The sequence below is a fragment of the Streptomyces altiplanensis genome (assembly GCF_053591575.1).
On record NZ_JBSFUB010000058.1, the window covers coordinates 1 to 45,705 of the forward strand.

The 45,705-nt window shown below is 67.8% G+C and carries 29 protein-coding genes and 5 pseudogenes; 15 read left to right on the plus strand and 19 right to left on the minus strand.

What is annotated here, in order from left to right:
* Positions 1-84 (plus strand): annotated as a pseudogene (locus ACWD0Y_RS23345) (IS5/IS1182 family transposase); the annotation flags it as partial.
* A gap of 360 nt (positions 85-444) precedes the next feature.
* Here the strand turns inward: ACWD0Y_RS23345 and ACWD0Y_RS23350 are convergent.
* Complete coding sequence (locus ACWD0Y_RS23350) at positions 445-2,070, minus strand: adenosine deaminase family protein (RefSeq protein WP_450262258.1); 1,626 nt, start codon at positions 2,068-2,070, stop codon at positions 445-447.
* Positions 2,071-2,112: 42 nt separating this feature from the next.
* Here ACWD0Y_RS23350 and ACWD0Y_RS23355 point away from each other — a divergent pair.
* A pseudogene (locus tag ACWD0Y_RS23355) lies at positions 2,113-2,508 on the plus strand (IS701 family transposase); the annotation flags it as partial.
* A gap of 996 nt (positions 2,509-3,504) precedes the next feature.
* Here ACWD0Y_RS23355 and ACWD0Y_RS23360 read toward each other — a convergent pair.
* Together ACWD0Y_RS23360 and ACWD0Y_RS23365 are read right to left on the minus strand one after the other, a co-directional pair.
* The gene (locus tag ACWD0Y_RS23360) at positions 3,505-7,071 is read right to left on the minus strand and encodes a hypothetical protein (RefSeq protein ID WP_450262259.1); all 3,567 of its coding nucleotides are present in this window, start codon (positions 7,069-7,071) and stop codon (positions 3,505-3,507) included.
* Between the two features lie 761 nt (positions 7,072-7,832).
* Positions 7,833-8,195: pseudogene (locus ACWD0Y_RS23365) on the minus strand (OPT family oligopeptide transporter); the annotation flags it as partial.
* 277 nt (positions 8,196-8,472) lie between these two features.
* On the opposite strand from ACWD0Y_RS23365, the pseudogene ACWD0Y_RS23370 reads away from it, so the two are divergent.
* Together ACWD0Y_RS23370 and ACWD0Y_RS23375 are read left to right on the plus strand one after the other, a co-directional pair.
* A pseudogene (locus ACWD0Y_RS23370) lies at positions 8,473-8,957 on the plus strand (alanine:cation symporter family protein); the annotation flags it as partial.
* Between the two features lie 538 nt (positions 8,958-9,495).
* Positions 9,496-10,230: an EamA family transporter gene (locus ACWD0Y_RS23375; protein ID WP_450262260.1), complete on the plus strand. Its 735-nt coding sequence runs from the start codon at positions 9,496-9,498 to the stop codon at positions 10,228-10,230.
* 566 nt (positions 10,231-10,796) lie between these two features.
* Here ACWD0Y_RS23375 and ACWD0Y_RS23380 read toward each other — a convergent pair.
* Positions 10,797-11,855, minus strand: coding sequence for an amidinotransferase (locus ACWD0Y_RS23380; RefSeq protein ID WP_450262261.1), 1,059 nt, complete (start codon positions 11,853-11,855; stop codon positions 10,797-10,799).
* A gap of 224 nt (positions 11,856-12,079) precedes the next feature.
* Here ACWD0Y_RS23380 and ACWD0Y_RS23385 point away from each other — a divergent pair, with 224 nt between their 5' ends.
* Complete coding sequence (locus ACWD0Y_RS23385) at positions 12,080-12,349, plus strand: hypothetical protein (protein WP_450262262.1); 270 nt, start codon at positions 12,080-12,082, stop codon at positions 12,347-12,349.
* A gap of 16 nt (positions 12,350-12,365) precedes the next feature.
* Here the strand turns inward: ACWD0Y_RS23385 and ACWD0Y_RS23390 are convergent, their stop codons facing one another.
* Positions 12,366-12,488, minus strand: coding sequence for a DUF6207 family protein (locus ACWD0Y_RS23390; RefSeq protein WP_450262285.1), 123 nt, complete (start codon positions 12,486-12,488; stop codon positions 12,366-12,368).
* A gap of 322 nt (positions 12,489-12,810) precedes the next feature.
* Here ACWD0Y_RS23390 and ACWD0Y_RS23395 point away from each other — a divergent pair, with 322 nt between their 5' ends.
* The 6 genes from ACWD0Y_RS23395 to ACWD0Y_RS23420 all read left to right on the plus strand — a co-directional run bounded on the left by ACWD0Y_RS23395 (position 12,811) and on the right by ACWD0Y_RS23420 (position 18,640).
* Entirely contained in the window at positions 12,811-13,827 is a 1,017-nt protein-coding gene (locus ACWD0Y_RS23395; RefSeq protein ID WP_450262263.1) for an ATP-dependent DNA ligase, read from the plus strand.
* 403 nt (positions 13,828-14,230) lie between these two features.
* Positions 14,231-15,274 (plus strand): polyprenyl synthetase family protein, encoded by a 1,044-nt coding sequence (locus ACWD0Y_RS23400; RefSeq protein ID WP_450262264.1) that lies wholly within the window; start codon positions 14,231-14,233, stop codon positions 15,272-15,274.
* 31 nt (positions 15,275-15,305) lie between these two features.
* Complete coding sequence (locus tag ACWD0Y_RS23405; RefSeq protein ID WP_450262265.1) at positions 15,306-15,545, plus strand: hypothetical protein; 240 nt, start codon at positions 15,306-15,308, stop codon at positions 15,543-15,545.
* A gap of 197 nt (positions 15,546-15,742) precedes the next feature.
* A complete protein-coding gene (locus ACWD0Y_RS23410; protein WP_450262266.1) occupies positions 15,743-16,720 on the plus strand; it encodes a tyrosine-type recombinase/integrase in 978 nt (325 codons plus the stop codon).
* A gap of 81 nt (positions 16,721-16,801) precedes the next feature.
* Complete coding sequence (locus tag ACWD0Y_RS23415; RefSeq protein WP_450262286.1) at positions 16,802-17,107, plus strand: helix-turn-helix domain-containing protein; 306 nt, start codon at positions 16,802-16,804, stop codon at positions 17,105-17,107.
* A gap of 369 nt (positions 17,108-17,476) precedes the next feature.
* Complete coding sequence (locus tag ACWD0Y_RS23420) at positions 17,477-18,640, plus strand: hypothetical protein (protein WP_450262267.1); 1,164 nt, start codon at positions 17,477-17,479, stop codon at positions 18,638-18,640.
* A gap of 316 nt (positions 18,641-18,956) precedes the next feature.
* Here ACWD0Y_RS23420 and ACWD0Y_RS23425 read toward each other — a convergent pair whose 3' ends face one another.
* Both ACWD0Y_RS23425 and ACWD0Y_RS23430 read right to left on the minus strand, forming a co-directional pair.
* Positions 18,957-19,373 (minus strand): hypothetical protein, encoded by a 417-nt coding sequence (locus tag ACWD0Y_RS23425; RefSeq protein ID WP_450262268.1) that lies wholly within the window; start codon positions 19,371-19,373, stop codon positions 18,957-18,959.
* Entirely contained in the window at positions 19,370-20,218 is an 849-nt protein-coding gene (locus ACWD0Y_RS23430) for an IS5 family transposase (protein ID WP_450262269.1), read from the minus strand. Before ACWD0Y_RS23430 ends, ACWD0Y_RS23425 begins: the two co-directional genes overlap by 4 nt.
* Positions 20,219-20,322: 104 nt before the next feature.
* Between ACWD0Y_RS23430 and ACWD0Y_RS23435 the strand changes: the two are divergent.
* A pseudogene (locus ACWD0Y_RS23435) lies at positions 20,323-20,796 on the plus strand (response regulator); the annotation flags it as partial.
* 335 nt (positions 20,797-21,131) lie between these two features.
* Here ACWD0Y_RS23435 and ACWD0Y_RS23440 read toward each other — a convergent pair.
* On the minus strand, positions 21,132-22,955 hold the full coding sequence (locus ACWD0Y_RS23440) for a hypothetical protein (protein ID WP_450262270.1): 1,824 nt from the start codon (positions 22,953-22,955) through the stop codon (positions 21,132-21,134).
* Positions 22,956-23,635: 680 nt separating this feature from the next.
* On the opposite strand from ACWD0Y_RS23440, the gene ACWD0Y_RS23445 reads away from it, so the two are divergent.
* The gene (locus tag ACWD0Y_RS23445) at positions 23,636-26,095 is read left to right on the plus strand and encodes a Helicase associated domain protein (protein WP_450262271.1); all 2,460 of its coding nucleotides are present in this window, start codon (positions 23,636-23,638) and stop codon (positions 26,093-26,095) included.
* Between the two features lie 148 nt (positions 26,096-26,243).
* Here the strand turns inward: ACWD0Y_RS23445 and ACWD0Y_RS23450 are convergent, their stop codons facing one another.
* From ACWD0Y_RS23450 to ACWD0Y_RS23490, 9 genes are all read right to left on the minus strand, one after another.
* Entirely contained in the window at positions 26,244-26,402 is a 159-nt protein-coding gene (locus tag ACWD0Y_RS23450) for a hypothetical protein (protein ID WP_450262272.1), read from the minus strand.
* Positions 26,399-27,559: a hypothetical protein gene (locus ACWD0Y_RS23455; protein WP_450262273.1), complete on the minus strand. Its 1,161-nt coding sequence runs from the start codon at positions 27,557-27,559 to the stop codon at positions 26,399-26,401. Before ACWD0Y_RS23455 ends, ACWD0Y_RS23450 begins: the two co-directional genes overlap by 4 nt.
* Positions 27,556-32,130, minus strand: a complete 4,575-nt coding sequence (locus ACWD0Y_RS23460; RefSeq protein ID WP_450262274.1) for a hypothetical protein — start codon at positions 32,128-32,130, stop codon at positions 27,556-27,558. The genes ACWD0Y_RS23455 and ACWD0Y_RS23460 overlap by 4 nt, the downstream gene beginning before the upstream one ends.
* A 3-nt stretch (positions 32,131-32,133) precedes the next feature.
* Positions 32,134-32,889, minus strand: a complete 756-nt coding sequence (locus ACWD0Y_RS23465) for a hypothetical protein (RefSeq protein ID WP_450262275.1) — start codon at positions 32,887-32,889, stop codon at positions 32,134-32,136.
* Positions 32,886-34,457, minus strand: a complete 1,572-nt coding sequence (locus ACWD0Y_RS23470) for a hypothetical protein (RefSeq protein ID WP_450262276.1) — start codon at positions 34,455-34,457, stop codon at positions 32,886-32,888. The genes ACWD0Y_RS23465 and ACWD0Y_RS23470 overlap by 4 nt, the downstream gene beginning before the upstream one ends.
* Positions 34,458-34,800: 343 nt before the next feature.
* Complete coding sequence (locus ACWD0Y_RS23475) at positions 34,801-36,828, minus strand: hypothetical protein (protein WP_450262277.1); 2,028 nt, start codon at positions 36,826-36,828, stop codon at positions 34,801-34,803.
* 28 nt (positions 36,829-36,856) lie between these two features.
* The gene (locus ACWD0Y_RS23480) at positions 36,857-38,860 is read right to left on the minus strand and encodes a hypothetical protein (protein WP_450262278.1); all 2,004 of its coding nucleotides are present in this window, start codon (positions 38,858-38,860) and stop codon (positions 36,857-36,859) included.
* Positions 38,857-39,510 (minus strand): hypothetical protein, encoded by a 654-nt coding sequence (locus tag ACWD0Y_RS23485; RefSeq protein ID WP_450262279.1) that lies wholly within the window; start codon positions 39,508-39,510, stop codon positions 38,857-38,859. Before ACWD0Y_RS23485 ends, ACWD0Y_RS23480 begins: the two co-directional genes overlap by 4 nt.
* A 202-nt stretch (positions 39,511-39,712) precedes the next feature.
* Positions 39,713-40,312 (minus strand): hypothetical protein, encoded by a 600-nt coding sequence (locus ACWD0Y_RS23490; RefSeq protein ID WP_450262280.1) that lies wholly within the window; start codon positions 40,310-40,312, stop codon positions 39,713-39,715.
* Between the two features lie 203 nt (positions 40,313-40,515).
* On the opposite strand from ACWD0Y_RS23490, the gene ACWD0Y_RS23495 reads away from it, so the two are divergent.
* Positions 40,516-43,365: a hypothetical protein gene (locus tag ACWD0Y_RS23495; RefSeq protein WP_450262281.1), complete on the plus strand. Its 2,850-nt coding sequence runs from the start codon at positions 40,516-40,518 to the stop codon at positions 43,363-43,365.
* A gap of 226 nt (positions 43,366-43,591) precedes the next feature.
* Here ACWD0Y_RS23495 and ACWD0Y_RS23500 read toward each other — a convergent pair whose 3' ends face one another.
* Entirely contained in the window at positions 43,592-44,392 is an 801-nt protein-coding gene (locus tag ACWD0Y_RS23500) for a hypothetical protein (protein WP_450262282.1), read from the minus strand.
* Positions 44,393-44,395: 3 nt separating this feature from the next.
* Positions 44,396-44,764 carry a hypothetical protein gene (locus ACWD0Y_RS23505; protein ID WP_450262283.1) on the minus strand — a complete coding sequence of 123 codons (369 nt, stop codon included), beginning with the start codon at positions 44,762-44,764 and terminating at the stop codon, positions 44,396-44,398.
* 113 nt (positions 44,765-44,877) lie between these two features.
* Here ACWD0Y_RS23505 and ACWD0Y_RS23510 point away from each other — a divergent pair, with 113 nt between their 5' ends.
* Positions 44,878-45,144 (plus strand): hypothetical protein, encoded by a 267-nt coding sequence (locus tag ACWD0Y_RS23510; RefSeq protein WP_450262284.1) that lies wholly within the window; start codon positions 44,878-44,880, stop codon positions 45,142-45,144.
* Positions 45,145-45,705 lie beyond the last annotated feature (561 nt).

A 45,705-nucleotide genomic window follows, 5' to 3' on the forward strand; every position in this document is an offset into this window, starting at 1 on the left:
CGCGTCTTCCGTAGAGCCCGCTGCAGCCCCAACCGCATGACGGTCATCGCCGCTGCCGTCCTCACCCTGGAGCGTCAACGCTGAAAACGCTCAGTTGAGGGCTCAAACTTTCGTTCAGGGTCGGCGGCAAGCTGGTGTTCGGCGGGACGGGATCGTTGGCCGTGCCAGCGCCCTGCGTGGTGGCCCCGTTCACGTGGGCGTGGGCGCCGGTACTGCTTGCGGATGCCGGGACTGCGGTGAACGCACCGCCCAGGGCCGCCGCGGCGAGGGACAGGGCTATGACCGTCTTGCGCATGGTGCTACCTCCCGGTGCGAAAGAAGCTGCTCCTTCCAACCTCACGGGAGTCACGATGAACGCGAGCGGGGTTACGCCGCCTGGGCTACGACGAAACCCCACCTCACGCACCCCCCGGCGCCACCCCGTCGGCCGCCAGGTGCGGGGGTTCAGTTCTTGGTGCCGGCCTTGTTCTCGAAGTGGCGGAAGGCGGTTTCCTGACGCCACTGTGCCGAAGCCTTCGGGCTGCGGTCCAGCAGGCGCTTGCATGCTGCGGTCGGTTTCGCGGCGCCCGCCTGGGCGGTGTCGCAGGCCTTGGCCGGGTGGTAGCCGTCTCTGGTGGGGTTGCCGTGCCACAGGCTTGTGCCGGGGAGGAAGGCGTACTCCAGGGAAGCGCGGGCGAGGTCCTTCAGCTCGGGGTAGGGCAGGTCGTAGGTGTGGGCGGCGTGCTGGTACTGGGCGCTGATGTCGGTGCGGCTGATACCCGGGTCGTCGGTGGCCAGGACGACGGGGACCCCGAAGAGGCGGTAGGTCTCGAAGGGATGCTCCGCGCCTTGCACACCCAGGATCTGGGCGTTGCTGGTGAAGGGCACCTCCACGGCAACCTCACGCCCGGCCATCGTGCGGGCGGTCTCTTCCCAGTGGTCCTCGTGGACCAGGCCCACGCCGTGGCCGATGCGCTCGGCCCGTGCGGTGGTCACGGCCTGCCTGATGTGAGACTTCAGCTCTTCGGGCTTGACCAGCCCGGGCCACACCTCGCCGGCGTGCAGGGTGACGTGCGCCTTGGGGTAGACGCCGCGCAGGTAGTCGATCATGCGCATGTGGAGGGCGTAGTTGCGCAGCGCGTTCTCCCCGTCCTCGGGCTGGACGAGGTTGACGGCGGCGAACCGGTTGTCCCGCTCGGCCAGCCGCATACCCAGAGCGATCTGGGTGAAGACCCGCTGGGAGGTACTGCCCCGGGAAACCTGGGAGACCCACCGCACCGCCAGGTGGCAGCCGGACCCGGCCTTCTTGGTCCCGCAGTGGTTCACGGCCCGGAACTGGCGGTCGGTGGCGTCGGCCTCCTTGCGGGCCGCGGCCACGACCTTGTCGAGCTTCCCGCCGGCGGTGAGCTTGCCGTGCATGCGGGCGAAGTCCGCATCCCAGCCAACCCTGTCCGCCAGCAGGCCCGCCTCCTGCGAGGCGGGGCTGACCATCGTCTCCAGATAGAACTGATTCTGCCTTGCGACACCATTGGCGACCTCCGCCAACAGCTTGCCCCGGTCCTGCCACACCACCGGCCCGAACTTCCCGAACGCGGCAAAGAAATGGTCATGACCATTCCCGCCCGCGGGGAAGTCCTGCATCGACCAAGCCCGCACGATCGCATCACGGAAGCCCCGATCGGTCCGCGCATCCGCCGCCGGCCGGGCACCCGCCTTACAGGACCCGCCCGCGGTGGAAGCCGGGGCGGGGGCCTGGGCGGTCATCGTGGCGGTGTCGATACACAACCCCCTCTGACCGGCCAGCTTCACCAGGAACTCCGTACTCACCGCCCCCGACAGATGGTTGTGCAGATCCGCACCCTTCGGCATACGACGGAAGAAGCTGCGCAACCCCTTGGAGTCACCACGGAGGGAATCCAGGTACTGCGCAGCCCGCGCCTCCGAGGCGCTCACCGCCCGCACCGGGCCGGGCGGAGCATCTGCGGCGTCGGCCGTCGGGGGGAGCAGTAGAGGGGACAGCGCCAGCGTGCTGAGCGTGGCGGCGGTCAGAGCACGGCTCCGGTACACGGAGCGCAGAGAGGAGTCAGTCACGCGGCCATCCAGCTCCCGGTGATCGAGGACTTCGACGGTGAGCGGCCCATCCACCACCGCTGGGCACTGGCCCGGCGCAGTATCAGCAGGCCCGATCAGATTGCCTACTACCTCGCATACGCGCCGGTGGGCACCGGCGTCGACCAGCTCGTGCGCGTTGCGGGGCGCCGGTGGGCAATCGAGGAATGCTTCCAGGCCGCGAAGAACGAGTGCGGCCTGGATGAGTATGAAGTCCGCCGCTACGTCGGCTGGATGAGACACGTCACCCTGGCCGTGCTCGCGCACGCCTTCCTCGCGGTCACGGCAGCACAGGCGGCGGAAAAGGGGGATGCAGAAACGGTTCCACCATGGTCCCGCTCACCGTGGCAGAAGCCCGCCGGCTCCTGGCAACTGGCCCTGCACACCGGCCTCGCCCGCCACTTCGTAACCACGCAATGAGCTGGTCACGCTGGCGGCGAAGGCGTCAGGCCGTCGCCCGGCAATGCCATTACCGGCGACGCCACTCGTTGGAGGGGCGGTCCGCCAAGACCACCCCTGACACGCCATCAGCCAACTACACTGCGGACGGCGCCCCTGACCAGGCCATATAGCGAAACGCTGCTGGAGTACTAGGTACCAGCCCCGGGTTGTTGCTCACGTCCGGCAGGGTCGTGAGCGCAGAGCTGTGACCGGTGTACCAGTCGCACCGGCTCTTGCGGCTCGATGCAGCGCACTGCCGGCAGATGCGGGGGGATCCCGTCGTATCCATCGGCTCTGTGCCGGCCAGGGCGGGAAAGTGCGGGGACACTTCGATGCAGGCAAATGCCGCCGTCACTGAGACCGTGGTCGCCGCCTTCCCCACTGCTCTGCCGACACGTCGGCGAGCTCCTGCCACTGCACCGCCGCGGTGCGCTTTGTCTCCGGTGCGCGGATGAGGGTGTTCGCGACGTAGTGACGATGTCCTGGCGGCCACGGCCACCAGGACATCGTGGGGGCGGGGTGTATATACAGCTGATCGTCACGCGCAGCAGCGGTAATCCTCATGCGGGCCGCATCGGCCAGCCCTTCTGCCCCAGTCGGTCGCTGTTTTCCCAGGTGGAGGAGCGCCCGTGCGCTGCCGCCTCTGTGTCCGGCCTACGCCAGAAGGCCACTGAACACCTCCGTGGGCGCGGGCCTGCGCCCACGGTGTCCTGCCCTTTCCTCCGGTGACTGTACGACACCACGGGCGGCCGGCCGCCCGTGGTGCATTACGTGTGAGGTCACCTCGGGGATACCCGCCGGGCGCATCCTCGCGTACGCCGCTCGCCGGCCAGGTGGGGTGCCGCTCACGTGATCCGGTACCGCTGACCGCAGTCATCACGAGGATCGGCAGGAGCTGGCCGGGAGAGGGGGCGTGGGTTTCCATCACTTGCTGCCGTGGCGGTTTCCCGGCCGAGGTAGCGGGGTGGGGGCTGCCTACTCCCAGTTACAAACCACGTTGAGCATCCCGCTGGACAGGTTGCCGAAACCGGTGAAGAAGACCTTCGCCGGGAGGGCGTATTCAATATTTGGTTCTCGGATGGAGTCGTAGTTGAGGAAGGAGAAGAGCAGCGGGAGGGTGCCGACGATGCTGGCCGTGATCGCTGCGGGGTCAGTGACCTTCTTGTCGGCGGCGGCATAGATGGCCCAGGCCAGGCAGCCGCAGCCCACCACACTGAGCACGAGGGGCACAAACCGCTTGATGACTGCCCAGAGCGTCTGGAGCGGATAGAAGAAGGAGAAGGCCACACTGGTGACTGCGAAGGCGATGATGCCGATGAATGGCGCAATCTCCTTGGTGGCGGCAGCCTTCATAGTCCCCCACGTGAGATCGGCATGGGACATGGCGAAGATGATGACCGATACGGCAACCATGCCCAGGCTGAACTGCCAAGGAGCTTCGCTGCCGAGCACATCACTCAGAATGCTCAGAGGTATAGCCGTGATGAGGGCCAGGGCGGCCCCCACCCGGTACGCCTTCTGCTCCGACTCGCTCAGGTCCAGAAGGCCGGAGCCGTCCGCGTCCTGGTGCTGAGGGGGGAAGGGCTGGGCGCTGGAGTCCTTCTTCAGGAGCTTGTAGAGCAGGGTGACCGGTACTGCGGCCATCAGGGAGACGAGGCTGGCAACGGTCAGCTTTCCATCGTGGGGGTGACCGGCGGCTTTGGCGATCCACGCCCACAGCGTGTTCAGGGGGCCGAGGGGAAGTTCCGTGTTCATCAGGTCGGCGAAGCCGTGGACGGCGTCCTTGAGCAGCGCGAAGAAAGCGTCCAGGAGCTTTTGGGCGGTGTCCAGCAGGTGGATGACGAACTTTTCCACGTTCGTGAGCAATTCGGTGACGCTCTGGCTCTTCAGCCTGCCGTGATCCTTCAGAACGTCCTGGAAGGTATCCAGGAGGCTGCTGGCGACGTTGACGATGTCGTCCGCGTTGGTCTTGAGTTGATCGATCAGGGAGTGCCCGGCGCCTTGCCCTTCCTTGGGCGTGGGCAGGTCCGGCAACGTCGGGCGGGCGGTGGTCACCTTGTCCGTGAGCCAGTTCTGCTGAGCTCCGCCGGTGCTCCCCGGATCGCTCCCGCCACTGCCTTTCTTCGCTTCGTCGTGCAGCACGGACAGCTTTTTGTCGCCGCCCTGCTTCTTCAGTTCCGTGCGGGCCTGCTCGAACAACTGGGCCATGTTCTCCTTCTGACCGGTGATCCAGGTGTCCACAGAGCTCTGGACCTTGGTCAGACCACCGCTGATAATCGGGTCCACCTGACCGAGCGCCTTCTCGAAAGCCATCTTGGTGTTCCAGATGTGGTCGAAGCTGAACAAGGCTTTCAGCCAGTCGATGACCTCCCCGATCGCCACGCCGATCCGGTGGAAGACGCCGGCGACGAAATGGCCGGCTTCCTCGATGCCCTTGAACGCCACCTTGACGCCTTGGATGAACTCGGAGCCGATCTTCAGGACCAGATGTACCGTGCCCTCCACGAAATTGAACGCGGCTTTTCCAAGCTGGACGGCACCGTCCTTCAAACCCTGGTAGATGTCACCGGCCGTGTGCTGTACAGCGTTCCATGCGTCGGAGAAAATGTTCCACTGCCCGCTCTGGTCCGCGTAGAAGGCGGCGAGGTCTTCCTCGGTCTGCAGAACACCGGTCTCCCATGGTTCATCGTCGGACATGCTCACCCACATGCCGGCCGGCCTGTCCTCAGTGTGCCCGTCCCAGGCCGCCCCGTTCCCAGCGGGTTTGCCCGCATGCAGGGCCAGTCCCTGCGCGGCGGCCTGCCGGATCACGGTTGCGGCTGCCTTGGCGTGCTCTGGTGACAGGCCCGGCTTCAGTTTGCGCAGCGCGGTGCCGCTCTCGTCGAACTTCTCCAGGCCGCCTCCAGGGTTGGTGGGATTGAGCGTGCCCTTCCCCGTCAGGTAGGTATGCATGCCCAGGCCGGGCTGGAGCGGCTGGGTGACCGGAGTGGCCGCCTTGGATGTGGCGGTCAGCTCCAGCCGGGGCACGGCCAGGCCGTTGGGCGTCACCGAGATCGTCACCCGTCCCAGAGCGTCCGTGCACAGTTTCACCGGCTCTCCCGGGGCCACCCGCTGGGCCTTGCCCTGGTAGAACACCTCGCACGCCGAGGAGCCGGCGCAGACGCTGAGCGCGACCTCGGTGTTCGCTAGAGGGGCATCCCTGTCACTGAACAGCACCGCCTCGACCCGGTGCCGGCTCACCTCGAAGATCTCATTGGACGGCCCGTGGACGTCCACCTCACGCCACAGTCCTGTGCCGCTCTTTCCCTCGCCGTAGTCCTGGACCTTCAGCCGCAGGCGCCGATCGCTGTCCTGCGCATAGAACAGCGCCGCTTGCTTGGTGGTGAACGACGAAGACGCCGACAGCGCCTTCACCCCCTGAAGGACAGGCACGGCCGGACTCCACTTGACCCTGTCGACGGCATGTCCGGTGTTGCACTGGCGTATCAGCCACACCGTGCCCTTCTCATCGAGCGCGTACAGCTTCCACCACCGCATCAACCCGGCAGGCCCGGCAGGCCCGTTCTTCCACGCTCTGCTCGCAACCACCTCTCGCAGCTTCACACCCGCCATGGGAAATGGAATTTCTTCCCCGCCTTCAATTTCCTCTCCACCGTCATACGATTTCACACGGACCGTACCGTTCGATTCCTGCACGAGGAAATCAAAAACGTCACGGGGCCCGCCCTCGAATTCTTTTTCATGACTGAACGCCGACAAGATCTTCGCGGAACCCTTGGGGCCCAACCAAAAGCTGCTTTCCGGGGAATGCGGCGCCTTGACGTCTATCCGCAGCCCTTCCTCCTTGGTGTATATCCTGCTCGCGGCCGTCGCAGCGAACTCCGAATCGCCGACGACTCCCTCCACGGATTCACTGATGTGCCTGCTCTGGCCGTATGTCAGCAAATCTGTCCGGTCACCTGCGGTCCTCACCGAGACGGTGCCGGCCTGCATACCCACACCGGTCCTGTCGTAGGTAAGCTCTCTCGAGCTGGAAAGATGACCGGACTTCAAGCCGGGGCGCACCTCGCCGCCGTAACAGAGGACCGGATCCTCCCAGTTCTTTCCGTCATCCTCCAACGCCGACGAATACAGTTTCTTGTCGGCCACGAAGTAGCATGTTATCGCCTTCACGTCCGGATTTTCCCTGTCGAACTTCCGGTCAATGGCAACTGCCACCTCGGTCGGTTCGTAATCCTGGTGCAAGTGCGTCACCGACCATCCAGTGGCCGAATCCGGGTCGAAACGCACATGTACCAGCCGGCGCCGTGAATTTTCTTTGCGCTCAACGATCAGCGCCTCGTGCGCATGCCCACCATCAACCCGCTCGCCGCTGTCGACGATGATGTTCTCGAACGCTGCGATCGCATTAGGGCTCGAAACGTCAACGGGAATTCCTTCTGCTATTACCAAATCCTGAGACAGAATCTCGCTGACGGAAAAACGTGCCGGGACAGCAGCGGAAGCCGTGGCGTTCTCAGCGGGAATCATGGTAGAGAGCACACGAATCACTCCTAAAGGATGGAACGGAACAGGCAGCGAGCATGGGCCGGGGAGCTTTTCCCGGTGGGGCTTGCGGCCTCGCCCCTTGACGCGTCATACGCGCTGCCGCAGGACCCATGCCTCTACGCTTCTCCGCCTGTTGAGCCCCTGCCTGATCTGTTACTCCATTCGAGTGGCGACCCCAGCGGCCCGTCACCCCAGACATCAACTGCCGTTTACGCCTTCGCTCCTGGCGTGCGCACCGTCGGCGAGAGGCGCCTGCGGCGCGGCTTCACCGAAGGACTGGCGCTCTTCACCGCCGGGGCCGCCCTGGTCGCCCTGGTCACCCTCCTGGGCGGGATCACCACCCGCATGCCCCCCATGGCCGTCGCCGGATGGATCTTGCTCGCCGGGGTCGCGGCGCTGGTGCACCAGCTGATCGTGGGCCTGGCCGCGATGCACTCCGGCTGGTTCCCCGCCTTCGCCGTCACCTTGATCTTCCTGCTCCTGGGCCTGCTGCTGCACCTGCCGCCCCTGGCCCTGGCCCTGCTGGTGGGATACGTCGCCGCGACCGGCCCCGCCTTCGCCGACATGGGCTACGACCTCAAAGCCGGCTGGCTGCTACGCGCCGACGCCCGCCCCTGGCTGCCCTACGAACAGGCCGGGCGCCGCCAGCAGTACCTCTCCCAACTCATCGGTTTCGCCGTCGCCCTCACCGCCGTCGCCCTGCTGTGGCAACCCTTCTTCTCCCAGGGCCGTCTGCCGCCCCTGGCCAAGGTCTACACCGCGCCGACGCCCAGGATTGGCGCTTTGCGTCCTCCTTGGTCTCCGGCCTCGAGGGTCTGGGCCGCGGCGACTCCCGGGGGCCAGGAGCCGGAGGCCGGCAGGAGGCGGGAGTCGAAGACCCGGTAGGGCACCCAGCTGTCGACGGCCAGCCCGATCACCGCCCCGCCCAGCACGGGCCACACCAGGTCGGTGCGGCCCAGCAGGAAGGGGACGGCGATGGGCAGGATCAGGGAGTTGGCGGCGGCGAACGTGGCCCCCGAGACCGCTGACTGCACCAGGTTCTGCCGGTGCCGATCCCGCATCCCCGACAAGGCGGCCACCGGGATCGGGCCGATCAGCATCGCCATCAGCGCGCCGAGACCGCGCGCCAGATTCCTGATCACGCTGTAGTGATACGGGCACCAGGGCTCTTGCCTTGAGGCTCGACCTGATACCTGAGCCCAACTGGACGCAGACGTTCACCGCAGGAACGATTCCCTCGGCTGGCCCATGGATGACCGCCAAGGCGCCCGGCAGCGCGGCCAAGACGCACAGTGACGGCTGAGTTGAAGCCTCCCGCCCCCGCCGGCGGCCGTTTGGGCTGGCACCTGCACTTCGCCGCGCCGGACGGAACCGGCACGCAAACAGCAAACTCGCACGGTCGTCATCTGCACGATGACCGCGCTGACAATCGTCGTCGCCAATCCGGCCAGCTGGGGCGAAGCGCGTGAGGACGGGTCCCCGTCGGCGCCACGATCACCTCTGACGCCTTCGGCCCGGTGTGCCCTGGTTCCCGTACATTCTCGCCGCCGCGGCGATGCTCTTCGCCATCTCCACCGTGCTCACCTGGGGCTCCTACGGCCTCAAGGCCTGGACGTACCTCTTCGGCCGCAGCAAGGCCAGCGAGCTGACCTACGAGGTGATCTGCGCCCTGTTGCCGTCGCCGGTTCGCTGCTGACACTGCAGACCCTGATCGACAAGGCCGTGCCGTTCAGGCTCGCCGTCATCCACATCATCGGCCTGTACCTGCTCGCCCCGGTCGTCAAGCGCGAACTGAACTTCTTCCTGCAGTCGTCCGCGCCCGCAAGGCCTGCGAGATCGGCGACGCCGACGAAGACCAGGAGCCGGTGAAGACCACCGTCTCGGCGGCTGCCCGGCTGGCGCGGCGTACGGCGCACACGGCCGGGGCGGTGCTCCGTCTCCTTCCACACCCTGACCGAAGGTCGGGGACGACAGACACAGGCAGTGGAGGCGGTGACAAATCTCGGTCCCGCATCGCGACGGGCTGGCATAGGGGCCCGGTCCATGAACGTAAACAGAGTCCCGGGCACCCCGGAGGTCAAAGACGTGTGCCAGATCGGACCGCTGACGTACCACCAGGGGTACGTGCTCGGGAAGGGACCGCCTCCTCGTCGGGCACTTCTCACTCGTAGATGTCGCCTGGGGGGCTTATCGCGGCGACCCTGCCTGGGCCGGAAGGTGCCCCGGGGCGCGGATCGGCGGATGTCGTGGTCGCTGCTGCGACCCGCCCGCTGTCCTTGCCGGTTTCAGCGCACTGGTGCCTTCACCATGGGAAGGGTGCTGGCCCTTCTACTGGCGGTGGCCAGTTCGGTGATCAACGGCGCTGCTGACTTCGCCGGGGGCGTCGCTTCCCGTGGCGGGCAGGCGCACCGTGTGGCAATGGTTTCCGCGCCCGTCAGCCTGGTCCTCGTCGCTGTCGCCGCCCTGGTGGCCGGTGCCCGCTGGAGCACGACCACCCTGGTCTTCGGTGCCGCCGGTGGTCTGACGGGTCTGGTGGCCATCGTGCTGCTCTACCGGTGTCTGGCCTTGGGACCGATGAGCGTACTTTCCCCGTTGACCGCTTCCCTCAGTGTTCTCGTCCCTGTAGTTGCGGGTCTGCTGCAGGGTGAGCGCCCCAGTCCTGCGGCGGTCACCGGCATCGTGCTGGTTCCCGTGGCGGTGGTGCTCGTGAGTTTTGTGCCGGACGGCAATGTGAAGCGTCCCACGGCGGCCGCGGTGCTGACCGCGTTCGGCGCGGGCGTCACTCTGGGCGGGGAGTCCATCCTGCTCCAGCACGCCCCCCGCGACAGTGGTCTGGCCCCGCTCATCGTGATCTACGCCGTCTTCAGCGCTGTCATCGTCGGGGGGAGTCTGTTGTTGCCCGGCAGCCGGTCGGTGCTGCCGCAGCGGCCGGGTCTGGCTGCTGCCTCGGGCGCCGGGTCCGCCGCGGCCGGCATCTCACTGCTCCACGCTGTGCGCCACGGGCAGCTCACCGTGGTCGCTGTTATCAGTGCCCTCTATCCCGTCACCACCGTGCTGCTGGCCCGCTTCGTGCTGCACGAGCGGCTGCGGCCCATCCGTCTGGCCGGCCTGGCTGTGGCGCTCGCCGCCATCACCCTGCTGGCCGTGGGCTGACGGCCTTCCCTGCGTTTGTCCTGCCCGTGTCTGCGCTGCTGTCGGCGGGCGCTGCCTGGTCGCCGGATGCTCACCTGATCGGTGTTCGTCTCGTGGCAGGAGCGCTTTGTGCGGAGGAGGCTGATGAGGCGCGGGTGGGATGCACTGCGCAGCCGAGCAGGATGGGGCAGTGCATGACGGATGGGCAGCTGACGGTCGCTCTGACCTACGACCTCCAGGGGCAGCCGCCACCGGGCGGCGGTGGGGATGCGGCGTTCGACGCGCCCCAGACTGTTGCGGCCATCGGGAGGCACTCGGCACGCTCGGCTACCGGTGTGTTCGCGTCGGCTGCCTGCCGGAGCTGATGGCGCGCCTGTGCGGGGAGAGCGGTGGGATCTGGTCTTCAACATGGCCGAGGGGCATTACGGGCGGCCCGGGAGGCGCAGGTACCCGCGCTGCTGGAGGAATTCGGCATCCCTTACACGCTGTCCGATCCGCTGACGATGTGCGTCGCCTTGCACAAGCCGACGGCCCAATGAGCGCCTCTCGGGCACCGCTTGAAGCTGGCAGCACCGGTCGTCCGGTCGTCACACCGAAGAAGGCGTACGACGCCGCAGATCGAGCGTCGCGCAATGAAACGAACCACCCAGACTTTGCACATGCTGGAACGGGCAGGGGATCGGGTCGAAGCCCAGCCCACTCAGCAGCGCGTGCATGTCGTCGTCGGCCGCTTCCACCAACACCCGCTCGGAATCCAGCACCAGCGCGTTCATATTGACCCAGCCGCTGGTCATGTAGAGCGGCGGCCACGACCGCCTGGCCGGCATGGGAGCCGGCACCAGCTCCCATGCGCCCAGAGGGGAATGCCGCAGCCGCTCGGGCCGGACACGCTCCGGGTTGTACAGGGCCAGCCCTTCCCGCAACGGACAGAGACTGGCATCGATGTGCATCGCATGGGGGTCGTCCAGTTCAACGAGGTGGACGCGGTAGTCGGGGCCGAGCCGCCATTGCAGATGGGCGAGTCCGGCAGGGTTGGTCACATGACTGAGCTGACCGAGCACCACACCGCCACCGAGGCGGAGGAAGTCGGCGGCGTCCCAGGCCGGCCGGGCATTGTTGAGCACCCATTCCCGGTTCCTACCAGGCGCTGCGTCATCACTCAGCAGGCAGGCAGTGCCGCGGTGGACATCCGCCGGCAGCCACTGCGCGCCCTCCTGTTGCAAACGCCGCAGCAGAGGCATATACGCCTGCATCTCGTGCCGTCGGCTGCGCCAGGCCATCGGCGCCTCGATGATGCGGTCACCGGCAACGAGCAGCCCATCGCGAGGCATGGCCGCGCTGTAACCGCCGACCGCCGCCCAGTTCACATGCTGGGGACGGAGCACACGGACACCACACGCCGAGAGAACGTCAGCGAGTTGGTCCAGCTCCCGCTCAGCCCCCTCCACGACCCCGGCCGGAAACGGATTACCAGAAACGAATCTGCCCCAGTGCTCGCGTGGCATGGTGGCCTGAACCATCGCGTCGTCCTCCGCGGGGAACATCGCCCCGTGCGCAACGCCGACAATCACCTCCTCCAGCGGTGACCACTCGTCGTCCGAACCGATCCGTCCCCGAGACGGTGTATCGGGGATCAGCTGCTTCACCTCGCTAGTCACACGCCCACCATGTATGGCATGCATGCTTCGTGTATTGAGACACGCCCAGACCTCCGCGTGAGTGGCGGCGGGTAGAAGAGACCACCCTGAGCGAGGGCGTTCGCGGCCAAGCCGCAGCTGCTGGCCTTGAGGGCTGGTCCGCGCGGCGCGTACCGGGCCAGCTCCTGCCGATCCAGATGTGGCACACGCCCCACTGCCGTCATTGGATCACCATGCAGATCGACTGGGAGGCAGGCTCCCGGCGTATCAAAGAACAGGACGCGTGGGCCAGGGGCGTCTTCCCGGCCGCGCAGGAACGCCTGAAACAGGCCGCTGCCGCGATCGAACCGGGCACGCCTGATCAGCCGTTCATCGATGCCCTGACTGAACTAGTCCAGGCGCAGGCCGGCACCACCGGCTTCGTCGTCCTCCACGAGTGGGCGGAGATCCTGGAGCGGCACTTCCCGCCCCAACTGCCCGACCCCGACCACACCACCGAGTAGGCCGGCCCGCCTCCGCTCATCCCGGGGTGGAGGGGCGCCGGATGTCCGCGTACACCCGCGCCCTGACCCCCCTCTCCCCGGGAACGTGCCAGACCGGGGTGATCCCGGAGGTCGCCCACTGCTGCTGGAGGCCCTGCATCACCGCTACGACCGTTTCCTGTGGGCGGCAATGATGTCCAGGACGACCAAGCCGGGCTCGGCGATGTGCTGCTCATCGATCCCCATGCTCCCAGCGACGGACCTGCCAGCCGTCCGGTTCGCCGGCGGTGGGAGAAGCATCCGTACGAGGGAGTCCGGTCGTCGACTGGCCCGGTGCCGGTCGCGCGGGGCGTGCCTTGGCCGTAGACAGGGAGATGCAGCTGCGTCCGCTGACAGGACCGGGCGGACTGCGATGCCCCATTGTCGGGGAGCCGTGCCACCTCCCCCGAGCGGCACGGCTCCCTACCCGGAGCGAGGACCTGGTGGTGCTGCACCCGCCGGTGGAGCCGATGCTCGCCCAGGCCCGGGAGACCGTGCCCGGGCCCGGTGCCCTGCCCGGTGGGATCGCGTTCGAGGCCAAGTTCGACGGTTACCGGTGCTTGCTGTTCACCCCGATCCGGCAGGGTGGGCCGACGTTGTTGCAGTCGCGGCGCGGCCCACTCATCCAGCGGCACTTCCCCGACCTGGTAAGCGCGGCAGCGCACCTGCCGCCCGGCCTGGTCCTCGACGGGGAGCTCGTCGTGTGGCACCAGGGGCGGTTCAGCTTTGAGGCGCTGCAGCGCCGCGCGGTCTCGGGCGGTCGCACTGTCGAACAGCTCGCTGCCACCTACCCCGCGCACTACATCGCCTTCGACATCCTCCAGGCGGGCGGCGAGGAACTGCTGAGCGAGCCGTACGAACGCCGCCGCGCCATCCTGGAAGCGCTGTTCGCCGACCAGGGCCTGACAGCGCCATGGACGCTGTGCCCGATGACCACCAACCCGGCTGTCGCTCACGAGTGGCTGACCTCCTGGACCGAAGTGCCGGGGGTGGAGGGGCTGGTGATCAAGGGACTCGGTCAGCGCTACATGCCTTCGGCGAGAGGCTGGTTCAAAGTCCGCCGACGCAACACCACCGAAGCGATCATCGGCGCTGTGACGGGCAGCCTGCACCGTCCCCAGCTTCTCCTCCTCGGACGCTATGACGAACACGGAGTCCTGCGCCTGGTCGGCCGGACTGTGCCGCTGGGGCCGGACGCGGCCCGCCAGCTCGCCGGCCATCTTGACTCCGCCGCGCCCGAACATCCGTGGACCGGCGTGCGGTTCTCCTCTGCATGGGGCTCACGCGAACCCATGGGCGCCGTTCTCGTCCGGCCGGAGCTGGTAGCGGAAGTGGCCGCCGACACGGCCATCGATCGGGGCGCCTGGCGCCACCCACTGCGCTTCGTGCGGCTTCGCCTGGACGTCACGATCGGCGACGTGCCCAGCTTCGGCGAGGGCACCACCGCCGCGGCCGGCTGAAGCGTCCCGGTCAGGGCCCGGGACCCGTCCCACGTGACGCAGTACGCGCCCACGCGCCTCGGGCGGTTTGCCACTGCGGGTCGGGTTCACCCGACCCAGTAAGGTTCCCTCCATGACGTTCCAGCAGAGGTCCGAAGGGTAGAGCCGGGCCCTGGAGCGGGCTGGGCAGATCGCTGCTGTCCTGCAGCCGAGGGCCCTGTGCACGCAGATGCACTGGGGCAGAGGATTCACGCGGAGCGGCAGAACGAAGCAACAGCCTGTTCCGGCTTGTTCTGTGTGCTGTCCGGTTCGCGCTCTAACAACCGCCCTCATGCGGTGGCGTTAATGGAGGCGGTGCCGTCCCAGCGCCTCTTGGGCCGGTCTGTGGTTGCTGTCGTGCCGTCTACCGGGGCTGGAGTGTGCGATGACGGCGGAACCTCTGATACGCCCGGCTCGTGAGGCGGGGCAGGTCCTGGCCGATGCCTTCGAGTTGATCGGGCCGGGTCTGCGGGAGGCGGTCGCCCGGCTCCCGGACCGGATACGGCAACCGGTGGGAGTCCACCTGGGATGGTGGGACGGCTCGGGCCTACCCCTGGACGGCGGGCGGGCGGGGAAGATGATCCGGCCCGCACTGACCCTCCTGGCGTGTAACGCGGTCGGCGCACAGAGCGCGGCGGGTGCGCCGGCGGCCGTGGCAGTGGAACTGGTGCACAACGCCTCGCTGCTTCATGACGATCTCATCGACCAAGACCGGATGCGCCGCGGCAGGCCGGCGGTGTGGGCAGAGTTGGGGATGCCGGCCGCGGTGCTGGCCGGGGACGCGTTGTTTTTCCTCGCCATGCAGGTCCTGGCTTCCGCTCCGCCGCCGCTGGGCACGGCAGGGGTGGAGGAGCTCACGGGCGCGGTGCAGGAGCTGATCGAGGGCGAGTACACCGACGTCCTGCTGGAGGAAGCACAGGCGGCGACCGCGGCGGAATCGGAGGCGATGGCAGCGGGCAAGACCGGTGCGCTGATCGCCGCCGCGTGCGCGTTGGGCGCCCTGGCCGGCGGCGCGGACACCGGCGGCGTAGGGCATCTGCGGGCGTTCGGGGCCCATTTGGGACTGGCGTTTCAGTGGGCGGATGACCTGCTGGGCATTTGGGGCGATCCTCATCGCACCGGCAAGCCGGCCGGCTCCGATCTGCGCGCGCGCAAGAAAACGCTGCCGGTGACCGCCGCGATCACCACCGGCGGTACTGCGGGCCGGGAGCTGGCCCGCCTGTACGCCGACACCGAACCGATGTCGCCCGCCACGGTGCGCCGGGCCACCGACCTGCTTGAGACGGCGGGCAGCCGGGACTCGGCCCTGCGAGAGGCCGAACGGCATATCGCGACAGCCCTGCACCATCTGCACGCCGTCAACCCGCCCGCCGCCACCGCGGCCGAACTGTCCCGCCTGGCCCGCCTGACGATCAACCGCGACAACTGAACCGCTCTCGTACCCGACACAAGGAGACGCGATGAAGCTGACCGAACTGCTCGGTGTCCACCTGGACGAGATCCCCATCTGGCCGGTCGTACCGCTGAAGCGGCACCCCGCCTCGGACGAGATCGAAGACATGTCCCTGGACTGGGCGGTCAGCCGCGACTTGGTTGAGCGGGACTCGCCCCAGGCGCACTCACGACTCGGCGGAACCCTCGCTGACTGCATGCCCTACGGTGACGCGAAAGCCGCCCTGGCCTTCGCCTGGTGTGGATGAGCCGGTTGTTTTCCTGGTGGGGGTTGCTTTTTCTTCGGTTGGTCGTTGGGTTCGTCGGTGGCGGTTTGGTTGTTCAGGTGCTGCCTTAACTGACGAGTCAAGCCGGGGTGTTACAAGGGATGGGTGTGGGGGAGCGGGGCGGATTACGTCTGGTCGCGGGCGGGCTGTGCGGCCCCGATGCTGGGGCGGATCCGTGGGTGTTCCAGGCGCAGTGCGCTCAGACGTTCGCCAGGACGTGGGTGGTGCGCGGCTTCTCTCCGGCGACGGTCCGTGGATATACCTCCCTCCTCGCTCGTGTCCTGGGGCGTTTCGATTGCCCGGTGTGGGCGGTGGAAGCGGACGACGTGGATGAGATGCTCCACGCGCTGGCGGTGGCGGGCCTGGCGGCCGGTACGCGCCGGCAGTACCTGCAGATGCTGCGCGCGTTCCACGCTTTCGTCGCCCAGCGGCACGCGGCCCAAATCCGTGCCGCCTTCGGGGTTTCGGTCGGTGGGGGCGGGTTGGATCGCTTCAACCGGGTGCGGCATGCCGGGGACGACGCTGCGGTGGGGCTGCCTCCTGGCAGGGAGCGGCTGGATGCGTTCTTCTCTTTCGCCCGGTCCCAGGTGGCCGTCGCGTCCGACTATTGGGCCATGGCGCGGGACTACGCCATGCTGCGCACGCCGTACCTTTCCGCGGTCCGGGTGAGTGAGCTGGTGCGTCTGGACCAGGCGGATGTGCATCCGGGGCGGGGCCGGTCGGGGAAGCTGCATGTGCGGTTCGGGAAGGCGGCGAACACTTCGGGGCCGCGGCCGCGGTGGGCACCGATGCTGGAGGGCCTGGACCAGATCCTGGCCTGGTATCTGGCGGATGTCCGCCCGTTGTTCCCCGCTACCGCGCCACTGTTCTGCGATGACGATGGACAAGCACTGAAGACGGGTACGGTCCGGGCCCGGCTGGCCCGGCTTCTTGACCTTGAGGCAGCGGACGGGGGTGACCGGTTCACCCCGCACGCGCTGCGCCGGGCGTGCGCGACGCACCAGTACGAGGCGGGCATGGATCTGATCGCCGTGCAGCAGCTGCTGGGGCACCGGCATATCGCCTCCACGATGGCGTATGTGAAGCCGTCGCAGAGGTTCGTTGAGGATGCCTGGCGGCGGGCCACGGACGCGGCGCTCCGCGTGCTGGCCGGCTGACCGGAGAAGGAGACGGCTGTGACGGGATCAGGAACGGTGCTCCGCGCGCTGCCCTTGCCGGGCGTTTCGTGGCGGCTGCGGATGGCCGCGGCGGAGCGTGGCGTGTGGACTGCAACGCAGCTGCGCAGGCTGCTCGCGCAGAAAGCAGGGCTGGAGCTCTCGGCGGCCTCGGTGTCCGCGCTGTTCACCAAGCAGCCCTCACAGGTGAAGTTGTCCACTCTGGCTGCTCTGTGCGCGGCCTTGGACTGTGCTCCCGGGGATCTCCTCATGCTGAGCCCCGCGGCAACCGCCCCACAACCGGTGCCGGCGCCGCAGGAGGGAACTGGCGGCGGCCCGGCGGTCCCTGTCCTTCCGGCCACCGGGGCACGGTCCCTTCCTCCGCTGTGACAGCAAGGCCTGGCGGCGCTCTCGCTGCCGTGGAGGTGTGAGCGCATGGCGGTGTCTGTCGGCCCGGTCCAGCACCGCTGTCCGGGCTGCGCGAAACGGCGCCGGCTGCATCCCGGTTCGGGCTTGTGCGCGTGGTGCCTGCGCACGTGCCCGGGCTGTGGTGGCGGCAGGCGGGCAGCGGACGAGACCTGCGCGGCATGCTGCCGCCGGGCTTCGGGCCGGCCCGCGCGCGGGCCGTGCCAGCGCTGCGGACGCCGACGCACGCTGGAGGCCGAGACACAGTGGTGCCGTCCGTGCTCCGACCCGGCCACCGCCGAGCCGGTTGTCGCCTGCACACGATGCGGTGTTCCTGCCCAGTGGTCGCGCGGCATGTGCAAGCCCTGCTACGAGACCTCCCCGCACACCGTGCAGACCCGGGCCACCAGCTGGGCACGCCGCATGCCCCACCCGCCCACCTGGTGGGACACCTTCACCACCCACCTGCTCACGCACCGGCACGCCTTCTACGCCGCCGACGCCGTCACCCACACCGGCGGCCTGATCCTCGATACCGGCACCACCAACCCGGGCACCCTCCTCAGCCAGGCACAGCACACCACCCCCTGGCTGGTGCGGCCCCTCACCGACTTCTTCCACACCCACCAGCTCCTCGAAGCCCCCAAGGCAGCCGAGGAAACGAAAGCCGCTCTCCGCCGGGAACGCCGCATCCAAGCCGTGCCAGCCCCCATGCGCCCAACCGCCCGTGGCTTCGCGCGGGCCCTGCTGGCCCAGCGGGAGCGCGCCGCCGCTCTGGGCCTGCGCCCGAACCGGTTGAAGACCATCGAGATCCGCCTCGACACCGTCCGGGACCTCGCTCTCCACGCCACAGGCCGGGGCCACCGGACCTGGGCGTCCTTGACCACCGGCGACCTGGAGGCGTTCCTCGCCCAAAACCCGGCCCGCAGAGCGTCCTGGCTCACGGGCCTGCACCAGTTCTTCGCCCACGCCCACCGCACCGGAGCCGTTCTGCACGACCCGGCCGCCTCCCTCGACGCCCCGCAGCAGCGCGGCTTCAAAGGCGCCACCCTCACCCTTGACGAGCAGCGCATCCTCTACCACCGCTGGAGCGGCCACGGCGAGACGCACCCGCACGAAGCGTTCATCGGCCTGGCCGCGCTCCTTCACGCGGCAACAACCACCGAACTGCGCCTCCTCACCCTCGATGACCTCACCCCCGCCCACCGAGCGGTGCGCTTCCCCGGACGCTCCGTCGACCTCGTATTCGATACGGCCACGTGGCACGCGCTGACGAGCTGCCTCGACCACCGAGCCCGGCTGGGCACGGACAACCCGCACGTCCTGGTGACACGCCTGACCAGAACCACGAGAGCACCCGCCGGAGCAGCACACATCCGTGACAGCCTGGCCCAAGTCGGCCTGCTGCCCCGCATCCTGCGTTCGACCCGGCTGCTCACCCTCGCCGACGAGCTCGACATCAAACAGCTCACCGCAGCACTGGGGATGTCCTATGCCGGAGCCGCCCACTACGTGTAGGCCTGCCGACCCGGCGCTCGGACGGCCAGCTGTCAGGCCCGGGACTTTCAGCCGGTGAGGCAGGGATATCTCCGAACCGCAGAAGGGCCGAGTTCTCCCGCCGCCCTCCGGTCACGGCGCCCGGGAGCTCGGTCCCGGCGGGCGGCGCCCTTCACGACCAGCGCCCCGGCGAGCCCACCCTGGGCGGGACTCGGCCGGCGGCACGCCCTGACCAGCCGGCGGGCGACACCCGGGTCCGCGGTGCAGCGCGGACAAGGTTGAGGCGTCCACGTCTTTCAGTGGGCGGTTCGTGAGGTGATGTCTGTTCCGGGCTTGGCTACTGCTTCCGGCTGAAGGTGCCGGGCTCGGCTTCAGCAAGAATTCCCAGTGTGACCAGGCGTTTCATCTTGGCGCGAGTGCGTTCGACGTGCTTCGGCAGGAGCTCGAAGTCGAGGGCCTCGCAGATATCGCGGGCCCTCAGTGGGCCGGTGGCGTCGTTGAAGACGGCGGGGATGCGCGGGTAGTCCGGGTGCTCGGGCAGTTCCCAACTTCCTGATGGATCGGCCGCCTGGGTCGGGATGCGGTCGGCTAGGCCGGTGACGGTCGTGCGGGTGATGGCGAGGTGCTCCAGACGCAGCTCGGCCTCGCGGAGCTGGTCCTGCAGGGCATCGATCCGGGTGCGGAGTTCGTCGGCCAGGGTCCGGGCAGCGTCTTCCTGAAGGTCGAGTGCTTGAAGGAGCGGGTTCAGGTTCACGCGCCGGCCGCCTGCGGATCACGCCAGGTGAGCGTGGTCGTGTCGGTGAGCCGTCGGGCCATCACCTGAGTCATGGCCCAGTAGACGCGCGAGGCGGAGGAGGCCGGGCGGTGTTCGTAGTCGCGGACCAGACGCCGGTGCAGTATCAAGATCCCGAAGGTCTGTTCCACCCGCCACCGCTTCGGCTGCGGCACGAAGCCTTTCTCCTCGGGGTTGCGCCGGACGATCTCGACGTCGATGCCGAGTCCGGCCCCGTGCGTGACGACCTGGTTCTTGAAGCCCTGGTCGACCAGGGCCTTGCTGACCGAGCCGCCGGCCGCGACGGCGACCTGGTCGAGCAGAGTGATGCCGGCAGCGTTGTCGTGGACACTCGCGGCCAGCACGGTGACGGCGATGACCAGGCCGAGGACGTCCACGGCCAGGCCACGCTTGCGGCCAGGCACCCGCTTCGCGGCGTCTTTGCCCGTCGTGACCGCGGGGACCCCTGCCGCCGCCCGGACACTCTGGGTGTCCAGGATCACCAGGGTCGGGTCCTCTAACCGCCGGTTCCTCTCCCGCACCTGGCAGCGCAGGAGTTCATGGATCTGCTGGTCGGTACCGTCGTCCCGCCAGGCGGCGAAGTAGTAGTACGTCGCGCTCTTCGGCGGCAGATCGTTCGGCAGGAGAGCCCACTGACAGCCGGTCCGGGACTGGTAGAGGATCGAGTTCACGATCTCCCGAAGCGGATAACGCCCCTGATGCCCACTGACCGAGCGATGCCGGGCCTTCCAGGCGGTGAGCACTGGCTCGATCAACGCCCACTGCTCGTCGGATAAGTCGCTCTGGTACGGCTTGCGTTCACTCACTCCGCCCACCCCAGCAGCCCACCGACACCAGACCGGCACGTTCCGGCTTCGCTCACACCATCAGGCGACGCCAGAACCGCTCATAGCCTCACGAACCGCCCACTGAGGCGCGCTGCGATCTGCTGGAGCGCCAACTCGAAGCCGTCGAACGCCCAGCGGCTCTGCCCCACTCCCTACCGCAGCGCATGCCCAAGATTCTCGTAGTGGACGACCAACCCGACAACCTGCTCGCCATGACAGCCGTACTCGAGACGCTGGACCAAGAACTCGTCACCGTCTCCTCCGGCCGCGAAGCGCTCAAGGCGCTGCTCCACCACGACGACTTCGCCGTCATCATCATGGACGTGCAGATGCCCGAGATGGACGGCTACGAGACCGCAGCCCACATCAAGCGCCGCCCCCGCAACCGAGACGTGCCGATCATCTTCCTCACCGCGATGGGCGTCGACCCCGAGCACACCGCACGCGGGTATGCCGCCGGCGCAGTCGACTACATCAGCAAACCCTTCGACCCCTGGGCTCTGCGCGCCAAAGTCGCCGTGTTCACCGAAATCCACCTCGAACGGCGGGTGAGCTAAAGCTTCGAATGCCGCCCCGGCTGCGCCAACTGCCTGACCTGTGGTTTCGCCGGTTCGAGGGCGGGGAGTGGCGTGTGGGGAGAAGTCGGAGGCCTCCCCGATCTAGTCACCGCCGCGGAGTAGTTGCCGCACGGTCTGGGTCCTCGACGGCGAGCTCGTCGTGTGGCTGAGTGCGTGACGACGTCCACCACCCCGGCGTAAGAGGACGTGGTGCCCCCAATGCAGAGATGGTTGGGGTGGGTCTGGTGCGCTTTCGGCGGTTGTGGACCGCATACGGACGACCGCTGCCTGCCGGCATGGTGTTCGCGCTCACGAGGTCAGTGCCCGCAGGCAGTTCAGGTCCTATACGCGTTTGCCCATCGTGCTGCTTCGATGGTGCGGCCTGCCTCGCGGAGCATGAGGACCGCCAAGCTCCGAGCGCTCGGGTCCCCGGCCTCCGCCGCGCGCTGGTACCACTCAAGTGCTTGGTCGGCTTGCCCTGAGGCACGCAGGAGTTGGGCTATCCACCCTGGTGCAGTGGTGTCGCCGGTGGCGGCACGCGCATAGAGCCAGGAGAGAGCGTCGCTTGTGCGGTTCAGGTCAAACAAGAGGGTGACAGCGAGCCCGAGTGATCCCGTGTCCCCGGTCTCGGTAGCCCGCTGATACCAGGTGACGGCCTCATCGAGGCGTCCGGCGTTTCGGAGAATAGAACCCGCTGACCTGAGGCCGTCGTGCTGTCCGGCCTCGAACGCTGCCGTGAAAAGATCGAGGGAATGGGACAGGAGTTTTCGTTCGCCCGCTTCCTGTGCCAGCTTCACCAGGTCACCGCGGTCGGCGTGGTCGACCAACGCTGTCCAGAACCCGGCCGGTGCGTCGGCGAGACGTCTTTCACTGCGGCCGTGTTCTTCCAGATAGTCGGCGAGCCTGTAGTGCGGCTGACTGAAGCGGGGTGCTCCGCGCCGGGGACGGATCCGGGCGAGGGGCCCGCGGGCTCCACGCAGTGGGGAAGCGCAGTAGGCCAGGGCCTGTTCGAACCAGTCCTCTGTCAAGCTGTCCCACTCAACATCCGTCAGGTAACTTTCGGCGGCAGCTTCCAGCAAGGCATGGGGGAGGGCAAGGTTGTGCCCGGCTGACCGGGCATCGATCGCCGCTTCCATCGCTGCCCGAGCACCCACCGGTGCAGTGCGGTAGCGCTCCAGGAGTGCGGGTGCGCCGGCCAGGTACTGAGTGATCTGGCCTTGCTCTGCATGGCCTGCTGCGCGCATCAGACGTGGATCCTCGTTAGCTCTCGCATGAAGCTCTTTGAGGTCACAGTCGCTGAAGCGGCTGGGCACCGACACGCCTGCGCCAGCCAGGAGGGCGCGGGCCTGGGCATGGGCGTCGACAGCACCAGTTTGGGCGTCGGGGTCCGTAGTCAGTTCGGTCCAGTATTCGGGCCAGATGGTTCCCAGGACGAGGACAGGAGCTCGGGAGGGGTCCCGCAGAAGTGCACGCAGCGCGGCAGCAACGTGTTCTCCCAGGGCACTGGCCGGAGTGATCAAGTAGTGCTGGGTCTCATTGAGCCAGACCACAGTGCGTGGCCCGACTCCGTCGATACCCTCAAGTGCCGCTTCCGCACGTCCAGGGACGATCGGGTGCCACAACCGCCACTCGTCCGGCAGGTCCTGCGTCGCTTCCCAGCAGGCCCGTGTCTTCCCGGTCGATGACGCGCCCACGAGAATCACGATCGCACTGAGACCGCCGACCGTCCGAGTGATCCGGTGCCGCAACTCCTTGTCGTGGTCCCGCTCCACGTACGTCGGCAAGAGGGGCAACCTCCCGGGCGAGGCAGTCGGCGAGCTCTCGATCGCGCGATGAACTTCCAGGGCAAAGGGATCCGTAAAGGCTCTGATCGGCTCGCCCAGCGGATCTGCCATCCGTGCCTGAACCCACAGGGCCCTCACCCGCACAGCTAGTTCATCAACGTTCCAGGCGGCAAGGCGCGCCAGCACTGTCGCCACCGCCGTGGCGTCGGCCTGCTGAGCGGGAATCACCGGGCTGCTGAGGCAACGACGGATAGTGTCCCGACTTGGAGCGCCCGCCAACTGCCCGTCTTCGGCAATTGCTGAGGCGATCTCATCAAGAGTCGGAGCCTCAGCGGCCAAGTACACCTCGTACAGCAAGTCCTTGAGGTCACGCAAAGGGCCGGGCCCTACATGCGGCCGCTGCAAGGCCCGTGCGCGCCTGGCCCCGCTCCCTTCCCCCACTCCCATCGCAGCATCTTCCCTCAACGCGACCAACTAGGACATGAGTCCCCGCAATCTCCGCTTGTCGCGACTCGTCGCACCCCCCGTGACTTGCCACGAATAGGCAAGCGCTGACCAGGCATTACTGGGGGAACCGCCCGAGCATCGGCGCAACTCATAGCCGGACATCAAGCAGGTCAGAGGGTGAGGACAAGCCAGCCGGCTATCTAGTCACCTCACAGCCAGGGAGCCCCTTGATGAACCGACTCAGCCTCACACGACGAGAGCGCATCAAGCTGCTAGGTGCCTCCATCACCGGCCTGATGGCCGGGGCTGCTCGCGCGATCACGACACGGGCCCTCGAGTGGTGGAGTTGATCTCGCGTCAGCCGCTCACTGATACGGCGTGCCTCAAATGCAGGCATGACCAGCGATCCAGGGCCTCTGACGCGCATTGGCTCCCGGTACACCTCAACGTTGGACCCCGCAGCCGAACAGGGGCGCAAAACCATGGTGCGGCGCCCGGGGAGGGCGGGCCCTGTTGGCAGCCCCCTCTCCCGACGCCGCACCAGCGCGGGGGCCGGGACGGCCCGCAATTTCAGGCATCTTCGTTGTTGCCTTCTTCGTACGGTCAACGTGGCCTACTGCCGCTGGGTCATGATGGGCGGCATGGTCACGTCCGTCGAGGTCCGCCCGTCCCGCCGCCCCGAGAGGGCGATGCTGCGCCCGCATCAGGTGGAAGGGAGGGACGCGGCAGCCCGTCATCTGCGCCGGCCGGGGACCCGGGCCCTGTACGTGTCGGCGACCGGGACGGGCAAGACCCTGGTCGCGATCCGACTCGTCGAACTGTTGGGCCTCAGGTTGGTACTGGTCGTGGTCCCGACGCTGGATCTGGCGGCGCAGACAGCGTTGGCGTGGCGGGCGGACGGCTACACCAAGCACCTGTTGATCGTCTCGTCAATGGACGCCTCGGCCCATGACGCTTTGGCCGCGGCCGACATCGGGTCTACCAGCGACACGACCGTCCTGGCCGCTGTGATGTCGGCTGTGGGCCCGGGAGAGGACCAGGTCCCGGCCCTGACCGTCGTGTGCACGTATGACTCGCTCGACAAGGTAGAGGGCACCCAGCACACCCGCTATCAGGTGCCGCCGTTCGACCTGGCGGTCATGGACGAGGCGCACCGGATCGCCGGCCGCCCGGACAAGAAGTGGGCGATGATCAACGACACCTCCCGCATCCGTGCCGATCGCCGTCTCTACATGACCGCAACCCCGCGCAGTTTTGCCGCGCCGGACCTGGCCGCCTCCGCCAGTACCTCCCGGTCCCGCCGGGGGCGCGTCGCTGAGCTGCAGGCGGATGCGTCGGCCAACTCGATGGACAACGAAGCCGTCTATGGCAAGAAGGTCTTCGAATACCCGCTCGCGCAGGCGATCGCGGACGGTATGGCCGCGGACTACCGCATCGTGGTCCCCACCGTCACCGAAACGCATCTGCGCGCCCGCCTGAACCTGCCCGCTCCCGGCACCGTCACGGGCGACGAGGCCGGACCGGATGACGCGCTGCGCACCACCGCACTGCACCTCGCGGTCCTCAACGCGATGGCGGAGCACTCCATGCGACGGGTTCTGATCTTCTTCCATCTCGTCGAGGACGCCACAAGGTTCGCCCGCGAGCTCGGCCACACGCTGCGCCGCCTGCGCCAGGCAGACCCGGACGTGTTCCCGGGATTGCAACCGGAAGTGTTCTTCGTCCACGGTGACCACACCCCCGACCAACGGGCCGAGATCTTCGCCCGCTTTGCCGCTTCGAAGTGCGCGATCCTGGCGAACGCGAAGGTGATCGCCGAGGGCATCGATATCCCCAGCGTGGACGGCGTCGCGTTCGCGGACCCGACCAGCAGCGTCATCCGGTGCGTCCAGGGCCTGGGCCGCGCCCTTCGGGTGGACGTGAGCGGGAAGATCGCGAGCCTGATCGTCCCGGTCTACATCCCGCCCGGCGCCGCCCCGGAGAACATCCTGGGCACCGCGTACGAGCCGGTATGGGCCATCACCACCGCCCTGGCCAGCCACGACCACCGGATCCTGGAGCGCCTGCCGAACAAGGCCAATCGCCTCCCCAGGGAGACGAGCAGCCTCATCCAGCACCGTTGGCACTTCGACTTCACCGTCCACCCCGAACGCATCGCCCGCGCCATGGACCTCATCTCCTTCAACCCCCGCGGCGCTCTCTCCCGCACCCGCCGCGAAGGCCTCACCGCAGCCCAGGCATTCCACGACACCCACGGTCACCTCGACGTCCCCGCCGACTACACCGACCCCGTCGGATACACCCTCGGCACCTTCATCACCAGCCAGCGCGACGCCTACAACACCGGCCGCCTCGACGCCGACTGGATCGCCGAACTCGAGGCCCTGGGCATGATCTGGGACAAGCACGACGCCGCTTGGCGTGCCCGCCTCACCACCGTGACCGAATATCACCGCATCCACGGGCACCTCGCCGCCCCCGTCTCCACCCCTACCGGCGCCTGGCTCGCCGAACAGCGCTCACTTGCCACGCGCGGACACCTCGACCCGTCCCGCGCCGCCGCCATCGCAGCGATCGCCCCCGACTGGCAGCTCCCACACGGACCCGACTGGCACCGCAAATTCCACCTCCTGCGTACCCACCTGGCCGCCGGCCACGACGTCGCCGCCCTCCACCACGACACCGTGATCGCCCACGTGAAGATCGGCAGCTGGCTGACTGGCCAGCTCACTCGATGGACCACGCTGGAACCCCGTCAGCGCGCCCTGTTCACCGGCATCGGAATCACCCCGGGCACCACAGCTCTCGCACCCGCCCGCCGTGCCCGCCGCACCTTCGAGCAGATGGCCCAGCTCCTCGAGCTCTTCCTCCACCGCGAACACCGCGCCCCGACTGCCCGTGAGGAAATCACTGTTGACGGCGAGACGGTGCGGATCGGCCCCTGGTTCGCCAAGGCTCGGACCCAAAGGCGCGCCGACCAGCTCGCGCCCAAGCACGAGCAGCTCCTCGCCGCTCTCTTCGACGGCAACTGGCTGGACGAGGAAGCAGCCCCGGCTACCCAGGCCTGAGCCAAATGCCACTCCCGGGGGCTGATCTGCTCAGTGAGCCGCTGAAGCCGGGTACCGCCCCCTCCATCGTCCCCGCCCAGGGACGAACCCACGGTTTTTCCCGCCTCGCCAACGGAGTGCGCGACGGTGTCCTGCGACTTGGAGCTGACTACCGCAAGGAAGCTGACGTCGCATCGTCGGCCAGACGGGACGTGACGTCGGTGACGTCCCGCTCGTCGAAGTCGTCGGCGAACAGCTGCACAGCGCGGATGAGTTCGGTGCGCATGATTGGGCGGGGCCAGCGGCTCAGGTATGCCCCGGTACTCATGGGCTCATCTGGTGGAGGAAGGTCCGGTCTGGGCACGGGTCGTCTTTCATTTCTGGGCCGGTTGTCGACGGCGGGTGGGGAAGGCCGTCGCGCAACTGAGGGAGGAGGAGGGCAGTGGGGTCGAGCAATGTGCGCAGGATGTCCAGTCGCAGGGCTTCCTGCCGGAAGACCGATCCGGTGCACAGGAGCTGTTCGACGGGGCGGACCAGGTGAGGCGGGAGCCAGGACGAGGCAGCGCGGGCTTGGTCTGCGGTGACCGCGGCCAGCTGCCGTGGCGACTGGGCCAGCAGCCACTGGTAGAGACCGACGGCGGGGACCAGGGGCGGCAAGCCCACGCTGGCGGCCTTGGTGGCAGCCTGCTGGGCGCACTGTAGGCCGTCGGCATCGAGGTCGGTGTAGAACATGAGGTCGTTAACGGGATGGTCGCGCTCGAGGAAAGACTCGCGGACGGTGGGCAGGGAGGCGATGAGTTGGTCACCGGCTCCGTAGCCGAGCCACCCGACCTGGTCGCGGTCGGGCCATGAGCGCAGAATCTGGCGGAGGCTGGTGAAGGCGGCGCTGTTCTCGACGATGAGGAGCCACGGAGCCGGGCCGAGCTCGTACATGGCCAGGGGTGCGGGTGCGGGTTTGGCGCGCAGGTGCGTGGCCAGGTCGATCAGCCCGGAGGTGAACAGCCGGTGCTGTTCGATGCGAACGCGGTGGCTGAGGTGTTTCTCGTCGCTGAACAGTTGGTAGGACCGTTCGGCGAGGGGGATGATCTCGGCTTCGGGTTGGTCGCGCAGTAGCGCGTTGAGGGGGCTGAGGAGGGCTTCTTCCCGTGTGGTGAGTGGAATCGTGGCGGCGAAGTCCAGCAGGGAGACCCAGGCCCGCGGCGGTGGGCTGGGCTGGCGCGGGGGGCGAGGGGTGGGGGTGCGCCTGACCCACAGAGGCAGGGCGGGAAGCACGCTGTGGTCCCAGCCGGCCTTGCCCACGGGGAGAGTCAGTAGTCCGCCGGCGGCGAGGTGGTGGGCCGCGTCGGCGAGGGCTTGGCGCCGCCGGGGTGAGGTGGGCAGGCTGGAATCCATTCGCTCGGCAGCCTGGGCCAGCACGTCGAAGTCGATGCGCTGGCGTTGCTGTCTGGACAGTTCGGCTGCCATGTGGTCGGCAACGGTGCTCACCGGGCCTCCCCGGTGCCGGCCGGGCCGTGCTGGGATGTCCGTGGGCGTCGTAGCAGGTGGGCGGAGGTGATGCCGTCCTCTTGTGCGGTGGCCGCGGCGCGCGAGACTGCGTCGCCGTACGTCTCCTCGATCTGCACGTAGCGGCGCCGGGTGCGCTTGTCGCTGCCGTTGCGCATGCGGATGACCAGGGGGAAGCGGCCCAGGGCGGGCAGGTCGTTGCTGCCGGTGGTGTAGAGGAGCTGGATACCGTGAGCTTCGGCGACTCGCCGCTGCAGGGCGAGGAAGGGCCCGTAGTTTGCCTTGCCGAAGGGGTTGTCGAGCAGGAGAGTGCCCACGCCGCCGATGGCTGTGCCGTCACGTTTGAGGGTGCGCATTTTGGCGAGGGTGCAGTAGAGCAGCACGGATACGGTCAGCAGCTCCCCGCCGCTGAACCGTCGCATCTCGGTGACTGTTTCACGATTGACGGTGTCCAGGTTCTGGCCCGGCTTCATGATCTTGGCGACGACGTTGCCGCGGCCGCCGAGGGCGGCGAGAACGAGGCGCTTGGTCAGCGTCATGGCCTCGGGCAGGACGCCGGTCTTGCCTGCCGCGTCCGCCGACAGGGCACCGGTCAGCAGATCTACTTCTGCGCAAATGCGCCGCTGGAGCTCTTCCTCGCGGGCGCGGTGGCGGATTTCCAGGGACAAGAACCGCTGACCGGACCAGGTCCCCAGTTGCTGGGGGAGCGTGGAGTGCCGGGAGACCTCCTCCAGGTCGTCCAGAACCGATTCGACCAGGCTTGCGCAGGTCTGCACGACCTTCGCCTGGTCGTCGGCCAATTCGGCCAGCAGCGCGGTGACTTGCTGTTCACGTTGTGAGAGATCTTCGAGGAGCTCGGTCAGCCGCTTGGGCATGGCCAGATCTTGCTGTAGCCGGTCACGCAGGCGGCCATCGACGACCCCGAGGTAGTCGGGGTTCGTCGCCAGATGTTCCACGTGCCGTACCGCTTTGTCCCGGCCCTTGGCAGCCTGCCCGTGGCGACGGGAGGAAGCCTCCGCCTGCTCGGTGAGACGGGAGGCGATTTCTCGCGCCGTGCCGGGGAGCAGGTTCGGTGCGGTCGCGGCCGACAAGCCGTGCGCCTCCTCAAGCACGGCATCGATGGTGAGGCTGTCGGGGGCCTCCTGGCGCTGAACTCCCAGGGTCTCGCGGTGCCGGGCGGCTGCGGTACGCAAGGCGGCAGCTGAGACTGCCAGTTGCTCCGCCTGGCCGGTGGCCTGTTCTGCCCGGCGCTCGGCTTGCTCGGCGTGAAGCTGCTTGGCAGGGACCATCCTCCGGGCGCGCTCATCGGTTTGTTCGGCAGCGAAGAGGTGCTGGCGGGCGGCGTCCTCGGAGTCGGCTGCGGCACGGGGGGCGGGAGGAATGAGGTTATCCAGCGCGGACTTGGCCTCGGCGTGTGCCTTCTGAGCCTGCTCGAGGAGCAGCTCTGCTCTCGCGAAGCCCTTGCGAGCAGCATCATGCGCGGACTGGGCCGCAGTGATCCGTTCGGCGCGCCGCTGCGGATCCGCCGCGTCCGCATCCTCTGTCAGTTCCAGGGCGCGCTCTCGTACCGCCTCGGCCTTTTCGAGTTGTTTGCTGACTCTGGCGACGTCCTTCTCGCAGCTCGCCAGGCGTTGTTGGAGGGCGGAGTCACTGATGCCCTCACGCCAGTCGGTCAAAGCCTGCGTCCACCGGTGCTGGAGTGTCTCCAGGCTTCCGCCGGGAACCTCGCCGGCGGTGGCATCCTCCAGGGCCTGGTCGGGGATGTGCTGGCGCAGGGTTTGCATCTCGCGCTGCCAGCGCCGGGTGGTGTCCTTGCACATGGTGATTTCGGCGCGCGCCGCGGTGCTCCTGCTCCGGGCCTCCTGGCAGGCAGCAGCGAGACGCGCGACGGCAGCTTGCTGCTCACGGGCTTCGGCCCGCGCCATGCGGGCCTGTTCTTCCCATTGCTCGGTGCTTCGGGCGGCCTGGGCGAGGTCCTGGGCACGCGGTAGCAGTCCGGCCAGCGACAGCAGGCGCTCTGCGCTGACTGAAATCTGGCGCTGGGCGTGTTCGATGGCCTCAGCGGTCTCCTTTGCCCTGTGGGACAGCTCGCTGCCACTACGAGTGAGAGCATCGATTTCCGCGTCGAATCCGGCCAGTGACGCCTCCAGCTTGCTGCGCGGGCCGGGACCGAAGGCCGCGAGGTGGGCGTGCAGCCGTTCCGCCAGAGCCCGGTCGGCGTCACGGCGCTCCCGGATTCCGCCCAGCCTTTGTTCCAGCCCGTCCAGACGGTCGGTAATCCGCCGGAGTTCCGCTTCTCCCGCCTCTGCGTTGAGGACGGCCGGATGCAGGGGCATGACCGCACAGCGGCCGCCCCCGGCGGCCAGCGCCCGTGCCTGGCCGTCGGTGCCGACGGCGATCACGGAGTGCAGCGCGACACGGGCGCGTCGTGCCAGGGCGTACAGATCGTCTCCCGGCACCGGCCCGCACACCACCACGCCGGAGACAAGGTGGGGAATCGCGGCGATGACCTCGTCATGCCGGTCAGCGGGCACGGTGTCACGCAGATACCGCGCGCCGGACATCGCCTGGCTCGCGCCGAGAGCGCGCAGGGCTTCGACCGCCTCCTCGACGTGCCGCGCTGGCGGAAGGTACCCCTCCCTTTCCAGAGCATCGCGTGCACGCTCGTCATCGAGCGCCGCCGCCTTCTCCTGAGCGACGCGGGCGTCAGCCTCCGCCACCGCCGCTTTGAGCAGCGCCAGCAGGTCCTCGCCGATCATGTCCAGATCGGCGCCCCTGGAGTCGTCGAGCTGCGCCAGCTCCCGTAGGCGGGGCTCACTGGTCACTTCCCGTCGCTGCTGCTGCAGGCTGTCGAGCCGCTCCCACAACTCCTCGTGCTGTTCCCGCACCCGCGTCAGGCGTCTGGCGTTCTCCGAGTGCGCCCCCGCGATCTCCCGGGCCAGCGCCTGCGCTGCCTCCAGGTGCTCTGCTTCCTTGCGCCTGTGCTCGCTCACTGCCTGCTGCTCGTTGGTGAGCCGGTTCACGGCGTCCTGCGGACTCTCCGCCGCACCGATCAGACCGTCGGCTCGCCCGCGGGTGAGCGCGACAGCGATCTCCTGGAGACGGGAAGCGGCCTGCTCCGCGCGCGACGCGGCCCGGCCTTCCGCCGCAGCGGCCCTCATCCGGTCCTCATCGAAAGTCTGAGCCTGCTTGTCCGCCTCCTGCGCCCGGCGCTCGGCTTCAACCCGCTGCACCGCGAGCCGGTGCATCTCCCGGCAGAGTCTGGCGTACCAGATTGCCCCAGCGTCCCGCAGGGCCTCTTTCAAGGGCGCTTGCTTGTGGCTGAGCTGTTCCAGGAGCTGCTGTGTGTTCGCCAGCTGCTGCTCCAGGCCGGCCAGTTCCAGCAGGAGGGGAACCGCCTCCCACGCACGGTGCTCCCGCTCGGCCCCCGTTTCCTCACGCTTGCACGTCTCCATCTCCTTCCGGCGCTCGCTTAGCCCGGTGTGCGCTGCCGCCTCGCGCCAGCGGACCACCTGACGGGCGGACTCCTCCGCTTCCTGCCCTGCTGCCTCGGCTTCGGCCCGCGCGGTTGTGGCCTCAGCATCGGACGTGCGCGCCTCACTCTGCAGCTGAGCGGCCCGAGCGTCGACGTGCTCGCCGGCGCGGTCCATCAGCCCGATGTGATGGCCCAGCCCAAACCCCGTCTCGGACAGCAGCCGGGAGGCTTCTTGCACAGGTCTCAGCCGCAGCAGGGCCTCGGCCAGGAAGCGGTTCTCCAGCTCACGCGCGGGCCGTGTGGCCAGCTTGTTGCCGTGGGCGTCCAAAGCCGAGCGGGCCGCGGACGGGGCGCGCTCGTCGACGACCATGTCGATGAGGAAGTCGAGGAATGCCTCGCAGGACGGGAACTTGAAGAGCTTCGTGATGCCGCCCTCGTCCTGGTTCATGTTCCGCTGGATCTTGACGATCTGCGGGTCCAGGCCGTGGCTGGTCAGCTGGTCGGCCCATTCGTACTGTCCCTCCGCGATGACAAGCCTCAGCCGTCGGTTTTCTTTGTATTCCGCCTCAAGAGAGCGCAGGAAGGAGGCGCGGCTGAGTTGACCGGAGGCCGAGCGCAGGGGCAGTGAATCCAATTCCAGGCCCCCGGGCTGGGGCCGAAAGACGTACCAGCTCCGCTCGAGCCGGTCCCACCCGGACTTCACGTCCGCCGGGCGCTGCCCGTCACGCCACTGGTACACGCCTGCGGTCACCAACGCGGCACCGCCGCCAGGCTGGGTCGAGTCCTCCCACTCGATGATGACGTGGGAAACCTGCCCGTGCGGGACGTAGTCGGCCAGGGACTTGTCGTCCTCCTTGTGTCCGATGAAGTCGTCCTTGCGAGGCAGCAGCAGACTGAAAAACAGCGACATCAGACTGGATTTGCCGCCACCGTTGCGTAGCCAAAGGATCACGTCCAGGGCGGGCATGGGGCGCCCGCCCAGCGAACTCGGGCCGCCCGTAAGGTCCAACACCAGAGACTTGAATCCGGCGGCCTTGTGGCCGATGTTCTCCAGCCGGATACGGCGCACGCGGTACATAGGTCAGTCCTCCTCGATCAGCTGGGCTCGGCGGATGTCACACAGCAGGGCGAATGCCGGCAGCGACGCGCATTCGCGGACCTGCAGCCGGAAGCGGTGGGCGAGCCGGTAATGCCCGGCCCCCAGATCACGCGTCGCGGGGTAGGCCATGCCCTGCTCGACCAGCCACTCCAAGGCGTCCCTGATGACCCACTGGGTCGATGAGTGTGTAAGTGACCGTCTGGACTTGCCCGGCTTGCTGGACGGGAGCTTGGCGTAGAGCCGCCATGCGGTGTTGAGTTCGGCGTGGGGAATCGCCAGTCCGTCCTCGCCCACCGTGGCCTGCCGGAGCCGTTCCGTCAGCCGCCGCAGGAAGACATCCACCTCCTCCACGCTGATCCGCGTGACGCCGTCCTCCTCCAGGTGAGCGGGGGAGGGGTAAGCCCGTGCCGCGATCGCGACATGGGCAAGTCCCAGCACCAGACGCTCTTCCGTCCCCATCCGCGGGTTGCCGTCCTTGATGCGGTAGTAGAGCCAGGAGCCCTCCTGGGGGTGAAGTACCAGACCCTCCAGGTCGTGCGCTTCGATGACATCCATCTGCAGGCCTTCGGCCACCGAGTCGACCATGCCCGCGAACGCCGCGTCCTGCCGGTAGCGCCGCAGCAGGTCGCGGTACTCGGGATACTGCAAAGGCCGCAACCGGGGCTGGCAGCCGTACCGGGTCAAGATCCCGGCGCGCACCAGGTCGCCGCGGGAACAGGTGAATGCGGACGTAGTCACAGCAGGTCCCCCTCCGGGGATTCGTGGGCAGACACGGTGCAGGGATCCGGCGGCGCGGGGACCAAAAGCAAGTCGCTCCCACGCAGCGGCCCGAGGTCGAACATCTCGCCGTCGCCCAGGACGACGAACCGTTCGTCCAGGAGATCGCTCAGCTCGTCCGCGTACCGCTCCTCGTCCTCTTCCGGGTCCGGGGCGAAAGCACGCAGAACCGAAACCGCCAGGAGCTCCGCAGCATCCGCACTGTGCTCCTGCGCCAGCGGCAGCAGCTGAGACAGCCGCACCGGTTCCTTCCCGGCCTTCTCAAGAAGTCCAACAACACAGTCAATGTCCGCGCCGTCATACATTCCGTCCTGGTCTTCCTCGTCCGCGACCAGTTCGATCTCCTCGTCCGCGAACGTCTCGCGCGCCTCGCGAACCGGTGCGAGCAACAGCCCCCACCAGTCCCGCATCCGAGGCCGCCTGGCCGGTACAGGGCCGCCCACGGCGTCCACGAACAGGGTCGCCACTTCCTCGGCCTGCTCCGCGCTCAACTGCAACAACGGCTCCAGGAGGTCCTCCTGCATACCGACCAGCGACAGGCGCGGAGCCGGCCGGAACCGCTGCTGGGCCTGCGAACGCAGAAACTGCGGCCGGGCGTCGATCACACGCTCCAGCAGCTGGCTGTGCCGCACATGAGCCAGACCCAGCAGATGCAGCACCCGGGCACACGTCCGCTGCACGTTCGGGTCCTTCACGTCGTTGCGCACGTGCCGGATCCACTCCATCAACCCGCGCTCCACCCTTTGACGCTCGCCCAGATGCGTCCGTGCCGACACCAGCAACTCCGGCACCTGCTGCTTCCAGTCGACCGTCAGTACGTCGCGGTCCGTCTCGTCCAGGACAGCCCGCACTCGCTCGCAGTACAACAGTGACAATTTCAGGCTCTCCGCAGCGCTCTCCTCCGCCCGCCCCCACCTGCCGGTGCTCACCTGATGGCGCAGCATGGCGTCCTTGGCCACCTGCTCGTCTTCCAGGTCGGCTTCAAGCCCGGCCAGCAGAAGATTGATAGCCGGCGCCGTGGCTCGCAGCACGGCCTGTCCCCGACGCCCGAAGCCTTCCTCCAGCATCCGTACGGTGACGGTGACCCTGCTGTGGCCGACGCGGTAATCGCTGTAGGAGACCTCGAACTCCTCGCCTGCTTGCGCGTCGTTGAGCAGCTCACGAACGACAAAGCGAGCGACGGCGACGTGCTCGTCCGCATCGCGTTGCGGAGCGGCGGCGCGCGCGAGTGAGGCCAGGAACTCGATGACGTCTTCGGTGGTTGCCTCGAGTTCCATTCCCTGCCGGCTCACCACCGCTTCGAGGGCAGCCAGAGCCAGTGTGCGCGGATCGTAGACGCCCGAGGGGAACTGCTGCCATGCCTGGCGCTGGTCGATCCGGTGCAGCGGCGCAGCGCGGGCGAGCACGGCCGTGCGCCGGACGAAGCCGGCTTCGGTCACCAGCCCCAGCCACGTGTCGACTTCATCTGCAGGGCCGGGGGCGAAAGCGAGAAGCCGCCGCTCCTCCCGGTCCAACAGAGCCAGGACCATCGCGTCGGCCTCCCCGACAGACGGGCCTGGAATATGCGCAGAGGTGCATGTCTGTTTCACAGAGGGAAGAGAAGCATTTGGCACTGACAAAAGCCCCAAAAAACCTGGTCGCCCGCAACCCGAATGGCCGACCGCCGAATGGGGGTAATGAGTAGCGTTTTCACGCGCCCTACCTGCGACTTCGCGCCCTTTGCTTGTGCTTTACCCGGTTGGCAGGAGATGTGCGCCCGGACGCCGCCCGTCCACTCGCCGTGGCATCAGGCGGCTATGGACACGCCTGGGGTGAAATCTCGCGCAGGAGGGCCATCAAGAGGCTGCAGCCGTCGGACTCCAGGCCGTCCTGTCACAGGGAGCTGGGATCTCGTTTGTTGCCCTGGACGCGGAGCATGATCAGGGTGCGGGGGCTAGGGTCGCCGGCGGGCCCGGGGAAGGTGCGGACGTGGGCACAGGCTGGCAGGGCCGCGAGTCCGTCTGGCTTGTCGGTGAGGTCCAGGACCATGAAAAAGTTGATGGGGCGTCCGCTTACCTGGTAAGAGATGGCCTGGGCGGCGTAGTTGTCCGCCAGGGCGTCCCAGGTGACATCTTTCCAGTCCCGTTTCAGTTCTATGGTGATCAGTTCGTCGTGAGGGCGCCACGCGACGTCGACCCGCCCGGCGCCGACGTTGCTGACTTCCAGCTCGACCCGCAGACCCACTCCACGCAGGAAGTCGCGGAGGTCTTTGCCGAGTTCCTTCTCCTTGGGTTTGTCCTCCCCGGACGCCAGCTTGCGCAGGTAAGCGCGTGCCTCACCGCCGAACTTCTGTGTCTCGGACAGGCGCAGGTCCATGAAGCGCAGCAGGTAGATCAGCAGAGTGTCGATGTCGGCGGCGAACTGGCCGTGGTAGCCCTGCGGGCACTGCTGGGCGAGCTGTTGCTGCACGCGCCGGTAGGTGCTGGCAATGACGGGCACTTCGTCGACCGGTTCGCGGGCGGTGCGGGCTTCGAGCATCGCGGTGATGCGCGCACTGAGTTCGGGTTCCGCGGCCAGGCGGGCGTGGATACGCTCGGCGGCGTCTTCTCCGACGAGCCCGGCGAGCGCAGCCGACGCCGGGCTGTCAGATTTTGGGGGACCGCCCTCTTCCTGAGTCGTCAGGGCTTTGCGCAGAGCCCAGGCCTGTTCCCGCACCAACGCGGTGGCGGGGTCGTCGTCGGTATCGGGGGCGGCGTGGAGTTCTTCGAGCCACTCATCGAGGATGGCGCGGCCGCCTTCATGGGCCAAGAAGACGTGTTCGACACGCGGTGCCACCATCGCATGCAGCCCCTGCACCTTGCCGGTCGGGGGCGCACTGGTGCGCCCGGCCGGATCCTCACCGGCCGGGGACAGCAGATGCAACGTGCGGTGGGCGGAGTAGACCGAGACCAGATGGCTGATGAGCGCACCGGCGTGCAGCCAGGAGCCGGGCCGGTCGGCGGCCTTTGCCTGCTCGAGGGTGGTGGCGAGCTGGTGCCAGGCCGCCAAGGTGTCGAACCGGGGAGTGCGCCAGGTGGCGGGCATGCCGAGCAGGTTCAGCCGGATCTCAAGGATTGCCTCCTCTAGCAGGCTGTGGGTGGAGGCCAGGACTGGCGCGCCTGCGCAGTAGGCCAGGACGGCGTCCACCGCCACGCCGAAGGCGGCGGCGTCTGGGCGCTCTTCGTCGGCGTGGGCGTCACTGAAGTGAGCACGGGCAGTGACGAGCAGAGTCCGTGCCTGCTCGGCGTCCGCGCATTCCAGGGCGCACCGCAGCGACAGCATGCCAAGCTCGAAAGACGCGTCCTCGGCGACGTCGTCGACGCTCACCAGCGTCTCCAGAAGGGCAGGAATTTCTGGTGCGGGGAAGTGTTCGGCCACCGCCCCGGCGACACGTACGGCGCGTCCGGCGAAGTCGTCGTTCAGCTGAGGGACCTCTCGCCGCATCCGCTTGAGCCGGTCCAGGAGCGCGTAGGGGCTGGATGCGTCGGCGAGTACCAGGCGGGCGCTTGCTTCCAGAGCGATGCCACCGATGAGGTCGGCATGCTGGCGGCTGGTGTCGAGCCAGACGTCCACGAGGTCATCGCCGAGTTCTGCGAGGGCCGGCGGATGGCCGAGGAAGGCTTCGACGACCGCTTCCAGCATCAGCGGGCTGGTGGGGGCTGCGGCGGCCTCAAGGAGGAAGTCGCGGCCGGTGTCACTGTGCAGGGTCTCGGCATGGTCGGCGACAAGTGTGATCAGCTCGGGCAGCTCGTCGCGCTCCAGCAGGGTAGTGGTGTCGCCACTGATCAAAGCGGTACCGCCCAGGTCGTACAGCGAAGGAGGAGGAAGGTGGGCATTCAGTGCCGCCACCAGGGGCGCCAAGGGGTCCTGCTCGCCACTCACTGCTTCCTCCCTCCTGCTGCGTCCCGCTCTACCAGAGGCGTTGGCCCTCGGCAGCCAGACGCATATTGTCGACCGACACGATGTCTTTGACCTCGGCGCCCCGGGCTGTGGCGACGATGACCTGCAGCTCTGGCACCATCTCGGTCAGGGTCACCAGGTCCCGCAGCATGTGCTGCAGGTCCCCAGCGTCGACTTCCTCAGCTCCGGGCGAATCGATGAACAACAGCCCCGGATACCGACCCACGCCGCTGCGGTACCCATGACGCAGCAGAGCGATCGTCGTCACGATCTTCAGCCGCAGCTGCTCACCTTCGGTCAGCGAACCGTAGCTGTGCTTCTGCCCTCCCTTCCACACCGTCAAGGAGGCGTTCCCGCCGAGCTTGACCTCCCTGAGCATCTCCAGTCCCAGAGCCCGGCCCATGGCGACGATGTCCTTCTCCACATCCTCAAGGACCTTCCTCAGCACCTGGGTGCGCCGGTCCATGGCGAGCTTCTCCGCCGCGGCCAGGACGGCCCCGGCCTGCTCCAGGGGCTCGAGGTCGACGGAGGCGTCCAGGTCGGCGAACCGGCCGCTGCGCTCCTGGACCGCCCCTTCCAGACGGGCGACGGCCAGTTCCATCTCCTGCCGCTCAAGAAGGCCACGGGAGCGCAAGCCCTCCTCAAGGCGGCTCACTGCGGATTCCCGGTCCGTTGCGGCGTCCGTCGTCCGCTGCTGCGCCTGAGCCAGCTCCGCCGCAGCACGGTCGACGGCCTGCTGGACATCGGTCAGGGTCTCGCGCAGATCGGCCGTCTGCGCACCCGATTCCTCCTCGTCCGGCCCCTCCGGTGCCTCATGCAGATCCGAGGAGCACAGCGAACAGTGCCCTTCTCTTTCCTTCTCCCACCGAGCCTTGTCCACGGTCGTGTCGCAGCGCGGGCAGACCGTGGGCATCAGGGTGTGGAAGAACGCCCGGGCAAGGTCCGCCTCCTCGGCCGTGTGCACGGCTGCCGCGAGCTCCCGCCGCTGCTCCTCGAGATCGTTGTGCACCGACCGAGCGGCCACCACGGCATCCTGCGCCGCCACCGCCGCCTCGGTCGCCGCAGCCACCTCCCCGTACAGCTGCTGCACTCGTGCTGCCGTACTTCCCGCCGAGGGGAGCGCCTCGAGCTGCTCCTGGGCCTGCTTCAGCTGCTTGGACAGCTCCTTCAGCTGGGCTCCGCGCGCCTCGGCGTCACCCTCCGCCCGCTTCCGAGCCGCCGACAGCTTGGCCCTGACGATCTTCAGGGCGACCGCTGCCTCGACCTTCGTGGACGCCCAGGGGGCGCCGAGGAACAGCTCCAGCAACCGTGTGGGCAGCCCGTGCCGCGTGTCGTTGCCCAGCAGGGTGCCCAGACCGGAACGGCTGATGTGCAGGGCACTCGCATACGACGGCCACGACAGCTCGCCGGTGATAGGGGGTTGCTCCGGGCCGCCCGGGGCAGCCTGCGCCGTGCGCAGCGGCTCCAGATTCAGCCGCTCCAGCATGAACGCGTCCATGGCCTCCTCGAAGGAGGCCAGGCCATCGAACTCGACCAGCACTGTGCCGGACTGCACGGCAACCACATGGCCGCGCGGTGAGCCGGCCAGCACTGCCATGTCCACCAGCAACAACTCACCGTCGAGCTCAAAGCCCACCCGCACGGTGCGCAGCCAGTGCCGTACATCCCGCTGCAGGCCGCTGCGCCCCCGTAGACACCACAGGATGATCTCCAGGACACTGGACTTGCCCGCCTCGTTCCTCCCCAAAGACGCCAGACACCACAAGCCCGGGCCGAGATCCCACGAGAACGTAAACGGATCCCCGCCTCCCTCACCCCCGCCCGCAGCCGGCCGGACACCGTCGAAGGCGACCGACGTCACCAACAGCCGGTGAGGCCTCGGCGGCGCCAACTGAGGCCGAACCCGGTGCTGAGCGAGAACCTCCCGCACCACAGGCAGAGACTGCCCAGACCTGCGCGCGATCTCCGCCAGCCACACCTCCACCGGCCCGGTGTCCGCCTGCTCCTCGCTCATGCCAGCCCCTCCCGCTCCAGCGCCGCCGCCAGCCGCACCCGCACCCGCTCGCTGATTCCCGCGATCATCTGACCCACCGGCGTTCCCGCATACTCCGCATGCCCGTACTGCAGCGTCTTCAGCTGCCCGGCTGACATACCCTCCGTCACCATGCGGACATACAGCACTTGCTGGTCATACCAGGCCAGGACAGGAACGTCCGCCCGCAGCCGCTGCGCGAACTCCGCGCCCGCAGCCAGCAAGTAGTAGTCCCGCCGCCGCACTTGCGTATCAGACGACTTCCCGGCCCGCACCACCTTGATCAGCCCCGGATGCCGCAACACGGCCAGCGCGTTGTTCATCGGCTCATAGGCCCCGTGCTTGTTCCGCAGCATCCGGTACGTGTGCAGTTCAGGCTCACGCTCCTCCAGCACCGCCCGCGCATCCAGCAGACGCTCACTCGCGAGCTGGCCCTCCTCGCACCCCGTAATGATCAGGTCCGCCAGGTAGTCAGGATTACGCACCAGAAAGTCCAGCTTCGCCAACTTCCGTTGCGCCTGAATCACCCGGACCGCCGTCGGCGGCGCACCCTCGCCGGAGGCACACGGGTCACCAAGCCGGTCAAGAATGAGCAACAGGCGTACCGCCGTCTGCTCCCGGGTCGGCTCCACACGGACGATCGTCACCACCCCCTACGGGCACGATGGCAGCCGAGATTTCTCTCAGCAGCTGCCGCTTTGATCATAAGGTCACACCGTGACTTATGGGGGATCTCTGCACGGCACAGAGTGACGAAGCGCCATCCGGCGCCAGCACAGTCAACGGTCGCAGAGACAGAGCCAGCGCTTGCTGCTCGTGCTCACGTCAGGCGTGCTAAAGCCCGCCGGTCGAGTGCAGCAGACCAGCAGCCCCATGCTCGGCCAGAGCCTTTCGAGCCGCGGCGATCATTCGATCCAGACGGTGCTGCAGCTCGGCCAGCTGCGGGGGAGCGCCAACCTGCTCGTCGATGAACTCGCTCATGATGCCGCTCTCATGGACGGAGACGGCGTGAGCATGCAACTCACCAAGCAGCCCCATAACGCTCTCAGCTGCTGCGACGACTGCATCAGGACCCTCCAGCGCCACCTGCGCCCATGCACTCTCCAGCCGCTGAAAGAACTGATCCTCCTCCAGAACGACCACCAGCGGGCCGAAGCTCTGCCCCTGACAGCGGTCCCATGCCTCGTACAACTCGGTGCGCAGGTGATGCACGGCAACGATGAAGTCGCCGTAGACACGCCGCCGTGGCTCCATGACCTGCAGCAGATGAGCGGACTGCAGCTGGCCTGCCGCGAGCGCCTGCTGGGCCTGTATCTGCTCACGCTGACTCTGGCGGCTCCACCACGAGCTCACAAGTGCCGGCACCCCCGCCAGGACTCCACCCGACACCGCGCCGATTACTGCGGCCCATCCTGCATCCATGCCGATCATCATCTCCCACCAGGCCGGAGGCAGGCATGCCTGCCCTTCCCGCTACCTCGGCCCGCCGCTGACGAGCCCTTACAACCAATGGCCAGAGGCCGATAGAGAGTCAGGGGGGCACATAAGATGATGTAGTACGCCGATGCGCAACGAACGAACCACCCCAACTTCCCTGCCGCGCAGGCACGTTGGTCTCGTCGGTCGGAGGAACAAACGTGCCGCAGATAGACACCCGGCTTGTCCAGACCGCCGTGATCGGCGGCAGGGATTCAGACCAGCCGGTCATCCTTCCCGAGGAACCGCACAATCTCGACGAGTTCCGCCGCCAGTTCGGAACCGACCGCTTCTGGTGCGGCACGCTCCTCGGTGGCTGCGGTGAGAAGCTGATGACCAAGCGGTACGAGTCCAAGGTCTGCCATTTCTCCCACTATCCGGCACACGACGGCAGCCGAGGGACGTGCCATCGCACAGCCAACGGAGTTGACAGCGCCGACCACCTTTTCATCAAGGCGCACGTCAGGGAATGGCTGGCACAGCAAGGACACGCCGCGCAGGCCGAGCTACGCAGCCTCGGGGGTGGGCCGGGCGACGCGGTGGATTTCTGGCTGCGCGCCACGGAACAGCACTTGCGGTTCGAACTTAACCCGGAGGACTACCGCAGTTGGCGCAGGGCTGCCGACAGCCTTGGCGCCAAGGAAGGCCATGTGGAATGGGTCTTCGGCCCTGACGGCCCGATTCCCCGGGACATGGTCGCGCGCCAGGGATACGCACTGCGCGTCCAATGCGAGAGCGCCGGCACCGACCGCCGCATCCTGATAGGGACGGTGACAGAAGCACAACCTGTCGCATGGGCACCCCTCGATGCCTGCCGGATGACCCGGGACGGCATCATCACACCGCACCTCGACGAACTACGCGCCACGGAGGCTGTGCGCCAGGGCGGCATGCGCAACACACCGCTCCCCGGCAGCCTGCCGCTCCGCGCCGCGGAGCTCGTCTTCGCGGTGGATCCCGGCAGCGAGCCGCCGGCCCACTCCCCGCTCGCAGCCCACGGCCGCTACCTGGTGCCCGGTTTCATCAAACCGGCGGGCAGCCGGATTGTGCGCGCCTGTATCTCCCTGCCGGACGACATCCCCGCCCCCACCGAGCAGTTCGTATACCAGCTCTCGGGTGCGGCGCGACTGCTCATCACGGACCCACTTGGCATCAACGCCTCCTCCTGGGCGGTCCGTGCCGACACCTTGGTGCGCCTCAGCGGCCTCGAAGCCGAACGCACCGGACTGTGGCGCCCCAGCGTCTCCCTCACGGACCACGTCACTGCCCCGCCCCGCACTCCGCGCGCCCAGTCCGACACGCCGCCTCCGCCGCCCGCTGCTGTGGAGCGGCGCAGCACCATGGCCGCCGGGCTCCGGCGGGAACTGGAGCAAGTGGCGGCCGAGCGCACCACGATTACCTGGGACGGGCTGGCCCGCCGCACAAGTCTGTACCTGTCTCACCTGCCCGAACCGAAGCGCCGAGATCTCCTGGTCGAAGTGGACAAGCCTCTGCGCCAGGACACGCCCCTGCTCTGCGTTCTGGTCGTGGCCCCTTCCGGCCGCAACCTCGCCTACCTGGCCACCGTCCTGCGGATGCTCGGTGCGCAAGCCCCCGGCTCCGATGCAGCCCTCCGCCGCTGGAGCCAAAACGAGAGGAAAAGGGCATACGAAAGGCACAGCCCCAGGCTCACACCCGCCACCACGGAGCCGTCTCCGCCCCAGCCCAGTGCTGCCACCCCCGCCACCTCTCAGGAGACCTCCACCACAGGCTGGGACGTCCCCCCGGCCGGTGAACTGCGGTCAGCGTCACTGATGGTGAAGAAACTGCGGCTACGGCTCCAGGACGCGGTGGACATGCGCCGTCGCGCGACTGAAACCTTCACCTCAGACCTGATCAAAGCCATTGAGCAAGCCGAGAAGCATCTTGCGGACTACGAGACGGCACGCCGCCAGAATCCGGCGCTCCGTGCATGGCTGCGAGCGGGCGATCCCATCGTGGCGGGACTGGAGCAACTGATCACCCAAACCTTCAACGAGACACAGTCCGCTCCCGCAGATATCGAACCAAAGCCCACCAACCGTCGGGCAGCGCAAAAGGAGGCCCCTGCCGCCGGACCGGTAACCGCCCCCGCCGCACCGAAGACTGAAAATCCCACAGACACGCAGAAAGCCGTCGCCCACGACGAGGCGCGAGCCGAACTTCAGGCCATCGTCGACCTGATCCGCTCTGCCCAGAAAGACGGGAACGTCTCGGCCGTAGAGGCCGGCCGCCGCATGGCAGGTCCGCTGTATGCCCGAAAGCTCTCTCCTGACGATAAAGAGCGCTATACGCCGTTCATGCGAGAGGTGAAGGCATGGTGTCTGGAACGCAAGCCGAAAATTCAGGTGGCCCCGTCGCTCCGGAGGATCCGCGAACTGCTTGCCGAGTTGGGCCGCAACCGTGAGAACCAGTCCGTGGACGACATCCGCCGAGCCCTTCGCGAGGTTGCACAGCTTCGGCGGCAACTTGCCGAACCACTGCCCGCTTCGGAGGAGGGAGCGGTAAAGCGCTGGCGGGGCCGGCTGACGTACCGGGAGCGCACCGAACGCGACCAGTCCACGAGGACAGCCGCCCCCCAAGCACACACGACGCCCAGAGGGAAGACCACTCCGGCGGACACCGGGCAGGCCGATCGCCTCCCCCTCGAGACCATCGACAAGCTGGCCACCGCAGCACACCAAGTCCTTGCTGACCAGGCCCGCGCCGGTGGCCGACCTCTGACCTGGGGAGAACTCCGCCACCGCATGGGAGGTGCGCTGCCCCATCTCCACCCCGACGACCAAGGCGAACTACTTGTCGCTGTGGACCGGGAAACCCCCGCCGACGAACCACTACTGTCCACATTGATCGCAAGCGCCGACACCTCGCTGCACTGGCTCTACCCGCATGTCCGCTTCAGCCTCGGACGCGAACGCGTACCTGATGCGGAACTCGAGACCCACTGGGCGGCAGAGGTGCTGCATCTCCGCCAGCTTTGGCGCCATCGTTGACATCCTGATGAGTGGATGGTGACGGCACAGCGTTTGCACAGTGCTGGCGCCGACCAATGGCGCCAGGAAGCCCAACAGAGTCACCGCGCAGCGAGGCCGCGCGGATACGCCGAGACGTGGCACGGGTGCTCGCTCCCGTCTCTCCTCCCCCCGTCGGCATTCCCCAGTACCACCCGCGCCCGCAGTAACCCGTCCTGGCGCTGCCCGTGCCCGGACGCCCCAGTGCTTACGGCACCTGGCTCTCCACGTCCGTCTCTGCGAGGCCAGGAGCAACACCCGCCTGCTCCTGCAAGGTGCGTGTCCACGTCTCCATGAACCCGGTGGCACGCGTGTCGCTTCCGGGCAGGCAGAACAGGTCCGGATCGTCCAGGACCTGGTTGGTGAGCGCCTGGTACAGCTCGTGCCACATTTCATCCAGGCAGGACACCAGCTGTGCGGCGAACTCGGTGGGGGAGGGGTCCACCGACACCAGACCGATCAGCAGCGGGCCCACGCCGCGCTCATCGATCCGGGCGCGCACCGCGGCCAGAGCGGGGGTATTAGGCATGAGCAGGGCGTGCAGGAAGTACATCGCGTAGAAAGGCCGCAACCCGATCAGCACGGTACGGGCCCGCACCAGTTCGTCGTAGTTCGCCCGCTCGGCCCGACCTCGCGGATCGAAGTTACGGTCCAGCAAGTTCCAGTCGACCGGTGGGCCCTCACCTCGCTCGGCCGCCGCCAGCATTTGCTCCCAGTCCTGCGCGCTCAGACCGAGCAGGCCGGTCGCGGCGAAGGCCTCGGCAAAGGCACCGGAGCCGACCTCTTGCCCTCCCAGACCGATCGCAGCGGTCAGATGGATGAGCCCTCCCGAGGCATCCCGTAAAGACTCCCTGGGCAGGTCCTCGCCCGACTCCAGCACCGCGCGCACCTGTTCCGGGCTCGGCAGCGTGTAGTGCGGCCGCGACGCGAGAATCCTGCCAGCCACTTCGTAGAAGGCGTCCTGTCCCTCTTCGCTTCCATCGAGCATGCCCCGCGCGAGATCCAGCAACTGCTACACCGGGGAGGAGGACAACGCCCAGACGACGGCGTCACACACGGCAGCTGCCGGAGGCTCCGGCACCACCACCGCATCCTCCGGCAGCCGAGGCAGGCCGGCCTCCGCGAACCAGTCCAGAACTGCCAGCCGCTGATCGCGCCCCTGACAGGCATGCCGCGCCAACGCGGCCGCGCTCTCCACCACCACCGGATCGACGGCGTCCACCACCGACCCCCGGCCGCGCCCCAGACCACGGCGCTGATGACGCTGAAGCAGCCCGGCACGCCGCCAGCCCTCCAGCTGGGAGGCCGTCACCACCACGCCACGGCGAGCGAGTTCATCAATGACCTGTTGATCGGCCCGGCTCGGCGCTCCTCGTACCACCCCGCCATTAGAACCCCGAGAGGTGCCATTCCACGAAAGAAATCACATCTGGCTGACTGATCTCAGCACCGCCCCCTCTCCGGCAAAACCCAAAGCAAGGAGCCACCTCGACCATGACCGCACACCAGCGCGGGCGCATCCGCGCCAGGGCAGCCGCCGCCCTTACTACCGCAGCCCTCGCTCTCCTCCTCGCCGGCGCAGCCCACCACCCCGGCCACCTCGCACAGCTTCTTCTGACCCTCACCGCTGCCCTCGGCGCGGTCACCGCCGTCGTCGCACTCGCTGCAGCCTTCGCCCACACCACCGAGACTCGAACCGCCGCCAGCCAAACTCTCGACCTCCTGCTGCGCCTGGTGCCCTGGTATACCCACCGCGGCTAAATCGCAGCAGCGGCGGCGATGACACCGTTAAGGAAAGGGTGTCAGCCGCCGGGCCCTCATCGACGTGAAAGGAGAGCACAACTAACCGAAGAGAGGCACGGCACCAAACTCCGGATTCGCCTAAGATTTTTTCTAAAGGAAGCACGTGTGCAAGTAGCCGGCCCAGGAAGCCCATCAGCGAACAGGCAGCGCCCCCAATATGGGGACTGTACATACGCAGAGCGATTTGCAGCCCTAGCCACTGCTGATGCAACCACCCTCACAGACCAGAGGCAACTGACACGCCCGCCGACCCCTAGCCAGCCTCGCCCGCGTCAGCGGGCGTTGCCCTGAAGGCGAAGCCGGAAGGGCCCAGGTGGGGGAGCGCAGCGGACACACCAGAGCCGGAGCGAAGCGCAGGCTTCAAGCAGGCAAGCGAAGCGTGCCAGCTTGACCTACCATCAACCCTGAAGCGGAGCGGAGGGGTTGACCGGATAAGCGCAGCGTTCCGGTTTCCCTTTGAAACCCTGGAGCGAAGCGCAGGGGTTTTTCGCTCATATATCGCGCAGCGATATATTACCC

Excerpts from the sequence above, each read along its gene's own strand:
- ACWD0Y_RS23450 (WP_450262272.1), bottom strand. The coding sequence starts at position 26,402 with ATGAGTACCGGGGCATACCTGAGCCGCTGGCCCCGCCCAATCATGCGC.
- ACWD0Y_RS23490 (WP_450262280.1), bottom strand. The coding sequence starts at position 40,312 with ATGATGATCGGCATGGATGCAGGATGGGCCGCAGTAATCGGCGCGGTG.
- ACWD0Y_RS23385 (WP_450262262.1), top strand. The coding sequence starts at position 12,080 with ATGCAGATCGACTGGGAGGCAGGCTCCCGGCGTATCAAAGAACAGGAC.
- ACWD0Y_RS23480 (WP_450262278.1), bottom strand. The coding sequence starts at position 38,860 with ATGAGCGAGGAGCAGGCGGACACCGGGCCGGTGGAGGTGTGGCTGGCG.
- ACWD0Y_RS23470 (WP_450262276.1), bottom strand. The coding sequence starts at position 34,457 with ATGGTCCTGGCTCTGTTGGACCGGGAGGAGCGGCGGCTTCTCGCTTTC.
- ACWD0Y_RS23400 (WP_450262264.1), top strand. The coding sequence starts at position 14,231 with ATGACGGCGGAACCTCTGATACGCCCGGCTCGTGAGGCGGGGCAGGTC.
- ACWD0Y_RS23375 (WP_450262260.1), top strand. The coding sequence starts at position 9,496 with ATGGTTTCCGCGCCCGTCAGCCTGGTCCTCGTCGCTGTCGCCGCCCTG.
- ACWD0Y_RS23420 (WP_450262267.1), top strand. The coding sequence starts at position 17,477 with ATGTGCAAGCCCTGCTACGAGACCTCCCCGCACACCGTGCAGACCCGG.
- ACWD0Y_RS23405 (WP_450262265.1), top strand. The coding sequence starts at position 15,306 with ATGAAGCTGACCGAACTGCTCGGTGTCCACCTGGACGAGATCCCCATC.
- ACWD0Y_RS23460 (WP_450262274.1), bottom strand. The coding sequence starts at position 32,130 with ATGTACCGCGTGCGCCGTATCCGGCTGGAGAACATCGGCCACAAGGCC.
- ACWD0Y_RS23510 (WP_450262284.1), top strand. The coding sequence starts at position 44,878 with ATGACCGCACACCAGCGCGGGCGCATCCGCGCCAGGGCAGCCGCCGCC.
- ACWD0Y_RS23415 (WP_450262286.1), top strand. The coding sequence starts at position 16,802 with ATGGCCGCGGCGGAGCGTGGCGTGTGGACTGCAACGCAGCTGCGCAGG.
- ACWD0Y_RS23390 (WP_450262285.1), bottom strand. The coding sequence starts at position 12,488 with ATGCAGGGCCTCCAGCAGCAGTGGGCGACCTCCGGGATCACCCCGGTC.